55 protein-coding genes and 2 tRNA genes (2 of these 57 only partly in view) are annotated in these 56,182 nt (G+C 67.3%); 29 read left to right on the top strand and 28 right to left on the bottom strand.

The annotated features are described in order from the left end of the window. Positions 1-100, bottom strand: partial view of a MarR family winged helix-turn-helix transcriptional regulator gene (locus AB9O74_RS06455; protein ID WP_369348794.1) — the 5' portion only. 392 nt of this gene lie to the left of the window's left edge; only the first 100 of its 492 coding nucleotides appear in the window; it begins with the start codon at positions 98-100; its stop codon lies beyond the left edge, outside the window. Positions 101-227: 127 nt separating this feature from the next. On the opposite strand from AB9O74_RS06455, the gene hppD reads away from it, so the two are divergent. Both hppD and hmgA read left to right on the top strand, forming a co-directional pair. Continuing rightward, positions 228-1,343, top strand: a complete 1,116-nt coding sequence (gene hppD / locus AB9O74_RS06450) for a 4-hydroxyphenylpyruvate dioxygenase (RefSeq protein WP_176987948.1) — start codon at positions 228-230, stop codon at positions 1,341-1,343. A 106-nt stretch (positions 1,344-1,449) separates the two neighbouring features. After that, the gene (gene hmgA / locus AB9O74_RS06445; protein ID WP_369348793.1) at positions 1,450-2,751 is read left to right on the top strand and encodes a homogentisate 1,2-dioxygenase; all 1,302 of its coding nucleotides are present in this window, start codon (positions 1,450-1,452) and stop codon (positions 2,749-2,751) included. Positions 2,752-2,760: 9 nt separating this feature from the next. On the opposite strand, the gene AB9O74_RS06440 is transcribed toward hmgA, so the two are convergent. The 3 genes from AB9O74_RS06440 to AB9O74_RS06430 form a co-directional block, all read right to left on the bottom strand. Continuing rightward, on the bottom strand, positions 2,761-2,991 hold the full coding sequence (locus AB9O74_RS06440) for a hypothetical protein (protein WP_346488665.1): 231 nt from the start codon (positions 2,989-2,991) through the stop codon (positions 2,761-2,763). Between the two features lie 68 nt (positions 2,992-3,059). Next, positions 3,060-3,527 carry a hypothetical protein gene (locus tag AB9O74_RS06435; protein WP_369348792.1) on the bottom strand — a complete coding sequence of 156 codons (468 nt, stop codon included), beginning with the start codon at positions 3,525-3,527 and terminating at the stop codon, positions 3,060-3,062. Between the two features lie 140 nt (positions 3,528-3,667). Then, complete coding sequence (locus AB9O74_RS06430) at positions 3,668-4,198, bottom strand: hypothetical protein (RefSeq protein WP_369348791.1); 531 nt, start codon at positions 4,196-4,198, stop codon at positions 3,668-3,670. Positions 4,199-4,328: 130 nt separating this feature from the next. On the opposite strand from AB9O74_RS06430, the gene AB9O74_RS06425 reads away from it, so the two are divergent. Together AB9O74_RS06425 and AB9O74_RS06420 are read left to right on the top strand one after the other, a co-directional pair. Next, complete coding sequence (locus AB9O74_RS06425) at positions 4,329-4,937, top strand: hypothetical protein (protein WP_369348790.1); 609 nt, start codon at positions 4,329-4,331, stop codon at positions 4,935-4,937. Between the two features lie 100 nt (positions 4,938-5,037). Next, on the top strand, positions 5,038-6,000 hold the full coding sequence (locus AB9O74_RS06420; RefSeq protein WP_369348789.1) for a calcium/sodium antiporter: 963 nt from the start codon (positions 5,038-5,040) through the stop codon (positions 5,998-6,000). Positions 6,001-6,036: 36 nt separating this feature from the next. Here AB9O74_RS06420 and AB9O74_RS06415 read toward each other — a convergent pair whose 3' ends face one another. From AB9O74_RS06415 to AB9O74_RS06380, 8 genes are all read right to left on the bottom strand, one after another. Continuing rightward, the gene (locus tag AB9O74_RS06415) at positions 6,037-6,450 is read right to left on the bottom strand and encodes a Na+/H+ antiporter subunit G (RefSeq protein WP_369348788.1); all 414 of its coding nucleotides are present in this window, start codon (positions 6,448-6,450) and stop codon (positions 6,037-6,039) included. Further along, complete coding sequence (locus AB9O74_RS06410; RefSeq protein WP_019185292.1) at positions 6,447-6,731, bottom strand: K+/H+ antiporter subunit F; 285 nt, start codon at positions 6,729-6,731, stop codon at positions 6,447-6,449. Before AB9O74_RS06410 ends, AB9O74_RS06415 begins: the two co-directional genes overlap by 4 nt. Then, on the bottom strand, positions 6,728-7,234 hold the full coding sequence (locus AB9O74_RS06405; protein WP_176987955.1) for a Na+/H+ antiporter subunit E: 507 nt from the start codon (positions 7,232-7,234) through the stop codon (positions 6,728-6,730). The genes AB9O74_RS06410 and AB9O74_RS06405 overlap by 4 nt, the downstream gene beginning before the upstream one ends. Continuing rightward, positions 7,231-8,766: a monovalent cation/H+ antiporter subunit D gene (locus AB9O74_RS06400; protein ID WP_123729955.1), complete on the bottom strand. Its 1,536-nt coding sequence runs from the start codon at positions 8,764-8,766 to the stop codon at positions 7,231-7,233. The genes AB9O74_RS06405 and AB9O74_RS06400 overlap by 4 nt, the downstream gene beginning before the upstream one ends. Continuing rightward, positions 8,763-9,146: a Na+/H+ antiporter subunit C gene (locus AB9O74_RS06395; RefSeq protein ID WP_019185295.1), complete on the bottom strand. Its 384-nt coding sequence runs from the start codon at positions 9,144-9,146 to the stop codon at positions 8,763-8,765. The genes AB9O74_RS06400 and AB9O74_RS06395 overlap by 4 nt, the downstream gene beginning before the upstream one ends. After that, positions 9,146-11,974, bottom strand: coding sequence for a monovalent cation/H+ antiporter subunit A (locus AB9O74_RS06390; protein ID WP_176987956.1), 2,829 nt, complete (start codon positions 11,972-11,974; stop codon positions 9,146-9,148). The genes AB9O74_RS06395 and AB9O74_RS06390 overlap by 1 nt, the downstream gene beginning before the upstream one ends. A 359-nt stretch (positions 11,975-12,333) precedes the next feature. Further along, positions 12,334-12,819 (bottom strand): DUF962 domain-containing protein, encoded by a 486-nt coding sequence (locus tag AB9O74_RS06385; RefSeq protein WP_176987957.1) that lies wholly within the window; start codon positions 12,817-12,819, stop codon positions 12,334-12,336. A 139-nt stretch (positions 12,820-12,958) separates the two neighbouring features. Beyond that, a complete protein-coding gene (locus AB9O74_RS06380) occupies positions 12,959-13,885 on the bottom strand; it encodes a phosphoribosylaminoimidazolesuccinocarboxamide synthase (protein WP_176987958.1) in 927 nt (308 codons plus the stop codon). Between the two features lie 143 nt (positions 13,886-14,028). On the opposite strand from AB9O74_RS06380, the gene AB9O74_RS06375 reads away from it, so the two are divergent. From AB9O74_RS06375 to AB9O74_RS06335, 9 genes are all read left to right on the top strand, one after another. Continuing rightward, positions 14,029-14,358, top strand: a complete 330-nt coding sequence (locus AB9O74_RS06375; protein ID WP_123730837.1) for a DnaJ family molecular chaperone — start codon at positions 14,029-14,031, stop codon at positions 14,356-14,358. A 42-nt stretch (positions 14,359-14,400) separates the two neighbouring features. Further along, positions 14,401-15,078, top strand: coding sequence for a ribulose-phosphate 3-epimerase (gene rpe / locus AB9O74_RS06370; protein WP_070426117.1), 678 nt, complete (start codon positions 14,401-14,403; stop codon positions 15,076-15,078). Between the two features lie 12 nt (positions 15,079-15,090). Further along, the gene (locus AB9O74_RS06365) at positions 15,091-15,573 is read left to right on the top strand and encodes an N-acetyltransferase family protein (protein ID WP_369348920.1); all 483 of its coding nucleotides are present in this window, start codon (positions 15,091-15,093) and stop codon (positions 15,571-15,573) included. 193 nt (positions 15,574-15,766) lie between these two features. Then, positions 15,767-16,699: a lipid kinase YegS gene (gene yegS, locus AB9O74_RS06360; protein WP_369348787.1), complete on the top strand. Its 933-nt coding sequence runs from the start codon at positions 15,767-15,769 to the stop codon at positions 16,697-16,699. A gap of 167 nt (positions 16,700-16,866) precedes the next feature. Next, positions 16,867-18,342, top strand: a complete 1,476-nt coding sequence (trpE, locus tag AB9O74_RS06355) for an anthranilate synthase component I (RefSeq protein WP_176987961.1) — start codon at positions 16,867-16,869, stop codon at positions 18,340-18,342. A gap of 75 nt (positions 18,343-18,417) precedes the next feature. Then, complete coding sequence (locus AB9O74_RS06350; protein ID WP_070472319.1) at positions 18,418-18,996, top strand: aminodeoxychorismate/anthranilate synthase component II; 579 nt, start codon at positions 18,418-18,420, stop codon at positions 18,994-18,996. 32 nt (positions 18,997-19,028) lie between these two features. Further along, positions 19,029-20,066 carry an anthranilate phosphoribosyltransferase gene (gene trpD / locus AB9O74_RS06345; RefSeq protein ID WP_179459847.1) on the top strand — a complete coding sequence of 346 codons (1,038 nt, stop codon included), beginning with the start codon at positions 19,029-19,031 and terminating at the stop codon, positions 20,064-20,066. A gap of 63 nt (positions 20,067-20,129) precedes the next feature. Beyond that, positions 20,130-20,924 carry an indole-3-glycerol phosphate synthase TrpC gene (gene trpC / locus AB9O74_RS06340; RefSeq protein WP_176987963.1) on the top strand — a complete coding sequence of 265 codons (795 nt, stop codon included), beginning with the start codon at positions 20,130-20,132 and terminating at the stop codon, positions 20,922-20,924. Next, positions 20,921-21,637 carry a haloacid dehalogenase-like hydrolase gene (locus AB9O74_RS06335; RefSeq protein ID WP_346477871.1) on the top strand — a complete coding sequence of 239 codons (717 nt, stop codon included), beginning with the start codon at positions 20,921-20,923 and terminating at the stop codon, positions 21,635-21,637. Before trpC ends, AB9O74_RS06335 begins: the two co-directional genes overlap by 4 nt. A 49-nt stretch (positions 21,638-21,686) precedes the next feature. Here the strand turns inward: AB9O74_RS06335 and AB9O74_RS06330 are convergent, their stop codons facing one another. Together AB9O74_RS06330 and crp are read right to left on the bottom strand one after the other, a co-directional pair. Then, on the bottom strand, positions 21,687-22,448 hold the full coding sequence (locus AB9O74_RS06330; RefSeq protein ID WP_176987965.1) for a sulfite exporter TauE/SafE family protein: 762 nt from the start codon (positions 22,446-22,448) through the stop codon (positions 21,687-21,689). A gap of 130 nt (positions 22,449-22,578) precedes the next feature. Beyond that, on the bottom strand, positions 22,579-23,244 hold the full coding sequence (gene crp, locus AB9O74_RS06325; protein WP_088433580.1) for a cAMP-activated global transcriptional regulator CRP: 666 nt from the start codon (positions 23,242-23,244) through the stop codon (positions 22,579-22,581). A gap of 170 nt (positions 23,245-23,414) precedes the next feature. Between crp and speD the strand changes: the two genes are divergently transcribed. Next, the gene (gene speD, locus AB9O74_RS06320; protein WP_019185315.1) at positions 23,415-24,209 is read left to right on the top strand and encodes an adenosylmethionine decarboxylase; all 795 of its coding nucleotides are present in this window, start codon (positions 23,415-23,417) and stop codon (positions 24,207-24,209) included. 170 nt (positions 24,210-24,379) lie between these two features. Then, the gene (gene sugE, locus AB9O74_RS06315) at positions 24,380-24,697 is read left to right on the top strand and encodes a quaternary ammonium compound efflux SMR transporter SugE (protein ID WP_176987966.1); all 318 of its coding nucleotides are present in this window, start codon (positions 24,380-24,382) and stop codon (positions 24,695-24,697) included. 124 nt (positions 24,698-24,821) lie between these two features. Here sugE and coq7 read toward each other — a convergent pair whose 3' ends face one another. Next, positions 24,822-25,466, bottom strand: coding sequence for a 2-polyprenyl-3-methyl-6-methoxy-1,4-benzoquinone monooxygenase (gene coq7 / locus AB9O74_RS06310; RefSeq protein WP_121040609.1), 645 nt, complete (start codon positions 25,464-25,466; stop codon positions 24,822-24,824). 180 nt (positions 25,467-25,646) lie between these two features. Between coq7 and rplM the strand changes: the two genes are divergently transcribed. Both rplM and rpsI read left to right on the top strand, forming a co-directional pair. Beyond that, positions 25,647-26,075, top strand: a complete 429-nt coding sequence (gene rplM, locus AB9O74_RS06305) for a 50S ribosomal protein L13 (protein WP_038685795.1) — start codon at positions 25,647-25,649, stop codon at positions 26,073-26,075. A 2-nt stretch (positions 26,076-26,077) separates the two neighbouring features. After that, positions 26,078-26,470, top strand: coding sequence for a 30S ribosomal protein S9 (rpsI, locus tag AB9O74_RS06300; RefSeq protein ID WP_019185318.1), 393 nt, complete (start codon positions 26,078-26,080; stop codon positions 26,468-26,470). A gap of 441 nt (positions 26,471-26,911) precedes the next feature. On the opposite strand, the gene AB9O74_RS06295 is transcribed toward rpsI, so the two are convergent. After that, positions 26,912-26,986 (bottom strand) — tRNA-Gln (locus AB9O74_RS06295). 49 nt (positions 26,987-27,035) lie between these two features. Beyond that, positions 27,036-27,112, bottom strand: a tRNA-Met gene (locus AB9O74_RS06290). Positions 27,113-27,233: 121 nt separating this feature from the next. On the opposite strand from AB9O74_RS06290, the gene AB9O74_RS06285 reads away from it, so the two are divergent. The 3 genes from AB9O74_RS06285 (at position 27,234) to bfr (ending at position 28,777) form a co-directional block, all read left to right on the top strand. Then, the gene (locus AB9O74_RS06285; RefSeq protein WP_176987967.1) at positions 27,234-27,866 is read left to right on the top strand and encodes an RNA pyrophosphohydrolase; all 633 of its coding nucleotides are present in this window, start codon (positions 27,234-27,236) and stop codon (positions 27,864-27,866) included. Between the two features lie 117 nt (positions 27,867-27,983). Then, entirely contained in the window at positions 27,984-28,190 is a 207-nt protein-coding gene (locus tag AB9O74_RS06280) for a bacterioferritin-associated ferredoxin (RefSeq protein WP_088433582.1), read from the top strand. A 116-nt stretch (positions 28,191-28,306) separates the two neighbouring features. After that, positions 28,307-28,777 (top strand): bacterioferritin, encoded by a 471-nt coding sequence (gene bfr / locus AB9O74_RS06275; protein WP_176987968.1) that lies wholly within the window; start codon positions 28,307-28,309, stop codon positions 28,775-28,777. Between the two features lies 1 nt (position 28,778). Here bfr and AB9O74_RS06270 read toward each other — a convergent pair whose 3' ends face one another. The 3 genes from AB9O74_RS06270 to AB9O74_RS06260 are packed head-to-tail and all read right to left on the bottom strand — an operon-like array spanning position 28,779 to position 33,655. Beyond that, a complete protein-coding gene (locus AB9O74_RS06270; RefSeq protein WP_369348786.1) occupies positions 28,779-31,109 on the bottom strand; it encodes an ATP-binding protein in 2,331 nt (776 codons plus the stop codon). A 2-nt stretch (positions 31,110-31,111) separates the two neighbouring features. Then, positions 31,112-32,971 (bottom strand): EAL domain-containing protein, encoded by a 1,860-nt coding sequence (locus AB9O74_RS06265; RefSeq protein WP_369348785.1) that lies wholly within the window; start codon positions 32,969-32,971, stop codon positions 31,112-31,114. 57 nt (positions 32,972-33,028) lie between these two features. Then, a complete protein-coding gene (locus tag AB9O74_RS06260; protein WP_346477867.1) occupies positions 33,029-33,655 on the bottom strand; it encodes a DUF4126 domain-containing protein in 627 nt (208 codons plus the stop codon). Positions 33,656-33,836: 181 nt separating this feature from the next. On the opposite strand from AB9O74_RS06260, the gene AB9O74_RS06255 reads away from it, so the two are divergent. The 5 genes from AB9O74_RS06255 to ampE all read left to right on the top strand — a co-directional run bounded on the left by AB9O74_RS06255 (position 33,837) and on the right by ampE (position 37,473). Then, a complete protein-coding gene (locus tag AB9O74_RS06255; protein ID WP_346477866.1) occupies positions 33,837-34,586 on the top strand; it encodes a DUF6776 family protein in 750 nt (249 codons plus the stop codon). A gap of 4 nt (positions 34,587-34,590) precedes the next feature. Beyond that, positions 34,591-35,058 (top strand): polymer-forming cytoskeletal protein, encoded by a 468-nt coding sequence (locus AB9O74_RS06250; protein WP_369348784.1) that lies wholly within the window; start codon positions 34,591-34,593, stop codon positions 35,056-35,058. Positions 35,059-35,095: 37 nt separating this feature from the next. Continuing rightward, positions 35,096-35,485, top strand: coding sequence for an iron-sulfur cluster insertion protein ErpA (gene erpA / locus AB9O74_RS06245; protein ID WP_019185327.1), 390 nt, complete (start codon positions 35,096-35,098; stop codon positions 35,483-35,485). Between the two features lie 68 nt (positions 35,486-35,553). Next, positions 35,554-36,459, top strand: coding sequence for an NAD(+) diphosphatase (gene nudC, locus AB9O74_RS06240; RefSeq protein ID WP_369348783.1), 906 nt, complete (start codon positions 35,554-35,556; stop codon positions 36,457-36,459). 120 nt (positions 36,460-36,579) lie between these two features. Continuing rightward, on the top strand, positions 36,580-37,473 hold the full coding sequence (ampE, locus tag AB9O74_RS06235; protein WP_369348782.1) for a regulatory signaling modulator protein AmpE: 894 nt from the start codon (positions 36,580-36,582) through the stop codon (positions 37,471-37,473). A gap of 9 nt (positions 37,474-37,482) precedes the next feature. Here ampE and AB9O74_RS06230 read toward each other — a convergent pair whose 3' ends face one another. The 8 genes from AB9O74_RS06230 to AB9O74_RS06195 form a co-directional block, all read right to left on the bottom strand. Continuing rightward, positions 37,483-37,902: a DUF2752 domain-containing protein gene (locus AB9O74_RS06230; RefSeq protein WP_176987976.1), complete on the bottom strand. Its 420-nt coding sequence runs from the start codon at positions 37,900-37,902 to the stop codon at positions 37,483-37,485. Continuing rightward, positions 37,902-38,261, bottom strand: coding sequence for a CD225/dispanin family protein (locus AB9O74_RS06225; protein ID WP_176987977.1), 360 nt, complete (start codon positions 38,259-38,261; stop codon positions 37,902-37,904). Before AB9O74_RS06225 ends, AB9O74_RS06230 begins: the two co-directional genes overlap by 1 nt. 115 nt (positions 38,262-38,376) lie before the next feature. After that, positions 38,377-40,266, bottom strand: a complete 1,890-nt coding sequence (locus AB9O74_RS06220; protein WP_369348781.1) for an MFS transporter — start codon at positions 40,264-40,266, stop codon at positions 38,377-38,379. Between the two features lie 171 nt (positions 40,267-40,437). After that, positions 40,438-42,615 (bottom strand): YccS family putative transporter, encoded by a 2,178-nt coding sequence (gene yccS / locus AB9O74_RS06215; RefSeq protein WP_369348780.1) that lies wholly within the window; start codon positions 42,613-42,615, stop codon positions 40,438-40,440. An 89-nt stretch (positions 42,616-42,704) separates the two neighbouring features. Further along, the gene (locus tag AB9O74_RS06210) at positions 42,705-44,774 is read right to left on the bottom strand and encodes a TonB-dependent siderophore receptor (RefSeq protein ID WP_369348779.1); all 2,070 of its coding nucleotides are present in this window, start codon (positions 44,772-44,774) and stop codon (positions 42,705-42,707) included. A gap of 325 nt (positions 44,775-45,099) precedes the next feature. Then, positions 45,100-48,225, bottom strand: a complete 3,126-nt coding sequence (locus AB9O74_RS06205) for an efflux RND transporter permease subunit (protein ID WP_369348778.1) — start codon at positions 48,223-48,225, stop codon at positions 45,100-45,102. A gap of 34 nt (positions 48,226-48,259) precedes the next feature. Beyond that, positions 48,260-51,499, bottom strand: a complete 3,240-nt coding sequence (locus AB9O74_RS06200; protein ID WP_369348777.1) for an efflux RND transporter permease subunit — start codon at positions 51,497-51,499, stop codon at positions 48,260-48,262. 88 nt (positions 51,500-51,587) lie between these two features. After that, positions 51,588-52,826, bottom strand: a complete 1,239-nt coding sequence (locus tag AB9O74_RS06195; RefSeq protein ID WP_369348776.1) for an efflux RND transporter periplasmic adaptor subunit — start codon at positions 52,824-52,826, stop codon at positions 51,588-51,590. A 232-nt stretch (positions 52,827-53,058) separates the two neighbouring features. On the opposite strand from AB9O74_RS06195, the gene AB9O74_RS06190 reads away from it, so the two are divergent. From AB9O74_RS06190 to AB9O74_RS06175, 4 genes are all read left to right on the top strand, one after another. Further along, complete coding sequence (locus AB9O74_RS06190) at positions 53,059-54,390, top strand: M20 family metallopeptidase (protein ID WP_369348775.1); 1,332 nt, start codon at positions 53,059-53,061, stop codon at positions 54,388-54,390. 170 nt (positions 54,391-54,560) lie between these two features. Further along, positions 54,561-55,379 (top strand): NADPH-dependent 7-cyano-7-deazaguanine reductase QueF, encoded by an 819-nt coding sequence (gene queF, locus AB9O74_RS06185; RefSeq protein WP_369348774.1) that lies wholly within the window; start codon positions 54,561-54,563, stop codon positions 55,377-55,379. Positions 55,380-55,618: 239 nt separating this feature from the next. After that, a complete protein-coding gene (locus AB9O74_RS06180; RefSeq protein ID WP_346477857.1) occupies positions 55,619-55,912 on the top strand; it encodes a LysM peptidoglycan-binding domain-containing protein in 294 nt (97 codons plus the stop codon). 39 nt (positions 55,913-55,951) lie between these two features. After that, positions 55,952-56,182 carry the 5' portion of a hypothetical protein gene (locus tag AB9O74_RS06175; protein WP_369348773.1) on the top strand. It continues 273 nt past the right edge of the window, so 231 of the gene's 504 nt are visible here — the first part of the coding sequence; its start codon is at positions 55,952-55,954; its stop codon lies beyond the right edge, outside the window.

The following is a 56,182-nucleotide window of genomic DNA, read 5'->3' as shown; positions in this document are numbered from 1 at the left end:
GGTTGGACAGAACGCTCAGCCGGTACGGCAGGAACTGCTCCAGATCGAGCAGGGCGTGCGAGGCGCGGATGCTGTGACTGCTGGGATCGGGCGGGCTCATGCTGCGGTGCACCTTGATGGTGGTTTCATGTGAAACTATAACCTACGTTCCGGACTCCGCATTCTCGCGGGTCTGCCTTCCTACCGCACCTGGTTTTTTCCGATGCGGACTGCTTTGGAGCCACAGCATGACCAGCCAAACGAGCACCGCGTCCTACGCACCCGATCCGGGCATGCAGGTCACCACCTTCGAAAACCCGATGGGCATCGATGGTTTCGAGTTCGTCGAGTTCGCCGCCCCGGCCGGCCGTGGCGCGGAACTGCACGCGTATTTCCGCAAGATGGGCTTCACTGCGGTGCTGCGCCACAAGCAGCGCGCGATCACCGTCTACCGCCAGGGCGACGTGAATTTCCTGGTCAATGAAGAGCCGGATTCGTTCGCCTCGGACTTCGCCGAGAAGCACGGCCCCTGCGCCTGCGGTTTCGCGATCCGCTTCAAGAAGCCGGGCGACGAGGTCTACCAGATGGCGCTGGGCAACGGTGCCGAAGCGATCGACTTCAAGCCGGAGACCCGCGCCGTCGCCGCCCCGATCATCAAGGGCATCGGCGACTGCATGCTGTACCTGGTCGACCGCTACGGCGCCAACGGCAGCATGTTCGATACCGACTACGCGCCGATCGAAGGCGTCGACCCGCGGCCGAAGGGCTTCGGGCTGACCTTCATCGACCACCTGACCCACAACCTGTACTTCGGCAACATGCAGCAGTGGTCGGACTACTACGAGCGCCTGTTCAACTTCCGCGAGATCCGCTACTTCGACATCAAGGGCCTCAAGACCGGCCTGGTGTCCAAGGCGATGACCGCCCCGGACGGCATCGTGCGCATCCCGCTCAACGAATCCTCCGATCCGAAGAGCCAGATCAACGAATACCTCGACGCCTACAAGGGCGAGGGCATCCAGCACATCGCCTGCTTCACCGAGAACATCTACGAGACCGTGGAAGCGATGCGCGCCCAGGGCGTGGAATTCCTCGACACCCCGGACACGTATTTCGATGTGATCGACATGCGCGTGCCCAACCACGGTGAAGACGTGGCCCGACTGGCGAAGAACAAGATCCTGATCGACGCCGACCCGGAGACCCACCAGCGCAAGCTGCTGCAGATCTTCACCACCAACTGCATCGGGCCGATCTTCTTCGAGATCATCCAGCGCAAGGGCAACGAAGGTTTCGGCGAAGGCAACTTCACCGCGCTGTTCGAAAGCATCGAGCGCGACCAGATGAAGCGCGGCGTGCTGTAAGGCACTCGGCCGCCACCCGCGTTACGCTCCAACGGTGGCATCCGCGCCCGCGCGGGTGCCACCGGCTGTATTCCCTTGCCATCCACGCCTCCGGCGGAGCAGGACCATGAACAACCCGATGTCATCGCGCGGTTACCAGACCGGTTTCGGCAACGAGTTCGCCACCGAGGCGGTGCCCGGCGCACTGCCGGTAGGGCGGAACTCCCCGCAGCGTGTCGCCCATGGCCTGTATGCCGAGCAGCTGTCCGGTACGGCGTTCACCGCGCCGCGCGGCAGCAATCGCCGCAGTTGGGTGTACCGCATCCGCCCGGCGGTGACCCACGGTGAATTCACCCCCTTCATCCAGCCGCATCTGCACGGCGACTTCGCGCATGGCGCGGTCTCGCCCAACCAGCTGCGCTGGGATCCGTTGCCGCTGCCCAGCACGCCCACCGATTTCATCGAAGGGCTGTACACCATGGGGGGCAACGGCTCGCCGGACGCCCACGGCGGCGTCGGCATCCACCTGTATGCCGCCAACCGCGACATGCAGGGCCGCTATTTTTACAACGCCGATGGCGAGCTGCTGATCGTGCCGCAGCTCGGCCGCCTGCGCCTGCTCACCGAGCTCGGCGTGATCGAGATCGAGCCGCAGCAGATCGCGGTGATCCCGCGTGGCGTGCGCTTCCGTGTCGAACTGCCCGATGGCGACGCGCGCGGCTATGTCTGCGAGAACTTCGGCGCGCTGCTGAAGCTGCCGGACCTGGGCCCGATCGGCTCCAACGGCCTGGCCAATCCGCGCGATTTCGAGACCCCGCATGCGGCGTTCGAGAACATCGACGGGGCGTTCGAACTGGTCGCCAAGTTCGAGGGCCAGCTGTGGCGCGCGGACATCGATCATTCGCCGCTGGACGTGGTCGCCTGGCACGGCAACTACGCGCCGTACCGCTACGACCTGCGCCGCTTCAACACGATCGGCTCGATCAGCCACGACCATCCCGATCCCTCGATCTTCCTCGTGCTGCATTCGCCCAGCGACACGCCGGGCACCAGCAACATGGACTTCGCGATCTTCCCGCCGCGCTGGCTGGTCGCGCAGGACACGTTCCGCCCGCCGTGGTTCCACCGCAACATCGCCAGCGAGTTCATGGGCCTGATCCATGGTGCCTACGATGCGAAGGCGGAAGGCTTCGTGCCGGGTGGTGCCTCGCTGCACAACTGCATGAGCGGCCACGGCCCGGACGCGGCGACCTTCGAGAAGGCCTCCGCGGCCGACCTGAGCCGGCCGGACGTGATCAAGGACACGATGGCCTTCATGTTCGAAACCCGCGGCGTGATCCGTCCGACCGCCCAGGCGATGGAGGCGGCGCACCGCCAGCGCGGGTATCAGCAGTGCTGGCAGGGGTTGAAGGCGAATTTTGCTGGGTAGAGCGGATGCTCAGATGCCGTCCGAGTGGCGGCGGGTCGGCAACACGCGGTCAATGTGAACGTCGTTGCCCGTGCGTTGGTAGGCGATCAGATAGCGTCCATCGCGCGTTGCATACAGAAACGTGCCTTTGATGGCATCGAGGCGATACAAGGCCGCGCCATCCAAGGCATCACCTTCGCTCTCAATCGCATTGTCGCGCGCGAGGGCTGCGGCAAACAGGTGCGGATCCGGCAGCGTCACGGCGCGCTCGAAAGCCGAAACGAGTTGTCTCGCTCGATCCTCGATGGCCTGCCGGCCCCACGCCACTGTCATTCCTTGGACGAGTGGCGCTTCAATGCCGTTTGCAACTGGTCACCGAGCCGCGTTTTCAGCGCCTCCATGTGCAGGTGTGCCTCTGTGCTGGACAGTGGCGGCCGTGGATCCGCGCGCGCTTCGGCCACCGCTTCACGGATGCGCTCCAGATAGGCCGAGTCTTCATGCAGCTGTTTCAGTGCGCGTGCCCGATCCGGTCGTGAGCGGCGCATGGGCTCGGCCCCCGCCGTCGCCGTGGCGTCCACGCGATAGCGTGTGATTCCCAGCTGGGCCAGCACACGTGCGGCCGCGTGGACGCCGGAGAACATGCGGGGCGTCCCATCTTTGGTGGCCAACGCGCGTTCGCTGTTCTCCAAGGCGAAGGTGACGACATAGCCACCCGGTTCCGCGGTCACCGTCGTTTCGCGCAGACTGCCGGCTTCAGCGAGTTCGCGGGCAGTCGCCAGTCTGATCGTATCGACCACGCTCGACTCCCAATTAACTGTTATTTGGGAATCATACATGGGTTAAACCTCGCCAGCGGATGTACCTTCATCGTTGCGCGGAGCCCTTCGCCACGTCCAATTCAACCTCTTCATCGAAACCGGATTCCCGCAATACCGTCTCAAACCACGGCGATCTGGAACCGGTCGGCGTGCTCCTTCGGCAGCACCTCCAGCAGCCGCTGCCGCACCCGTTCGGCATAGCCGGTGGAGGTCAGCCCGGGCAGCGCCTCGAGGGCGGCGTGCAGCGCGGCCATGACCGCGTCATCGCTGCGCGACTGCTGCAGGGTATGGAACAGCGCTGCCGCCTGCGGATGACGCTGCAGTTCCAGGATGTCCAGCAGGTAGATGCGGGCGGCGACCAGCGAGCGGCGGCGTTCGGTCACCGGCACCGGTGCCGCGGTCGGCATCACGCCAGGCGCGGGCGCGGCGGGCGTGACAACGGCGGCCTCCGCGACCGCACGCGACACCAGGTACCCGCTCTGGATCAGCTGGATCACCATCGCCGGAGTTTCCGGTCCGACCAGCTGGCCGAGCTGGACCAGGTCACGCTGGCCGTCGCACAGGATCAACAGCCGGCGCTGGCGCATGTCCAGGGGAGCACGGTGGGCCTGCAGGGCAATGCGGGCGAGATCGGTCTTCTGCGGTTGCATGGGGGCGGGGTCGATGCGGTGCAGGCCGAGCCTGAACGCGGCAGGTGAAACGCGGATGACAGCGAGCCCGTGCATGTCGCCCACACGGCCCTCGCGCTAGGCTGCGCCCATTCAACGGGAGGATGCAGGCATGAAACAGCTGGGACGCGTGATGGCACTGGGGATGGTGCTGGCCTTGGCGGCGTGCGGGCGCGCGCCGGAAACCCCGTCCAGCGATGCCGAGGCGGCCGTGCCTGCACCGGCGGCGGACACCGCACCCGCAGCGACCACCCCGTCGGCACCGGGCACGGCAACGCAGGGACCGGCGCGCCTGGATGGCTACGGCCCCGTGGCGCTGGGCAGCACGCTGGACGAGGTACGGGCGGCCTGGAAGGAACCGCTGCAGGGCGAGGTCGCCGACGACTACTGCCATGCGCTGCGGCCCGAAGGCGCGCAGGCCGAGGACGTGATCTTCATGATCGAAGGCAGGCGCCTGGTGCGCTATGACGTGCGCAATGATCGCATCGTCGCCCCGGGCGGGGGCAAGGTCGGCATGTCGCTCGGCCAGCTGCAGACGCTGTACCCGGACCGCGGCGACCTGACGCCGCACAAGTACGACGAGAAAGGCCACAACCTGCGCGTGCGCCCGGCGACCGAGGGCGGCGCACTGCTCAACTTCGAGATCAACGGTGATGGCAACGTCACCGCCTGGCGGGTCGGCAAGACCCCGCAGGTGGACTACGTGGAAGGCTGCTCCTGAGCCACCGGCACCGCCCCGGCCAAGGCGCCGGGGCGGGCCTTCACCGTTTGGCGTGGGCTGGCCCTAGAATCGGCTCACATCTGTCACCGGGGAGCACCAGATGATCGCTGCCACTGTTTGGTTCATGCTGGGCCTGGTGCTGTTGGCACTGGGGGGCGATGCCATCGTCAAGGCCGCCTCCGGGCTGGCCCAGCGATTCGGCGCCTCGCCCTTCGTGGCGGGGTTGCTGCTGGTCGCCTTCGGCACCTCGCTGCCCGAGCTGGTGGTCAATGCCCGGGCCTTCGTGGTCGGGGCGGAAGAACTCGCGCTGGGCAACGCGGTGGGCAGCAACATCGTCAATGTCGGGCTGACCCTGGGCCTGGCGGCCCTGGCCGCGCCGCTGCTGGTCCGCGCGCGCCTGCTCTCGCCCCTGCTGGTGTGCCTTGCGGCGGGCAGCCTGCTGCTGATCCTGTTCGGCCTGGATGGCGTGATCGCGCGCTGGGAAGGGGCCGTGCTGCTGCTCGCCTTCGTCGCCCTGCTGGTGTTCCTGCTGCGTCGCGCGCGGGCGGAATCCGAGCCGGTGCGCGAGGCCATCGCCGGCTATGCGATGACCCGCACCGGGCTGTTCCTCAATATCCTGCGGCTGCTGTTCGCGGCGGTGTGCCTGTACCTCGGCGCGCGCTGGATCGTGCAGGCCGCACCGGTGTTCGGCGCCGGGCTGGGCTGGTCGCCGCTGCTGGTCGGCCTGCTGCCGGTGGCGATCGGCACCGCGCTGCCCGAAGTCGCCGCGGCGGTCGCAGCGGCACGCCGTGGCCAGGGCGACATGGTGCTGGGCCACGTGATCGGCTCGAGCCTGTTCAATCTGCTGGTGGTGGTCGGCGGCATGGCCGCGCTGCGCCCGCTGGCGCTGCCCGCGTCGTTCGTGAAGCTGGAGCTGCCGGCGGCGATCGCCTTCGTGCTGGTGCTCTACCCGATGCTGCGCGGTGACCTGACGATCAGCCGGCGCGAAGGCGCGGTGCTGGTGGTGGCGTTCGTGGGGTGGATCGCGCTGGAGCTGGCGTTGATCGGCGGCGTGTGGGGTTGACGGCCAACCGTTGAAGCAGCCGGCCAGCGGCCGGCGCTACTGGCTGTCGCGGGAAATGGGCGCCTTCGCATCATCGGCGTCGTCGTCGCGGCGCGGTTCCGGCGGCGGCAGCTGTTCTTCCTCGGCGGTCTTGTGGCCCGGCAGCTCCGGCCGGGTTTCCATCAGCAGCGACAGCGCGGCCTTGGCCATCATGTGCGCGCTGATCGGCGCGGTGATGAACAGGAACACGGTGATCAGCAGCTCGCGCGGCTGCGGGTCTTCGCCGAGGAAGATGTGATAGCAGACCGAACCCACCAGCACGCAGCCTACGCCCAGCGTGCTGGCCTTGGTCGGTGCATGCAGGCGCTTGAAGAACGTGGACAGCTTCACCAGGCCGAGCGCGCCGACCAGGATGAAGAAGCAGCCGAACAGCAGCAGGATCGACAGCACGATCTGGATGAAGGTGATCATTCGACGATGTCCCGGCGCAGCACGAACTTGCTGAGCACCACCGTACTGCCGAAGCCGAGCATGGCGATGATCAGTGCGGCCTCGAAGTACACCGCCGAGTTGAGGTACATGCCGAACAGCATCAGCTCGGCGATGGCCGTCACCGACAGGGTATCCAGGGCAAGGATGCGGTCGGGCACGGTCGGGCCGCGCAGCAGGCGCCAGGTGGCCAGCAGCATGGCCAGGCCGACCACGTGCATGCACACCACCATCGTGGTCTGGATGAACATATGTCCGGTCATGGGAAGATCTCCATCAGCGGGGCTTCGTAGCGGGATTTGATCTGCCGGATCAGTTCGTCCGGGTCATCCAGGTGCAGCACGTGCACCAGCAGGTACCGGCGGTCATCCGACAGCGCGGCCGAGACGGTGCCCGGGGTCAGCGTGATCATGCTGGTCAGCGCGGCGATGCCGTGGATGTTGGCGATATCCAGCGGCAGCCAGATGAAGCCCGGATGGATGCGGCGCTCCGGGCCCAGCACCTGGATCGCGACCCGGATGTTGGAGACCAGGATGTCCCACAGGGTCACGAACACCAGTTTGGGCAACGGCTTGAGCGAGCCGATCCGCGCGAACTCGCGGTCCAGCCGCGCCGCGAACAACGGCACCACCACGCCCAGGATCATGCCGAGCACGATCTGGCCGACGGTGAAGCTGTCGGACATCAACAGCCAGAACGCCACCACCATCACGCTCAGCGAGGGCGAGGGCAGGATGCGCTTGTACAGGGAAGGCTTGCGCGTCATGGCTGGCGGATCTCCGGCGTGGTGGCGCGCAGTTCACCGACGTAGTCCTGCGGCTGCAGCAGCTGGGTGGCCATCGCATCGGTGTGCTGCATCAGCGGACCGGCGAACACGCTCATCGCGATGCCATAGCTGAGCAGCAGCGCGGCGGCGAACAGTTCCACGGTGCGTGTGGGCGCCTTGCGCGGTTTGGGCGCGCCTTCTTCGACGACCGGTACGCGCCAGAACAGGCGGATGCCGCCCCGGGTCAGGCCGACGATCACCATCAGGCTGCTGCCCAGCACCGCGGCCCACACCGCCCAGGTGTACTGCGCCGGCATGCCGGCCAGCAGCGCGGCCTTGGCCAGGAAGCCGGACAGCGGTGGCAGGCCTGCCACCGAGACGGCGCCGATCAGGAACAGCACGGCAGGCGTTTCCTTGCCCGGCATCGGCGCGATGACTTCCTTGCGGTCGCTGGCGCCGCCACGACGGCGGCGGATCAGGTCGGCGATGAGGAACAGCGCGGCGGCCACGAAGGTGCTGTGCGGCAGGTAATACAGGCCGGCCGAAAGTACTTCCGGCGTGCGCACCGAGAAGGCGATGAACAGCGTCGCCGCCGAGACCACCACCAGGTAGGAGATCAGCACGCGCAGGCGCGCGGCGGCGAGCACGCCCAGGCCGCCCAGCACCAGCGTCGCCACGCCGGCCCAGAGCAGCCACTGGCTGCCGTAGCCGGCCATCGGGCCCGCGCCTTCGCCGAACCACAGCGTGCTGACCCGCAGCACTGCATAAAGGCCGACCTTGGTCATGATCGCGAACAGTGCGGCCACTGCGGCGGGTGCACGTGCATAGGCTTCCGGCAGCCACAGGTAGAGGGGCATCAGCGCGGCCTTGCTGCAGAACACCAGCAGCAGCAGGCCCATGGTCGCCTTGACCAGGGTCAGGTGCGACGCCGGCACTTCGGCGATGCGCTGGGACAGCTCGGCCATGTTGAGCGAGCCCAGCGAGGCGTACAGCAGGCCGAGTGCAATCAGGAAGAGGGTCGAGGCGGTGACGTTGAACACCACGTAGTGCAGGCCGATGCGCATGCGCAGGCCGCGCCCGCCGCTGAGCAGCAGGCCGTAGGAGGCGATCAGCATCACCTCGAAGAACACGAACAGGTTGAAGATGTCGCCGGTCAGGAACGCGCCGTTGAGGCCGACCAGCTGGAACTGGAACAATGCGTGGAAGTGCGGCGCGCGCCGGTCCCAGCCCGAGCAGGCATGCAGCAGGCAGGGGATGGCCAGCAGCAGCGTGGTCACCAGCATCCAGGCCGAGAGGCGGTCGGCCACCAGCGCGATGCCCAGGCGCGAGGGCCAGTCACCCAGCAGGTACACCGCGATGCTGCCGTCGGCGGTCTGCGCGAACAGCAGCGCGACGGCGGCGGCGAGTGCGGTCAGCGTGGTCCACGCCACCGTGCGCTGCACCTTCGGCCCATAGCGGCGATGCTCGACGAACAGCGAGCAGGCCGCGCCGAACAGCGGAATCAGGATGGGCAGGATCACCGCATGGTTCATGCGCCGCCCTCCCGGCCCGGCGCGGTATCGGCGGGGAGTTCTTCTTCTTCGTGCGCGTCGACGTGGTCGCTGTGGTTGTCGCTGCGGCTGCGCATCGCCAGCACGATGCTGACCGCGGTCATCGCGAACGCGATCACGATGGCGGTCAGCACCAGCGCCTGCGGCAGCGGATCGGTGTAGTTGCCCAGGTCGCTGTCGATGCCCTCACGCAGCACCGGCGCCTTGCCCTGGACCAGGCGGCCGCCGGCAAAGATCAGCAGGTTGGTCGCATACGAGAGGAAGGTCATGCCGAGGATCACATCGAAGCTGCGCGCGCGCAGCAGCAGGTAGATGCCGATCGCGCTCAGTACGCCGATGGCGCTTGCCAGGGCCAGTTCCATCAGTGCATCTCCCCGGTTTTTGCCGAACGGCGGGTGGGATCGATCTCGCCTTTGCGGGCGTTGCGGGTGCGCGAGGGCTTGATCGTGCCCATCATCGAGAGCATCAGCATCACGCCGCCGAACACCACCAGGTACACGCCGGTATCGAAGCCGATCGCACTGGCCAGCGGTACCTCGCCGATCAGCGGAAGGTGCAGGTCCAGATGACCGCTGGTCAGGAACGGCACGCCGAACAGCATCGAGGCGCAGCCACTGAGGATGGCGATCAGCAGGCCGGCACCGATGCAGCGGATGTAATCGAAGCCGAAGCGCGATTCCACCGAGGTGGTGCCCTGGATGACGTACTGGATCAGCAGCGGCACCGCCAGCACCAGGCCGGCGATGAAGCCGCCGCCGGGCGCGTTGTGGCCGCGCAGGAACAGGAAGATGGAAACGGTCAGGGTGAGCGGGAACATGACCTGGGCCAGATCGGCCGGCACCGGCAGCTTGATCGGCGGGCCGGGCATGATCTGTTCCGGCGCCATCCGCGAGCGGCGCAGCATGGCGTGCACCACCAGCGCGGCGATGCCGAACACGGTGATCTCACCGAACGTATCGAAGCCACGGAAGTCGACCAGGATCACGTTGACCACGTTCTGCCCATAGGCCTCCGGCAGCGCACGCGCCAGCAGCTCGCCGGCCATGGTGTTCGGCGGCAACGTCATGGCGGTGTAGGCCATCGCGGCCAGCCCGCCACCGGCGACGATCGCGATCACCGCATCGCGCCGCTTGCGCCAGACCGACTTCTCCGGCGGCGACTGGATCGGCAGGTAGTTCATGCCCAGCAGCATCAGCACCAGGGTGACCATCTCCACCAGCAGCTGGGTCAGCGCCAGGTCGGGCGCGGACAGGAACACGAAGGTGAGCGAGACCATCAGGCCGACGCCGCCGACCACCAGCACCGCCAGCAGGCGCTGCCGGTAGACGAACAGCGCGCCCAGCGCGCAGGCCATCATCACCAGCCACAGCGCCCACCCCAGCAGCGGGATCGGCTGCGGCGAGGGCCAGTTGGGTGAGGCCGGGTTGGCCACGAACGGCGCGGCGGCGACGATGATCGCCACCACCACCAGCGCCATCAGCATGCGTTGCAGGCTGCCGTTGGCCAGGCCCTGGGTGAGCCGGTGGGCGAAGCCGAACACCAGGTCCAGCTGCTTGTGGAAAATGTTGCGGCCGATGCTGCGGCTGACCACCGCATGCAGGTTGATCAGGCGGCGCAGGCCGAAGTACAGCGCGATACCGCCGATCACGCCGGCGATGCTCATCATCAACGGGGTATTGAAGCCGTGCCAGACCGAGAGGCTGTAGGCCGGCATCGCCGGGCCCAGGATCGACGACGCGGCGGCATGCAGCACCGGCGCGATGGTGATCGCCGGCGCGACGCCGACGGCCACGCAGACCACCACCAGGATCTCGACGGGCACCTTCATGAAGCGCGGCGGTTCGTGCGGCACCCGGTCCAGATCGTGCGGGCCCTTGCCGAAGAAGGTGTCGTGCACGAAGCGCAGGCTGTAGGCCACGCCGAACACGCCGGCCAGCAGCGCGGCGATCGACATCACCACGCGCATGGTTTCCGGGCCACCCGCGGTCAGCGCCTCGGCAAACAGCATTTCCTTCGACAGGAAGCCGTTGAGCAGCGGAATGCCGGCCATCGCCAGCGAGGCGATGATCGCCAGCGCGCTGGTGATCGGCATCAACCGCCGCAGGCCGCCCAGCTTGCGCATGTCACGGGTGCCGGTCTCGTGGTCGATGATGCCGGCGGCCATGAACAGCGACGCCTTGAAGGTGGCGTGGTTGAGGATGTGGAACACGCCGGCCACCACCGCCATCGGCGTGGACAGGCCGAACAGCATGGTGATCAGGCCGAGATGGGAGATCGTCGAATAGGCCAGCAGGCCTTTGAGGTCATGCTGGAAGATCGCGTTCCAGGCGCCGATCAGCAGGGTGATCGCCCCGATGCCGCTGACCGTATAGAAGAACAGATCGGTGCCGGCCAGCGCCGGATGCAACCGGGCCAGCAGGAACACGCCGGCTTTGACCATCGTCGCCGAGTGCAGGTAAGCCGAGACGGGCGTCGGCGCGGCCATCGCGTGCGGCAGCCAGAAGTGGAACGGGAACTGGGCGCTCTTGGTGAAGATGCCGGCCAGGACCAGGAACAGGGCATACGGGTACAGCGAACTGGCGCGGATCAGATCGCCGGCGGCGAGCACCGCGTCCAGCTCGAAGCTGCCCACGATGCGGCCGATCAGCAGCACGCCGCCGAGCAGGGCCAGGCCGCCGCCGCCGGTGACCACCAGGGCCATCCGGGCGCCCTCGCGGGCGTCCTGGCGGTGCGACCAGAAGCCGATCAGCAGGAACGAGCTGATGCTGGTCATTTCCCAGAACACCATCAGCAGCAGCAGGTTGCCCGAGAGCACCATGCCGAGCATGGCGCCCATGAACAGCAGCAGGTAACAGTAGAAGCGGTGGGCGCTGTCGCGGGCGCTCAGGTAGTAGTGGGCGTACATCACCACCAGCGCGCCGATCGCCAGCACCATCCCGGCGAACATCCAGGCCAGGCCGTCCAGGCGCAGCGAGAAGGCCAGCCCGATCTGCGGAATCCACTCCCCGTAGCTGCGGACGATCCCGCCGTCCATGATCGCCGGGGTCATCGTCGCCAACAGCGCCAGTCCTCCCAGCGGAGCGGCCGCGGCTACCCAGGCGGCCGTGGAGCGGGAGGTGCGGCGGAATGAAGCGACGGCCACTGCCATCAGGAAGGGCAGGGCGAGCAGCAGGAGCAGACTAGGATTCATGCAGGGAATGCGGGATTCACGAGCAGGTCGTTCAGTCTAACAGGCAGGCAATTGCTGCCGATACACCCGAATACGCCCTCAATTGCATCTAACGTGCACTGATTCATTTTTTCGGGGCGGCGCATGGCCCCATTCGGGTCCGTCGAAGGCCGTATGGAGGCCCACCCTCGACTTTGCCGATTGTGGCCGCCCGGAGGCCATCGAAACGGGTCCGGAACCAGTCGTCGCAGGGGCTGCGGGACGGTCGGGGCGTGCACGAAGATGAACGGTGACCGACGCTCGAAAGGCCACTGCGGACGATGCTGGACGGTCCGGCGTGGAGTGCCGGTGAGCGCGCCCGCTCGTTCAGGAAAAACAGGTCAGTAGCGCCAACCCATCCGACGGTAGACCTTGGCCAGGACCCACAGCGGGCCGATCAGCAGATAGACCAGATCGGTCAGGAAACTCGGCTTGCGGCCTTCGTGCTTGTGCCCGATGAACTGCGCGACCCAGGCGACGGCAAAAACCCCCAGGGCCAGCCAGAACAGGTTCACCAGGCCGATCTCGGCTTCCAGCAGGCGGCACACGCAGCCGCTGACGAAGAAGATCGCCAGCATGCCGTAGCCCAGCGTGCGCGAGAGGCGGTTGTAGAAACACCAGGCGGCGAACATCGCCAGGCCGGCCCAGATCCCGTTCTGGAACCAGGTGATCAGCGGCGGGAGGCACCACAGCAGGCCGATCACCGACCACAGGATCGCCGGGACGGCCACGACGTGGATGCGCTGGTTCAGCACATTGCGGTGATCGTCGGAATAGCTGGCGAAGTAGCGGTCGATCGGGCGTGCGAGCTGGGTGGCGGTCTGCATACTGCGTCGCTTCCTCGGACAACGGTAGTGCCGGCCGCTGGCCGGCAACTCAGCATAGCCGAGTTCGTGAGGTTGCCGGCCAGCGGCCGGCACTACCCCCGGCAACGCCCCCGGCCACGTCGGCCGGGGGCGCAGGGAATCAGTCGACCGAGATGCCGGCCAGGCGCTGCAGCGCCTCGGCGTACTTGGCGCGGGTGCGCTCGATGATCTCGGCGGGGATGCTCGGGCCGGGCGCGGTCTTGCCCCAGTCCAGCGTCTCCAGGTAATCGCGGACGAACTGCTTGTCGTAGCTCGGCGGGCTGGTGCCCACCTCGTACTCGTCGGCCGGCCAGTAGCGCGAGGAATCCGGCGTCAGCATCTCGTCCATGATGTACAGACGCCCGTCGGCATCGGTGCCGAACTCGAACTTGGTGTCGGCGAGGAGGATGCCGCGCTCGCGGGCGTACTCGGCCGCGAAGGCGTAGATGCGCAGGGTGGCGTCGCGCACGCGCTCGGCCAGGTCCGCACCGACCGCCTTGACCATCGCATCGAAATCGATGTTCTCGTCATGGTCGCCGACGGCGGCCTTGGTCGAGGGGGTGAAGATCGGTTCGGGCAGCTGTTCGGCCTGGCGCAGGCCATCGGGCAGCTCGATGCCGCTGATCTTGCCGGTGCGCTGGTAGTCCTTCCAGCCGCTGCCGATCAGGTAGCCGCGGGCGATGGCCTCGACCGGGACCGGCTTGAGCTTGCGGGTGACCACGGCGCGCTTGGCGTACAGGGCCGGATCCACGCCCTCGGGCAGCACGCTGGCGACATCGATGCCGGTCAGGTGGTTGGGCATCAGGTGTGCGGTCTTGGCGAACCAGAAGTTCGAGACCTGGCAGAGCATTTCGCCCTTGCCGGGAATCGGATCGGGGAGCACCACGTCGAAGGCTGACAGACGGTCGGTCGCGACCATCAGCAGGTAGTCCCCCGGCGGAGTGCCGGCGGGGAGCCGGTCGCGCGGAATGTCGAAAACATCACGCACCTTGCCGCGATGGCGCAAGGGCAGGCCGGGGAGATCGGATTGCAACAACGTGGTCGGCACGGGCACTCCTGAGGCTTCGTCATGACAGCTGTCCAGGGGACCCGGAGGGCCCGCACAGACAGCGGGCGGCCTAGTGTAAAGCGGGTTGGGCCCGCTGTGACGTAAAATGAGGATCCTTTATCGCCTCGGCTGCCCAGACCACCATGCGCTGGTACGGAAAACTGCTCGGATTCATCGCTGGCGCCCTGTTGTTCAGGCCCAATCCGCTGTTCGGGGCCGTGGTCGGGCTGTTGCTGGGGCATGCCTTCGATGCCGACTGGTTCCGGCTGAACAGGGAAAACCCCTACCGCGAGCTGGGGCTGACCTCCGAGGCGACCGATGCCGAGATCGACCTGGCCTACCGCCGGCTGATGTCCCAGTACCACCCGGACAAGGTGGTCGGCGCGGCGCCGGAGCTGCGCCAGCAGGCCGAGCGCAAGTCGCGCCAGCTCAATGCCGCCTACGACCGCATCAAGACCCTGCGCAAGCGCTGATTCCGCGCGGCGCCCCCTTTCAACATCCTGAAGGCCCCGGCCATGTCCAACTGCATCATTGCTCCCTCCATCCTGTCCGCCGATTTCGCCCGCCTGGGCGAGGAAGTGGACAACGTGCTCGCGGCCGGCGCCGACTGGGTGCATTTCGATGTGATGGACAACCATTACGTGCCGAACCTGACGATCGGCCCGCTGGTCTGCCAGGCGCTGCGCAAGCACGGCGTGACCGCGCCGATCGATGTGCACCTGATGGTGGAGCCGGTGGACCGGATCATCCCGGATTTCGCCGAGGCCGGCGCGACCTACATCAGCTTCCATCCGGAGGCCAGCCGCCACGTGCACCGCACGATTCAGCTGATCCGTTCGCTGGGCTGCAAGCCGGGCGTGGTGCTCAATCCGGCCACGCCGGTGGACATCCTGGACTGGGTGCTCGATGACCTGGACCTGGTGCTGGTGATGTCGGTGAATCCGGGCTTCGGCGGCCAGGCGTTCATTCCGTCGGCGCTGGACAAAGTGCGCGCCATCCGCAAGAAGATCGATGCCAGCGGCAAGGACATCCGCCTGGAGATCGACGGTGGCGTAAAGGCGGACAACATCGGTGCGATCGCGGCGGCCGGTGCGGATGCGTTCGTGGCCGGCTCGGCGATCTTCAATGCGAAGACGAGCTACCAGGACATCATCGCGCAGATGCGCGGCAACGTCGCCGCGGCGCGGGGCTGAGCCATGGGACCGGTGGCTGCCGTGACGATCCGCGTGGCCACCGCTGACGATGCGGCGCTGATCCTGCGTTTCATCCGCGAACTGGCGATCTACGAGAAGGCCGAGGCGTCGGTGCAGACCGATGAAGCGGGCATCCGCGCGAGCCTGTTCGGGCCGGAGGCCAAGGCGCACGCGCTGATCTGCGAGGCCGACGGCGTGGCGATCGGGTATGCGGTGTACTTCTACAACTACTCGACGTGGCTGGGCCGCAACGGGATCTACCTGGAAGATCTGTACGTGAGTCCGGAGCATCGCGGCAGTGGTGCGGGCAAGGCGCTGCTGCAGCACATCGCGCGGATCGCGGTGGCCGGGAACTGCGGCCGTTTCGAGTGGTCGGTGCTGGATTGGAACGAACCGGCGATCCAGTTCTACGAAGCCGCCGGCGCGAAGCCGCAGAGCGAGTGGACGGTGTACCGGATGGAAGGCGAGGCGCTGCGGGTGTTTGCTGCAGGCTGAGCTGTCTTCAAAAAAAAAGACCGCACCATTGCTGGTACGGCCCTGGGAACTGCGGGAGGCTGATCCTGCCTCCATCCATCTTCCCTGCTATGGCCTTCCATTCTCCGGGGGATCGGTGACGCTTTGATGACGTTCACCGGCGGCCACGCCGTCCGCTGCTAGCCTTCGCTTCCCCACTCCCTGGAAGTACCGCATGAGCCGTCCCCATTGGCGTTTGATCCTCAACGGAAAGGCCACCGGCAATGAGGATGTGCGCGAGGCGGTGGCGGCGATGCGCGAGCGTGGGGTGCAGCTGGAGGTGCGGGTGACCTGGGAATCGGGCGATGCCGAGCGCTACGTGGCCGAGGCGATCGCGCACGGGGTCGATACGATCATCGCGGCCGGCGGTGATGGCACGCTCAGCGAGGTGGCCGAGACGCTGGCGCATCGCGAGGAGTCCGCCGACGCGCTGCCGTCGCTGGGGCTGTTGCCGCTGGGCACGGCCAATGATTTCGCCACGGCGGCGGAGATTCCAGATGCACCGCTGGCAGCGCTGGAGCTGATCGCGCACGCGCCGGCACGCCCGGTCGATCTGCTGCGCATCGATGCCGATGGCAAGGTGTGGTGGTGCGCGAACGTGGCCAGCGGCGGCTTCGGCACCGACGTGACGGTGGAGACCGACGAGGGCCTGAAGAAAGTGCTCGGCGGGCTGGCCTATCTGGTCACCGGGGTATCGCGGCTGGGGCGCATCGATCCGATCCAGGCGCAGGTCCGGGCGCCGGGGTTCGCGTGGGCCGGCGGCTTCATCGCACTCGGCGTGGGTAATGGCCGCCAGGCCGGCGGCGGGCAGGTCCTGTGCCCGGAGGCCCTGATCGATGACGGACTGTTGGATGTCACCGTCATTCCTGAGCTGAGCGGGGAGGTGACGTCGACCCTCGCGGCACTGGTCAAGGGCGGCAAGCGCGGCGCGCTGGAGCAGGTGGCCGAGCGCGTCCAGGCGCCGTGGGTGGAGATCGAGGCCGAGCTGCCGCTGACGCTCAACCTGGATGGCGAGCCGGTCCAGGCCCGGCATTTCCGCATCGACTGCGTGCCGGGCCGGGTCAACCTGCACGTGGCGCTGGACAGCCCGCTGCTGTCGCGCGGCTGATGCGCCGGGCGGCGCCGGGTTCCATCCGGTGCCGTCAATGCGGTACAGTCGCCGGGTGTCCATTCTGACGACCCCGCATACCCTTTCTTCCGCTCGCCGTTGGTGGCGATGGTGGCCTGTTGCCGTCGTCCGTCCCGCCACCGCCGTTTCCCGGAAGGAAAGTCGTCTTGATCACGCTCGAGCAGTTCCAGCAGCAGGCCGCTGAAGGCCACACCCGCATCCCCGTCGTCCGTGAAGTGCTGTCCGACCTGGACACGCCGCTTTCGGTCTATCTGAAGCTCGCCGACGGCCCGCATACCTATCTGTTTGAATCGGTCGAGGGCGGCGAACGCTTCGGGCGCTATTCCATCATCGGCCTGCCGGCGCGCCGGGTATATGCCTTCCACGGCCATACCCTGACCATCAGCGAGTCCGGCACCGTGGTGGAAACCCGCGAGGTCGCCGACCCATTCACCGAGGTCGAGGCGCTGCGCAGCGCCCACTCGGTGCCGAAGCTGGCCGGTCTGCCGGGCTTCACCGGTGGCCTGGTCGGCTGGTTCGGCTTCGAGTGCATCGGCTATATCGAACCGCGCCTGGCACCGCCGCGTGGCCGCGATGAGCTGGGCACACCGGACATCCTGCTGCTGCACTCCGAAGAACTGGCGGTGTTCGACAACCTCAAGGGCCGCCTGTACCTGATCGTGCATGCCGACCCGGGCCAGCCCGGTGCATGGGAGGACGCCCAGGCCAAGTTGGATGCGCTGGTCGCCAAGCTGCGCGCCCCCGGCGCCGGCTACCCCGCGCCGATCACCCGCGATGTGCTGGACGAGAACGATTTCGTCTCCGGCTTCACCCGCGAAGGCTTCATCGCCGCGGTCGACAAATCCAAGGAATACATCCGCGCCGGCGACATCTTCCAGGTGGTACTGAGCCAGCGCCTGAGCGTGCCGTTCAAGGCGCGCCCGGTGGACGTGTACCGCGCGCTGCGCGCACTGAACCCCTCGCCGTACATGTATTTCCTCGACACCGGCGACGTGCAGGTGGTCGGCTCCTCGCCGGAGATCCTGGTGCGGCTCCAGGATGGCGAAGTCACCGTACGCCCGATCGCCGGCACCCGCCCGCGTGGCGCCACGGTGGAAGAAGACAACGCACTGGAAGCCGAACTGCTGGCCGATCCCAAGGAACGCGCCGAGCACCTGATGCTGATCGACCTGGGCCGCAACGATGCGGGCCGCGTGTCCAAGGCGGGCACGGTGGAAGTGGGCGAGCAGTTCGTGATCGAACGCTACAGCCACGTCATGCACATCGTCAGCGAAGTGACCGGCAAGCTTCAGCCGGGCCTGAGCTATGCCGATGTGCTGCGCGCGACGTTCCCGGCCGGCACCGTCAGCGGCGCGCCGAAGATCCGCGCGCTGGAAGTGATCCGCGAGCTGGAGCCGATCAAGCGCAACGTCTACGCCGGCAGCATCGGTTACATCGGCTGGCACGGCGATGCCGATACCGCGATCGCGATCCGCACCGCGGTGATCAAGGACGGCCGCCTGCACGTGCAGGCCGGTGCCGGCATCGTCTACGACTCCGATCCCGGCAAGGAATGGGACGAGACGATGAACAAGGGCCGCGCGCTGTTCCGTGCGGTCGCGCAGGCTGCCAAGGGTTTGTAACGGCACGCAGCCGCACTGCCTGACCCGTGCACGGTGCCGTGCACGCCACTTCCCCTTTCAAGACGGATCCTGACCATGTTGTTGATGCTCGACAACTACGACAGCTTCACCTACAACCTCGTGCAGTACCTGCAGACGCTGGGCGCCGAGGTGAAGGTGGTGCGCAATGACGCGTTGAGCGTCGATGAGATCGCCGCGCTCGCACCCGAGCGCATCGTGATCTCGCCCGGCCCGTGCACGCCGAACGAAGCGGGCGTGTCGCTGGAGCTGATCCGTCGGCTCGGCCCGACCACGCCGATCCTGGGCGTGTGCCTGGGCCACCAGAGCATCGGCCAGGTGTACGGCGGCGATGTCATCCGCGCCACCAACATCATGCACGGCAAGACCTCGCCGATCCGCCATGAAGGCAAGGGCGTGTTCGCCGGCCTGCCGGACCGCTACCAGGCCACGCGCTACCACTCGCTGGTGGTCGACAAGACCACGTTGCCCGCGTGCCTGGAGATGACCGCCTGGACCGAGAACGAGGACGGCTCGATCGAAGAGATCATGGGCCTGCGCCATCGCGAGCATCCGGTCGAGGGCGTGCAGTTCCATCCCGAGTCGATCCTCACCGAGCACGGCCACGCCCTGCTGAAGAACTTCCTGCAGCGCTGAGCGCGCCGCACCTGCATCACAAAGGACCCCGCATGACCTTCTCTCCCCAGGAAGCCCTGCAGCGCACCATCGAGCACCGCGAAATCTTCTTCGACGAAATGGTCGACCTGATGCGGCAGATCATGCGCGGTGAAGTGTCGCCGGTGATGACCGCCGCGATCCTGACCGGCCTGCGGGTCAAGAAGGAAACCATCGGCGAAATCGCTGGTGCCGCCACCGTGATGCGCGAGCTCGCCCTCGCGGTACCGGTGGAGGACAAGACGCATCTGGTGGATATCGTCGGCACCGGTGGGGATGGTTCGCACACCTTCAACATCTCCACCTGCGCGATGTTCGTGGTCTCCGCGGCCGGCGCCAAGGTGGCCAAGCATGGCAACCGCAGTGTCTCCTCCAAGTCCGGCAGTGCCGATGCGGTCGAGGCGCTGGGCGCGGTCATCGATCTGCGTCCGGACGAGGTCGCACGCGCGATCACCGAAACCGGCATCGGCTTCATGTTCGCGCCGATGCACCATCCGGCGATGAAGGTCGTCGCGCCGGTGCGCCGCGAGATGGGGGTGCGCACGATCTTCAACATCCTCGGCCCGCTGACCAATCCGGTGGGTGCGACCAACGTGCTGATGGGCGTGTTCCACTCGGATCTGGTCGGCATCCAGGCGCGCGTGCTGCGCGAACTCGGCGCCGAGCGCGCGCTGGTGGTGTGGGGTCGCGACAACATGGACGAGATCTCGCTTGGCGCCGGTACGCTGGTCGGCGAGCTGCGCGACGGCAAGGTGCGCGAGTACGAGATCCATCCGGAAGACTTCGGCATCGCGATGTCGGCCAGCCGCAACCTCAAGGTCGACGGTCCGGAAGAATCCATCGCGATGCTGCGTGGCGTGCTCGACAACCAGCCCGGCCCCGCGCTGGACATCGTGGCGCTCAATGCTGGTGCGGCGCTGTACGTGGCCGGTGTCGCCGACAGCATCGCCGATGGCCTGGCCCGAGCCCGTGCGGTGCTGGCCGATGGCAGCGCGCGCTCGCGGATGGAGCAGTACGTGGCCGCCACCCGCCGTATCCGCGGGGCCGTCTGAGCCCGCGTTTTCAGAATTCAGCGGGGCTGGCCGATAATGGCCGGCCTCCAGGACCCCAATGACATGAGCGACATCCTCGATACCATCCTGGCCCGCAAGGCCGAAGAAGTCGCCGCACGCCGTGCCCAGGTGCCGCTGGAGGCGCTGATCGCGCGCGTGGAGCAGGCTCCGCCGGTGCGTGGCTTCGCCGATGCGCTGCGTGCCTCGATCGCCGCCGGCAACCCGGCCGTGATCGCCGAGATCAAGAAGGCCAGCCCGTCCAAGGGCGTGATCCGTCCGGACTTCCATCCGGCCGACATCGCGGTGAGCTACGAGTTCGGCGGCGCCAGCTGCCTGTCGGTGCTGACCGACGTGGATTTCTTCCAGGGCAGCGACGCCTACCTGCAGCAGGCCCGTGAAGCCTGCACGCTGCCGGTGCTGCGCAAGGACTTCGTGATCGATGCCTACCAGGTGTACGAAGCGCGCGTGCTCGGCGCCGACTGCATCCTGCTGATCGTGGCCGCACTGGACGACCGCCAGCTGGCCGAGCTGTCCGATCTGGCCATGCAGCTGGGCATGGACGTGCTGGTCGAAGTGCACGACATCGACGAGCTCGAGCGCGCCATCCAGGTGCCGGTGCCGCTGATCGGCATCAACAACCGCAACCTGCGCACCTTCGAGGTGTCGCTGCAGACCACGCTGGACATGCGCCAGGCCGTGCCGCGCGACCGCCTGCTGGTCACCGAAAGCGGCATCCTCGGCCCGGCCGATGTCACCGTGATGCGCGAGGCCGGGGTCAACGCCTTCCTGGTCGGCGAGGCCTTCATGCGCGTGGAAGAGCCCGGCGAGGGCCTGCGTCAGCTATTCTTCAGCGCATGACAGCGATCTACCCAACGCCGCGCGACGACGCCCCGCTGGTGGTCTTCGACTTCGATCACACCCTGTATGACGGCGATTCCGGCAGCCATCTGTTCGCCTGGCTGATCAAGCGCAACCCGCTGCGGCTGCTGGCCGCCCTGATCGCCACGCCGCTGCTCGGCCCGCTGGTGGCGTTCCTGCCGACCCGCCGCCGCGGCATCTCCGGCTACGTCTGGATCGCCACGTTCGGCCTGCACCGGGCGCGCGAGTTCAACAAGGTGATCGACCGCTACGTGCTCAAGCACGAGGCCGACATCCGCCGCCGGCTGCTGCCGGTCGCGCTGGAGGTGTTTGCCCGGCATCGTGCCGCCGGCGACCGCGTCGTGGTCGCCACCGGTGCACCGCCGGAGCTGGCCCGCGCGATCCTGGCCTTTGTCGCCCACCAGGGCGTGCCGGTGATCGGCAGCGAGGTCGGCCCGTTGCTGGGCGCGGTCATCGCCACCCGTCACTGCCACAACGAAGAAAAGATGCGGATGCTGCGCGAGCGCGGCTATGGCGAGATCGATGTCGCCTACTCCGACAGCAGCGCCGACCTGCCGTTGCTGCTGGCCGCTGCGGCACCGGTCGTGGTCAATCCGAAGGCCTCGCGCGTGGCGTATTTCCGCCAGGTGCTGCCACCGGGGACCCCGGTGCTCAACTGGGGCTGTGTCGACCGGGCCGGCGATCCGGTCTGATCCGGCGCTGAAAACACCCGGGAAGGGCTGAAAAGGTGTCGCGTCCGGCTCAGCCTGCGCGCCACTGCACGATGGCGTGGCCGATCTGGAACAGGCTGATGCCGAGCACCAGCACGCCGACGGCTACCAGCACCCAGCGTTCCTTGACCTTTTTGACCAGGATCGCGGCCACCGGCGCGGCCATCATGCCGCCGATCAGCAGGCCGGCCACGATGTTCAGGTACTGCACGCCCATGGTCAGCAGGAAGGTGATCGATACCGCGAGCGTCACCACGAACTCGGCCGCATTGACCGTGCCGATGGTGGTGCGCGCCTGGCCGCCGCGGGCGAGCAGGGTGGAGGTCGCCACCGGACCCCAGCCGCCGCCGCCACTGGCATCCAGCAGGCCGGCCACGAATCCCAGCAGCGGGACGCGCTTCACTTCCTGGGCGGGCAGCATCCGTCCGGCCGCGCGCAGCAGGATGAAGATCGCCAGCACCAGCAGATACATATAGATGAAGGGGCGGATCACGTCACCGGGCAGCTGGGTCAGCACGTAGGCACCGACCACGCCGCCGACCGCACCGGGCAGGGCCAGGCGCAGGAACAGCCGGCGGTCCACGTTGCCGGCGACCAGGTGCGAGACCCCGGAGGCCCCGGTGGTGAAGACTTCAGCGGTATGGATGCTGGCGCTGATCGCCGCCGGCGGCAGGCCCATGCTGAGCAGGACCGAGGAGGACACCAGCCCGAAGGCCATGCCCAGCGCGCCGTCGACCAGCTGTGCGCCGAGGCCGATCAGGATGAACCAATAGAATTCGCTGCCCAGTTCCATCGCAACAGCCTAGCGGCAAATGGGCAGGTAGTGCCGGCCGCTGGCCGGCAACTTCGTCCACCCGGTGGGCGTTGGCTTGACGCTGGATCTGCGTGGTTGCCGGCCAGCGGCCGGCACGACCAAGGCCCGATCAGCGGGTGCCGTACAGCACGACGGTCTTGCCGCGGGCATGCAGCTGCCCGTCGGTCTGCAGCTTCTTCAGCACGCGACCGGCCATTTCACGCGAGCAGCCGACCAGCCGGGCCAGTTCCTGGCGCGAGACGCGCAGCTGGGTGCCCTGCGGGTGGCTCATCGCCTCCGGCTCGCGCGACAGGTCATGCAGGGTGCGCACGATGCGGTCGGTGACATCCAGGAAGGCCAGGCGGCTGGCTTTCCTGCTGGTGTCGAGCAGGCGTTTGGAAAGCTGCTGGCCGATGGAATAGAGCAGGCGCGGGGCATCGGCCGAAAGCGGCCCCAGGAACAGCTGGTGCAGGCGCTCGTAGCTGATCTCGGCCAGCTCGCAGGGGGTACGGGTGCGCAGGATCACCTCGCGGCGGTCCGATTCGACGAACAGGCCCATTTCACCGACGAACTCGCCCGATCCGAAGTAGCCCAGCACCAGCTCACGATCGTCATCTTCCTCAGCCATTATTGAGACTGAGCCACTGATCACGTAGTAGAGGGTGCCGGCGGGATCCCCTGGACGGAACACGTCCGTGCGGGCGGGGTAGCGGCGGCGGTGGCTGTGGGCCAGGAAGCGATCGATTGTTGCGATATCCAGGGCCAATGGACTTGTGGCAAGGCGCACAGTTGACACGTTGAGGCGCTCCGATTGCTCATGAAGAATTCACGGCTATGTGCCGGGAGCTTAACGATCCGAATTGTTAAGGGCAAACCGAGCACAGGTATTCGTTTCAATGCAAGTTTCGCCACCGATCACTTTGCCCCATACTTGCTTCTTTCCCACCACACACAGGATCGACCGCCGTGGTCAAGCCGTTGCCTCGCCTGAGGTTGCAAGGTTTCAACAACCTCACCAAGGCGCTGAGCTTCAACATCTATGACGTCTGTTACGCCCGCACCGAAGAGGAGCGCCAGCGTTACATCGAATATATTGATGAAGAGTACAACGCCGATAGGCTGACTCAGATCCTGACCGACGTTGCCGAGATCATCGGCGCGAACATCCTGAACGTGGCCCGCCAGGACTACGACCCCCAGGGTGCCTCGGTGACGATCCTGATCTCGGAAGAGCCGGTGATCGACAAGAAGCAGGCCGGCAAGGAGTTGATCTCCGACGCCGTGGTCGCGCACATGGACAAGAGCCACATCACGGTCCATACGTACCCGGAAACCCATCCGCAGGAGGGCATCGCCACGTTCCGCGCGGACATCGATGTGGCCACCTGTGGCGTGATTTCCCCGCTGAAAGCGCTGAACTACCTGATCGAGAGTCTGGAATCGGACATCGTGATCATGGATTACCGCGTGCGTGGCTTCACCCGTGACGTGAAGGGCAAGAAGCACTACATCGACCACAAGATCAACTCGATCCAGAACTTCCTGGCCAAGAACATCAAGTCGCGTTACGAGATGTTCGACGTCAATGTCTACCAGGAAAACATCTTCCACACGAAGATGCACCTGAAGGACTTCGACCTGGATCAGTACCTGTTCGAAGAGAAGGCCAAGAACCTGTCGTTCAAGGAACGCATGAAGATCGAGGCGCTGCTGCGCCGTGAGATCGAAGAGCTGTTCCATGGGCGCAATCTGGCCGAGTAAGGCACGTTGCGATGTCGTCCCGGGCGCTGCCCGGGCGGCCTCGTCCAGGCGGGACGGCCCGCCCTGTGGAACCGGTGTTTGCGCAAAACCCGGTTTCACGGCTGCTACCGACGACGGTCCGGTGTGAAGACACCGGGCCGTTTTGCTTTTGTTAACCCAAGGAATCCCCCATGCCCTGGATCTATCTTCTGCTCGCCGGCCTGTTCGAGATCGGCTTCGCCATCGGAATGAAGTACTCCGAAGGCTTCAGCAAGCCGCTTCCCACCCTGGCCACCGTCGCCGCCGCCCTGGTCAGCCTGTACCTGATGAGCCAGGCGATGAAATCCATCCCGGTCGGCACCGCCTATGCGATCTGGACCGGCATCGGCGCGCTCGGCGTGGCGATGCTCGGCATCGCCCTGTTCGGCGACAGCGCCTCGCCGTCGCGGCTGGCCTGCATCGGCCTGATCGTGGCCGGCGTGATCGGCCTGAAGCTGGTCTCTGCCTGATCGTCGCCCGACCAACGGTCGGGCGCTACCGGTGGCAAGCCGGCCCGCAACCCATGCCGCGCGCGCCGTTCCGGTAGGTATCGACCGTTGGTCGATACGCCGTTACAAGTTGGTCGATACGCCGTTACAACCGGTACGCGATGGTCTTCATGACCTTGGAGGCCAGCGCCATCACCGACGGGATCGGTGCGGGCAGCTTCCGCGCGCCGGCATGCTCGGCGTGGTCCGCGTGGCGGGCCTCGTCGATCTTCATCACCTTGATCACCTCGCGGCTGCGCAGGTCGGCCGGGGGCAGGGTGTCCAGGTGTTCATCCAGATGCGCTTCGACCTGGCGTTCGGTCTCGACCACGAAGCCCAGGTTCCAGCCGTCGCCACGCAGGCCGGCCAGGGTGCCGATGGTGTAGCTGCCGGCATACCAGATCGGGTTGAACAGGCTGGGGCGGCTGTCCAGTTCGCGCAGGCGCTGGGCGCACCAGGCCAGGTGGTCGGTCTCTTCCTGGGCGGCATCGAGCAGGTGGGCGCGGGTTTCCGGCTCCCTGGCGACCGCAGCCTGGCCGAAGTACAGGCCCTGGGCGCAGACCTCGCCGACATGGTTGATACGCATCAGCCCGGCCGCGTGGCGGCGCTCGGGATCGGCCATCTGCACGTCGGGGGTGGCCTCGGCGGGGTAGGGGCGGCTGGCCGGCGGGTTGCCGAACACGGTATCCAGGGCCCGCTGGGCTTCGGTCAGCAGGTGGTCGAGCGGCGTGATCTGGCGGAGCGCGGTCATGGCAGGCGGTGTCGCGGCGGGGGACTGTTGATTCTCGCCCCCGCGGACCGGTGTGCCAAGCCGGGATCCGGTCAACTTGCATGTGGTGGGCATGGCCAGTACAATCCCGCCTCTTCACAACGCGTGGCAGAGTTCCGGCCGTACTGCGCCGTAATGAGCCCGACCTACTAGAGTTCTTTCATGAGCACTTTCACTGCAAAGTCCGAGACCGTCCAGCGCGACTGGTATCTCGTCGACGCATCCGGCAAGACGCTGGGCCGTCTGTCCACCGAGCTGGCCCGCCGTCTGCGCGGCAAGCACAAGCCGGTTTACACCCCTCACGTTGATACCGGTGATTACCTGGTTGTCATCAATGCAGAAAAGATTGTCGTCACCGGCAACAAGCTGCAGGACAAGCTGTATCACCGTTTCACTGGCTACATCGGCAACCTGAAGACCGAAACTCTGGCCCAGGCGCTTGAGCGCCATCCGGAGCGTGTCATCGAGACCGCCGTCAAGGGCATGCTGCCGAAGGGCCCGCTGGGCCGCGCCATGTACCGCAAGCTCAAGGTGTACTCGGGTTCCGAGCACCCGCACGCCGCTCAGCAGCCTCAGGTTCTGGATATCTAATCATGGCTATCACGCAAAACTACGGCACCGGCCGCCGCAAGTCCTCCACCGCCCGCGTGTTCCTGCGCAAGGGCGCCGGCAACATCACCGTCAATGGCCGTCCGCTGGACGAGTTCTTTGGCCGTGAGACTGCGCGCATGATCGTGCGTCAGCCGCTGGAACTGACCAAGAACACCGAAACCTTCGACATCATGGTCACCGCCGCTGGCGGTGGTACCACGGGTCAGGCCGGTGCGATCCGTCTGGGTATCGCCCGCGCGCTGATCGAATACGACGAAACCCTGAAGTCCGAGCTGCGCAAGGCTGGCTTCATGACCCGTGACGCCCGTGAAGTCGAGCGTAAGAAGGTCGGCCTGCACAAGGCACGTCGCGCCACCCAGTTCTCCAAGCGCTGATCCATCGCGCCTGGCGTGGGATCCTTCGGGATCCCGCTGGGAGGTACGCAAAAGCCCGGCTTCGGCCGGGCTTTTGTCGTTTCCGGGGGGTGGGTTTCGTCCCCGCAGATCGCTTGGTTGTCAGGTGGATGCAGCGAGGGATGGCGATGCTTCCGGCGGCACTGCTGCGTTCGCCGCTGTTTCATAGGGGCGGTAGTGCCGACCGCTGTTCGGCTACTCTCGCGGCCCGGCATGGGCGGGGTGTCGGCTGGCCGTCCTCTCTCTGGTGAAACAGCCCCCTTGGAGTACAAGGGGGCGCGCCGTCAGGCGCGGGGATGTGGCAGGGGAGGGTTGGCGCCCACACCTTGCTGCGCAAGGTGTGGGGTCCGGGCGCGATGCGCCCGGACAAACGCCCAAACAAACAGAAAAGGCCGATCTTTCGATCGGCCTTTTCTGTTTGTTTGGCTGCCCCGGATGGATTCGAACCACCGAATGCCTGAGTCAGAGTCAGGTGCCTTACCGCTTGGCGACGGGGCAAAATGTGCGTGCAATTATTGCACTTTCTCCCTGAAAAACCAAGCGGACTTGGTGGCTATGGGTGGACTCGAACCACCGACCCCAGCATTATGAGTGCTGTGCTCTAACCGGCTGAGCTACATAGCCTCAGGGAGCCGGCAATTCTGGAGATGTATTCGGAATCTGTCAACACTTTTTCACCGCGCTTGTGAGTGGGCAGCGGGCGTGGCACAGTCCCGATCAGTAGATTTTTCTAGGAGTCCGCATCGTGATCGATCCGGACGGCTATCGACCGAACGTCGGTATTGTGCTGATGCGGAAGGATGGGCAGGTTTTCTGGGCACGACGTGTGCGCCGGGATGGCTGGCAGTTCCCGCAGGGCGGCATGAACACCGACGAAACGCCTGTCGAAGCCATGTATCGTGAGTTGCAGGAAGAAACCGGGTTGTTGCCGGAGCACGTTGAAGTGCTCGGGGCGACGCCGGGTTGGCTTCGCTATCGGCTGCCGGCACGGGCCATCCGCCGCAATGAACGGCAGGTCTGTATCGGCCAGAAGCAGGTGTGGTTCCTGCTCCGGCTGGCCGGGGACGAATCCCACGTCACCCTGGACCATACCGACAGCCCCGAGTTCGACCAGTGGCGCTGGGTCGATTTCTGGTACCCGGTGGAACACGTGGTGATGTTCAAGCGGGGCGTCTACGCGCGCGCCCTGCGCCATCTGGCGCCGCTGGCGCGGGGGGTGGCCGGGACCGGGGTGGAATCGATGCCCAAGTCCGCCCAGGAGGCCTGGATGCCGGGCAACGCCGCCGGTCACGACCGGCCCCGCAAGCGCACCACGCCCAAGCGGGGTGGCGGGTACTGGCCGCGCAGCAAGGCCAAGGGCGAGCCGGGCGCGGTCTGAGCGATCTCCGGCGGCTCTGAACCGTATCGAGAATGATTCAGGTTCGAAATTGACAACCATTCGCATTTCCATTGGAATAGCAGCAGGCCAATCCGGGCCTGCCTGCCGAGTCCGCACGTGTACGTCTGCATCTGCAACGGGGTGACCGACCACCAGATCCGCGAAGCCGCGCAGAGCGGTGTCGTGAGCGTGTCCGAGCTGACGATGCGCACCGGCTGCGGCGCCACCTGCGGTTCCTGCCTGGACATGGCGGCGGACCTGCTGGCCAAATTCAGCGCCACCCACGATCTGCCGCTGCCCGTCCTGGGCCTGCAAGCCGCCTGAGATCGCTTCGCGCTCCGTGCTCGGCTGCGGGGCGCAACTGAGCACGATTCGCGTTCCTTCATGCCTGCGCGCGACGCGCTACAGTGCCCGCGATTCCACGCAGCAGGAGCACGCTCATGAAGGGCGACGCCAAAGTCATCGAATTCCTCAACAAGGTCCTCTACAACGAGCTGACCGCGATCAACCAGTACTTCCTGCACGCCAAGATGCTGAAGAACTGGGGCCTGAAGGAACTCGCCGATCACGAGTACAAGGAATCGATCGAAGAGATGAAGCATGCGGACATCCTGTCCGACCGCATCCTCTTCCTCGAAGGCCTGCCGAACTTCCAGGCACTGGGCAAGCTGCGCATCGGCGAGAACCCGGCCGAAATCCTGCAGTGCGACCTCAGCCTGGAACGCGATGGCGTGGTCACGCTGCGCGAGGCCGTGGCGTATGCCGATTCGATCGGTGATTACGTCAGCCGCCAGCTGTTCGTGAAAATCCTCGAGTCCGAGGAAGAGCACATCGACTGGCTGGAAACCCAGCTGGACCTGATCGAGCGCATCGGCGAACCGAACTACCTGCTGACCAAGATCGACGACTGAGTCAGCCCTGCAGCGGCGCGCGCAGGCGGGCGTGATAGCCGGCCAGCGCGATCCGTGCGCGCGCGAACTCGGCGATCAACAGCGCCACCGCCACGGCGGGGCGCTCCAGCGTGCCGGCGCGGGCATCGTGCTCGATCCGCCAGGCCGCGGCCGACAAGGCCATCGCACCCACATTCGCACTGGCCGACTTGAGGCTGTGCGCCAACGCACGCAGCTGGTCGAGGTCCGCCGCGACCGAGGCGTCCTGCAGCTGCCGGATCAAGGGCGGGGTGTCATCGAGGAACACACCGATGATCCGCACGGTATCCGGGCCGATCACCTCCAGCAGTTCATCGAGCACCTCCTGGTCGAGCACCGGGGCGGGTGACGCGTCGCGTGCGGGAGGCGGTGCGGATGCGTCCGCGCCCTGCGGCACCGGAGCTGGGGACACGTGGGCCGTGTCGTCGGCCATCGCGTCGTCGGCCATCGCACGGCCCCAGCGCGCCAGCACGGCCTGCAGCGTTTCGCGGTTGATCGGTTTGGAGAGGTAGTCGTCCATGCCGGCCTGCAGACAGCGCTCGCGGTCGCCGGCCATCGCATTGGCGGTCATCGCGACGATCGGCAGGCGCGCCATGCGCTGTGCGGCCTCATGCGCGCGCCAGCGGCGGGTGGCCGCATAGCCATCCAGCACCGGCATCTGGCAATCCATCAGCACCACATCGAACGGCCGGGCGTGCAGCGCCTCCATCGCCTGCTCGCCCTGCGTGGCGGTCTCCACCTCGCAGCCGAGCACCTGCAGCAGCCGCTGCGCGACCAGCAGGTTGACGCTGTTGTCTTCGACCAGCAGCAACCGCAACGGGAACTGGGGCAGCGCGGTGGGCGAGCCTGTGTACTCCACCTCAGCCAGCAATGCGGCTGGGCGCGCACTGGCCACCACCGGGCGCAGCAGCGCGTGCAGCTCGCTCTCGGCTGCCAACCGCGACAGCGCCGGTCCGGGGCCAAGCGCTTCGGGCGCGGGCGCCTCATCGCCATACAGCCACAGCAGCTTCGCCTCCGGATGCCGGCCAGGCTCCGCCACCGCTTTGTGCAGTGCGCCGGTGCCATGCCGCAGGCCGTCCGTATCCGCGATCACCCAGGCCAGGGCCGGATCGATGCCGGGGCGCTGCGGCGCGCGCAGGGCATCGATCGCCTCGGCACTGGTCTCCACCGTGTGCAGGCGCAGGTCATGATGCTGGGTCACCCGCTCGATGCGCTGGGCCAGCACCGGGTCGTGCGTGATCAGCAGGGCGCGGCGCAGGTTGCCGATCGCCGGCAGGTCGCCGATCACCTTGAGCAGGGGAATCTCGAACCAGAACGTGGCCCCGTGCCCGGGCGTGGAATGCACGCCGATGCGGCCGTGCATCAGGTCGATGATGCGCTTGCAGATCGCCAGCCCCAGCCCGGTGCCGCCATACAGGCGCGTGGTCGAGGCGTCGGCCTGGCTGAAGGACTGGAACAGACGCGCCTGCAGCGCGTCGTCTATGCCGATGCCGCTGTCGGCGATCTCGAACCGCAGCTGGTGCTGCGCGTTGGTCTCGCCCTGGCGCTGCACGCGCAGCCGGACCTGGCCACGCTCGGTGAACTTGATCGCGTTGACCAGCAGGTTGCTCAGCACCTGGCGCAGCCGCACCGGGTCGCCCCGGACCGACAGACGGACGGCCGGATCCAGCTCGAGCGAGAGCTGCAGGCCCTTGGGTTCGGCGGCGCGCTGCATCAACTGCACCAGGCCTTCGAGCAGCTCGCGCAGGTTGAAGGTGGTGATCTCCAGGTTCAGGCCTTTGGCCTCGAGCCGGGAGTAATCGAGGATGTCGTCGACGATGCGCAGCAGCTGCTGCGAGCTGGTCGCGGCGGTCTGCAGCATCTGCCGCTGGTCGCTGCCGAGCTGGCCGCGCGCGATCAGGTCGAGCATCGGCAGGATGCCGTTGAGCGGCGTGCGGATCTCGTGGCTCATCGTCGCCAGGAACTCCCCCTTGGCCAGCGCGGCGGCTTCGGCGGCCTGCTTGGCGGTGAGCAGTTCCTGTTCGAGCTGGTTCTGCTGCTGCCGGCGCTGCTGCAGCTGATCGCGCTCGAGCACGAGAGCTTCATTTCGCCGCTGCAGCAGCTCCAGCTGGTCCTGCGCTTCACGCCAGCGGCGTACCGCCTGGATGCCGGCGATCAGTGCCAGCACGCCGGTGCCGGCGGCAATGTCGATCCACGGCCCATTGGCACCGATGCGCGCCATCACCGCGGCAGTGGCACACAGGGCGGCCGCCGCGGCGCTGATCCAGAGCGAGGCCGGCGTGGGCGAGTGGGTTGGCCGTCCGTGGCGTCCCATGCTCAGAGCACCGAATTCTGGAAGTCGAAGTTCAGTTCGCTGCCGGCGGACTGGACCATGTTGCCCTGGATGAAATCGACCCCGCCGATCCACATCGCCGCCGCAGCCTGCGGATCCTCGATCTGCTGGCCGATGATGCGCAGCCCGGCGCGGTGCGCCCGGTCGATCGCCGCGCGCAGCTCGTCGCGGGTCTGCTGGTTGGTGTGGCTGTTGGAGAAGCGCGCGGCCATGCGGACATACGCCAGCGGCAGTTGCGCCATCAGTGCGTTGGCTTCGTCGCCCGGCTCGAACTGGCTCAGGCAGAAGCGCACGCCGGCCGCATGCATGCGCGTGCAGAACTGCTGCAGGGTGACGGTGTGGATCAGCGCATCGGGCAGGCGCACATCGATGACCAGTGCGCTGCCATCGATCTGCCGGCTGGCCAGCGATTCCAGCAGCCAGTCGCCGAAGGCATCGCGGGCCAGCGTGCGCAGCGACTGCGAGACGAACAGGTGCAGCGGCTGCGCGGCGTGGCGGTAGAGATCGAGCAGGCCCAGCGCGTGGTCGAGCACCTGCTGGTCCAGATCGGCGATGCGCCCGGCCGCTTCGGCCGCGGGGATCACCTGGCCGGCGGCCAGCACGCTGCCATCGGCCTGCCGCAGGCGGAGCAGTACCTGGTACTGCGCGGTATTGCCGCCGGCGACGGCCACGATCGGCTGGTAGGCCAGTTCCAGTTGGCCTTCGAGCAGGGCCAGGTGCTCCTGCGCAGCCACGTCTTCGCGGCGCACATAGGCGGCCACGCCGGCGGTGAGCAGGCGCGCCTGCAGCGTGGTGCGTTCGACCGCTTCCAGTGCGCTGCCCGCATCGGAGAAGCCCGGCGAGAGCTGGGCATGGCCGACCACGCCGCGCAGGTGCACCGATTCGTCATCGCGGATCACGAAGGCGCGCGAGGAGAGCTGTTCGCGCAGCGCATGTGCCATCGCATCCAGCGTGTCCTCGTCGACATCACGGGCCAGGACCAGGAAGCTGTTGTCGTTCAGGCGCGCCAGCAGATGCGGCCGGGCGGCGTCGGCCAGGCGCTGGCCGGCTTGGGCCATCAGCCGTTCGAACGCGGCATAGCCATAGCGTTCGCGCAGACCGAGCGCGCTGGCGATCTCGATGAAGAACAGGCCGCCGCGATCGCGATGGCTGAGCGACGCGCCAAGCTGCTGCATCACGTGGTGGCGGGTCGGGAGCCCCGTTTCCGGGTTGTTGATGGCCGGCGCGCCATCCGTGCCCGCCTGCGAAGCTGCCTGTGCGCGTGCGCGGCGGATCCGGTTGGAGACCGCCGCGATCAGGTGGCGTGGACGGATCGGCTTGCTGAGGAAATCATCGGCGCCGCTGTCGAGCACTTCGAACTGACGCTCCGGATCCGGGTCGCCACTGAGGAACACGATCGGCAGCAGCTGCTGGCCGGGTTGCTGGCGGATCAGCGCGGTCAGGCGCATACCGTCCAGCCCGGGCAGGTGCAGGTCCATGAGGATCAGGTCGGGCCGATGCTCGGCGATCGCCTGCTGCACGCCCTCGGCATCGCTGTGCACCAGTGCCTCCATGCCGGCACCGTGCAGCACGCTCTGCGCGAACAGGGCCTGCGAACGGTCGTCTTCGACGATCAGCACGCGGTACGGAGAGTCGATGCCCGGCGGCGGCAGGGTGCCGGTCTCGGCGTGCATCGGGGGCAGCAGGGGCGGTGGGCTGGCCGGCGCCGGCGTGAGCGCGACGACATTGCTGGGCGCCGCGGGGGCGGGCGTCGGCTCGCTGTGCCAGCGCTGCCAGTGGTCGACCGGCGGCGTTTCAGCGCGCGCGGCGCGGGCGGATGCAACAACGTTGTCGTGAACGGCCATCAGTACTCCCAGTCTGCGCCGCAATTATGCGATGAACGCCCATGGGCAGGGCGCGCATTACCGTGGCAGGGTTCCCGGTTTGACCTGCGTCTGGCCGCTGTCGGCCTGACGCATCAGCCAGCGCATGCCTTTCCACAGCGTCCGCCAGATCATCCACACGATCAACGCACCGATCAGGCTGCATGCGACCACCAGGATCAGCGCCAGCCACGGGTGGGCCAGGGCGAGTGCCAGCCCGCCGACCACCACGGTGTCCTCCGCGGCAGAGGCCATCCAGTTGCTGGCCGGTTCGGGCGAGGTGTTGAGCAGGGCACGGGTGCCGGATTTGAGTCCATGGCTGGCCAGCGCGACGCCGGCCCCGGCGACCAGCGCGGTACCGCTGAGCTCGCCAGTGGGCGAGAGCGTCGCGGCCGCCAGGAAGGCACCGGCCGGTACCCGGGCCAGGGTCTGGACCAGGTCCCAGACCGAATCGACCCCGGGAATCTTGTCGGCGAAGAATTCGGCGATGGCCAGCGCGGCCGAGGTGCCCAGCACCCACCACGATTCCGTGGCCTGCAGCGCAGGGGGCAGGTCGACCCAGCCGAGCAGCCCGGCCAGGCCGACGCCGAAGACGGTGAGGTAGACGCGGATGCCGGCCAGCCAGGCCAGCAGGATGCCGATCACGAACAGGTGGGCTTCGGTCATGGCACGCGCTCCGGCTGCAGAATGTGCACAGGCGCACACTATCGGGGATGACGTCCATGAACGCCACTGCCCCGATCCCGGGCCTGCGCGGACAAGGCCTTTTCCCTGACTTACACTAGCCCGTCGTTCCAGACAGGGGCCGTTGCGACAGCGCCCGCAGGCGCGGTCGCCCAGGACTGCCATGAATAAACCCGCACCTTCCCGCATCCAGATCCGCCGGCCGGGCATGCCGCCCGTGCAGGACCGCAAGCGCCTGCTGGTGCTGGGCGGGGCGTGGCTGCTGTCGCTGATCCTTGCCGTGCTGCTCGGCGCCTGGCTGGGCTCGCCCGGCGGCGACGTCGGCACCCAGCTCAAGGCGGCGGAGACCCGCAACGAGCGCCTCCAGCAGCAGCTCATCGAACTGCAGCAGCGCCAGGCGACCCTGCAGGCCTCCGACCGGATCAGCCGCGCCGCCAACAACGAGGTCCAGACGTCGCTGGGCGAGCGCGACGAAGAGATCGCCGGCCTGCGCGCCGACGTGGCCTTCTACGAGCGGCTGGTCGGTGCGACCAGCCAGCGCAAGGGCCTGAACACCCATTCGGTGGAGTTCTCGCCGGAAACGGGCGGCACCTGGCAGTACGCCGTGGTGCTGACCCAGAACCTGAACCGCGGGGCGATCAGCCAAGGGCAGATGCGCTTCACGGTGGAAGGGGTCAAGGACGGCAAGCTGACTTCGGTCAGCTGGGACGAGCTGCACCAGCGCACCAAGGTGCCGGGCCAGGAGTATTCCTTCCGGTACTTCCAGCAGCTCACCGGCAGTGTGATGCTGCCGCAGGGATTCACCCCGCAACGTGTGCGGGTCACGCTGGGATCGGGCGCGGGGGGCGCCACCCAGGTATTCGATTGGAAGCAGGCCGGAGCACCGGCGGCATCGGCAAAAGAAGGGGAGTAAGCCCATGTTTGGCAGCAACAAGTCCAACCGCGACGGACATCTGGTCGTGGACGCGCTGATCGGCGCGCAGGTGGTGATCCGCGGGGACGTGGAATTCAGCGGTGGCCTGTACGTGGAAGGCACCATCCTGGGCAAGGTGATCGCCCAGGACGGCGCCAGCAACGCCACCCTGACGGTGGCCGAGCACGGCGCCATCGAGGGTGAGATCCGCGCCCAGGTCGTGGTCATCAGCGGCCGCCTGGACGGGGACGTGCATGCCACCGAGCGGGTCGAGCTGACCCCGAGCGCCCGGGTGACGGGCAACATCCATTACCAGATGGTGGAAATGCACGCCGGCGCCCAGCTGACCGGCCGCCTGATCCACAGCTCGGCGCAGATGGCCCTGCCGCCGCCGTCCGGCGAAGCGGACGAGGGCAAGGGCAAGGGCAAGGACACCGCCGCCCGCAAGAAGCTGGCCGAGGCGATGGCCTGAACTTGAAAGCGTGCTCGTGCGCCCCCATGCTGGGGGCATGAGCACGCTTGTTTCCCTGCCCGGCGCACCCGCCGCCGCGCCGAACTACCAGTCCCTGGACCGTCCGCTGAACTTCACCGAGGCCGCCGCGGCCAAGGTCAAGGAGCTGATCCAGGATGAGGGCAACGCTGCCCTCGCCCTGCGCGTTTACATCGAAGGCGGTGGCTGTTCCGGCTTCCAGTACGGCTTCGAGTTCGATGAGAACCGGGCCGAGGACGATCTGGCGGTGGATACCGCCGGCGTCACCCTGCTGGTGGATCCGCTGAGCCTGCAGTACCTGATGGGCGCCGAGGTGGATTACACCGAAAGCCTGACCGGCGCGCAGTTCGTGATCCGCAATCCGAACGCGAAGACCACCTGCGGCTGCGGCAGCAGTTTCAGCATGTGATGCGCGCGCAACCGGCGGAATGCCGGTTGCCGCTTGCCAGTCCCGCCGAATGTGGGCAGGCTCTTGCGATGTCAAATTTCTCTTCGCAGCTTTCCGGTTTCGCCTTCGTCAGCGAGCCGCTGGAGCGCGCCGATACCCTGCGCGATGACGCCGATGCGTTGTCGCGGCTGTGGCCGGACGCGCGCGTACTGATACTCGATCAGGATGGCACGGCCCTGGCCGGCGAGGACGGTCAGCCGCTGCCACTGACCGGCGCCGACCTGGGCGGTGGCCCGGGCACCGCGATCTTCCTCGGCCTGCGCGGCGAGCAGGCATGGTTCTCGATGGAGGCCGCCGGTCTGTCGGTGACGGCGCCGCAGCGGGTCGACCTGCGCCAGTCCGCCGCCACCTGGTCCATCGCCGATTCCACCGCCTTCTGTTACGCCCGCGGCATGTCCTACTGGCAGTCGCGCACGCGCTTCTGCGGGGTATGCGGTGGCGCGGTGACCTTCAGCCGCAGCGGCTTCGTCGGCCGCTGCAGCCAGTGCGCCACCGAGCACTACCCGCGCGTGGATCCGGCGGTGATCGTCGCCGTCGAGAACCAGGGCCGGCTGCTGCTCGGCCGCCAGGCCAACTGGGCCCCGCGCCGCTATTCGGTGCTGGCCGGTTTCGTGGAACCCGGCGAATCGCTGGAGCAGACGGTGGTCCGTGAGGTCTTCGAAGAGAGCCGGGTGCGCGTGCGCGAGTGCCGCTACCTGGGCACCCAGCCGTGGCCGTTCCCCGGCGCACTGATGCTGGGCTTCGCCGCCACGGCCGAAGACGACGTACCGACCGTGAACGGGGAGCTGGAAGATGCGCGCTGGTTCACCGCCGAGGAAGTGGGCGCGGCGCTGGCCCGGGATGTCGAGGACGACGGCGAAGGCATCCGCCTGTCCCCGCCGATCTCGATCTCGCGCAGCCTGATCGAGCACTGGTACCAGCAGCAGGTCGCCTGACCGTCGCGTGCCGTTGCCGCAGGCTGAACACGCGGCACGGTACATTACCAACGGCCCGGGGAATTGCCGGGCCGCAAGGCATAGTAGCGGCGCGTTCCACGTCCCGAGCCGGAGGCTTACATGTTCACCACCCTGGTCGCCGTGCTGGTTGCCTTGGCCCTGGGCCATGTCGCGCCGGGCGCGGCCGTCGCGCTGCGGCGTTTCGGCCTCTATCGGCGCTGGCTGCAGTGGCTGGATCGGCATGCCGCCGAGGACGGGGCCTGGCGCGGCCGAAAGGGCGCCTGGCTGGCGGTGCTGCCGTTCGTGGCCGTGCTGGGCCTGCTGCAATGGCTGTTCGATGACCGCGTCTACGGCCTGCCCTCGCTGCTGCTGGGCGTGCTGGTACTGGTGATGTGCTGGGGCCCGCGCGATCTGGACCGCGATGTCGAGGCAGTGATCGATGCCGATGACGCCCACGCGCGCCACCTCGCGATCACGCAGCTGCAGTCGGCCGGTGGCAGCCTGCACGAAGACGTTCCCTCGCTGGTCGAGGCCACCGTGCTCAACGCGCTGCGGCGCTGGTTCGCGGTGCTGTTCTGGTTCCTGCTGCTGGGCCCGGTCGGCGCGCTGCTGTATCGCCTGCTGGCGCTGCTCGCGGTGGGTCCGATGCGGTCGCTGGCCAGCGTGGAGGCGGTTGCCGGTGCGCGCGTGGTGCTGTCCTGGCTGGAGTGGCCGGTGGCGCAGTTGATGTCGCTGTCGATGGCGCTGGTCGGCAATTTCGATACGGCCTTCAAGGCCTGGCGCGGGGCGCACGGCAATCAGTGGTCGGCCTCGACACACTTCCTCGGTGCGGTCGCGCGGGCAAGCGTGAGTGCCGAACTGCGCGAGGATGCGCACGATTACAGCGATGCGGGCATGGTGCCGGTGTGGCGTCGCCTGCCGGAACTGCGCGATGCGATGAGTCTGGTGTGGCGCATGCTGCTGCTGTGGATGGCGGTGCTGGCGCTGCTGGTGATCGCCGGTTGGGTCACCTAGCCGTACCGGTCAGCCCGGCGCCAACCAGGTAAAGGGAACCCACGGCAGGTTGCGTGCGATCCAGTACGCGGGCAGCAGGATCAGCCAGAAGGCGGGCTTCATCAGCAGCGTGATCAACGGCTGCAGCGCGCGTGGCCGCCAGCCCAGCGCCCAACCGATCACCAGCGGGGCGATGGCCAGCATCAGCATGGCCAGGGGATTCATCGAGAACGCGGTGACCACATCGCCATGGGCCAGCGCGTGCAGGGCACGCGTCAGCCCGCAGCCGATGCAGTAATAGCCGGTGACCGCCAGAAAGCTGCACGGCGGGAACGGGCTGCTGGCGCTGTTGGGGTCGTAGTGCCGCAGCACCCAGAACCCCGCACCGGCCGCCACTGCGGCCGGTGGCAGCAACGCCAGCAACCAGCGCTTGCCGTGCAGCGCAGGCATCAGCTGTTGCTTTCGATCTGCTGCTGGAACTGCTGCATCTGCTCCATGTAACCGTCCACGCCCATGAAGGCGAGCGAGATCACGAACAGCACGACGCCGGCGATCAGGAAGCCGGTGGTGACCCACGCCCAGATCTTGGCGTTCTTGGAGGCACGACGCGCGCCTTCCAGGTCACCCTGGTTGAGCAGGCCGTTGACCTTGCTGGCGAACACGATCGCGACCACGCCGGTGACGATGCCCGGGAAGCTCAGGCACGACAGGCAGCACACGAAGAACGCCAGGATGGTGACGACGATCGACCAGATCAGGTGATTCGGAACGCTGCCCGGGGCGGGCGGCAGGGGGGCGGTGGCATTCATCAGCGAAGCTCCATTTGCTTGGGTGGGTGTATCAGCGCGGGCGAGGTGCCCCGGGCGGTAATCTAACCGATGTACCTGCGTCCATGTATACGGTTACACGCAGGCAGGGCAGGGCTCACGCCTGATCGCCCCGAAGCTGCCTGACCTGCGTTTCCAGCATCGGGGCGGTCGCGGCATCGCCAGGGATCGGCGCGGACGCAACCACCTCGACATGCGCACGGAAGCGGCGGGGCACGCGCATGCGGCCCAACCGCGTGTCGCGCCGGCTCCACATGCTCGACCACATCCCGCGCAGCGCCATCGGCACCACGGGGACCGGGCGGCGCTCCAGGATCTTTTCCACGCCCGACTTGAACGCGCCCATCTGACCATCGCGGGTCAATGCGCCCTCGGGGAAGATGCAGACCAGCTCGCCCTCGGCCAGCGCCTTGTCCACTTCGTCGAACGCGGCCTGCATCAGCGCAGGATCCTCGCGCGCGCCGGCGATCGGGATCGCCTTGGCGGTGCGGAAGATCCAGCGCATCACCGGGATGTTGAAGATCTTGTAGTACATGACGAAGCGCACCGGCCGCGGGATCGTGGCCGACAGGATCAGCGCGTCCATGTAGCTGACGTGGTTGCACACGATCAGCGCCGCGCCCTCGTCCGGCACGTGGGCCTCGATCCCGTGCGGGCGCAGCCGGTACAGCGCACGCACCATCACCCAGCTGAGGAAGCGCATCAGGAATTCGGGCACGATCGTGAAGATGTAGATCGCCACCACCGCGTTGGCGATCGCCAGCGCCAGGAACAATTGGGGAATGGACCAGTCCAGCACGCGCTGGGTCAGCAGGCCAAGACCCGCCGCCAACACGATGAAGCCGGAGTTCTGGATGTTGAGCGCGGCGAACACGCGCGACATCTCCGACTTGGCGGTGCGGCTCTGGATCAGGGCGAACAGCGGCACCACGAAGAAGCCGGTGAACAGGCCGATGCCGATCAGGTCGATGATGATGCGCACGCTGCCCGGCGCCTGCACGAACTGCCAGATCGACAGCCCGGCGGCGGCCGATTCGCCGACGCGCGCGAAGTACAGGTCGAGCATGAAGGCGGTCATGCCGAAGGCGCCCAACGGCACCAGGCCGATCTCCACGGTCCGCCCGGACAGCTTCTCGCACAGCAGCGAGCCGGTGCCGGTGCCCAGCGAGAACAGCGCCAGCGCGAAGATGTACAGCGTGGAGCCGCCGCCCAGGTTCACCTCGGCATAGGTGGGCAGCTGCGAGGTCAGCATGGTGCCGACGAACCAGAACCACGACACGCCCAGGATCGCGTTGCGCACGGCCTTCTGCTTCTTGGCCATGCGCAGCACCGCCAGTGACTCGGGCAGCGGGTTCCAGTTGATCTTCAGGTCCGGCGCGCCGGCATCGACCTTGGGAATCATCCGCGCGGTGAGGTTGCCCGCGATGGCGAGCACGATCACTGCCGTGGCCGCCACGATCGGACCGTGGCTTCCGGCCAGGGTGAAGATCAGGCCGCCGGCGATCATGCCGGTCAGGATCGACAGCGAGGTGCCCATCTCGACCAGGCCGTTGCCGCCGGTCAGTTCCTCGGGCTTGAGGATCGACGGCAGCACCGAGTATTTCACCGGCCCGAACAGGGTGGACTGCATGCCGGTGCAGAACAGCGCGACCAGCAGCACCGGCATGCTCTCGGTCAGGAAGCCGAGCGCGGCCAGCGACATGATCGCGATCTCCATGGTGGTGGTGATCACGATCAGCCGCGATTTCTCCAGCTTCTCCGCGATCTGGCCGGCCAGCGCCGAGAACAGGAAGTACGGCAGGATGAAGATCGCCGGGGCCAGGTTGGTATACAGCGAGCGCTCTTCGATCGGCGTGCCGAGGAAGAACAGCAGCGCGATGATGGCCTGGCGGTAGACGTTGTCGTTGAACGCGCCCAGCGACTGGACGATGAAAAACGGCAGGAAACGGCGTTGCCTGAGCAGAGCGAACTGACTATGGCCGGACATGGAGACTCCTTGCGAACCGGCGCAGCCTAGCATTCTCCCTGTTGGCGCAGCATGGCAGCGCCGCGGAATGGTGCAGGCAGCCCCCGGGCTCGGGTGGCTCACGACCGTTGGTCGTGAGACGTTCCATGGGTCGTGAGACGTTCAACATCCGTATCGACCAACGGTCGATACCTACCGCAGCGTGCGCGCGGCCTCGTTGGCGGCACCGCGCAGCTTGGGCAGCAGGCGCAGCATCAGCCCCATCTGGGTGCGGATCAGCTGCAGCTTGGGCGGCATGTCGTCCGGGATCTGCTCCAGCTGCTCGGCCAGGGCGCGGTCGCCGTCGTTGGCGTCCTCGGCCACCGGCTCGCGCTGCTGCAGCGCGCTGGCGATCTGCTGCATCGCCTGTTCGACGCGTTCCCCACCGGACAGCGCCAGCGGATCCTGGCCGTAGCTGTCCAGCTGGGTGCGGTGGGCGCCCAGCGCGGAGAGATGGCCGAGCAGGGTGTTGGACAGCGCCAGGAAGCGGAACCCGGCATCCAGGTTGCGGCGCACGTGGCCGGGCTCGCGCAGCATGTTCGACAGTGCCGTGGACAGCGCCGCGTCTGCGTTATGCATGTCGCGCCGCGCGATCCGGTAGGCCAGATCGTCCTGCATGCCGCTGCCGTACTGGCCGAGCACCGCGTGCAGGTACTTCGCGCAGTTGTCGAGCACGCGGGCCATCACCAGGTTCAGGCGGCGACCCTGCCAGTCGGGCAGGATCAGGAACGCGGCGGCGGCGGCGATCGCGCAGCCCAGCAGCGTATCCACCAGCCGCGGCCAGATCAGCAGGAAGCCATCGCCGATCAGGTTGAAGCAGGTCAGCGCCATCACCGTGATCGCCGCCGAGGCCACCAGGTAGCGATCGCTGCGGGTGAAGAAGAACAGCAGCGCCGAAAGCAGCGCGATCAGCAGTTCGATGCGCAGGTCCTGGAACAGCTGCATCAGCGCCCAGGTCAGCACCAGGCCGATCAGCGTGCCGGCGATCCGCTGCGCGAGCCGTTGGCGGGTCGCGCCGAAATGCGGACGACACACGAATACGATGGTCAGCAGGACCCACGAGCCGTTCTGGGCATTGAACAGGCGGATTGCGGCGAAACCGACGATCAGCGCCAGCGCCATGCGCAGGCCGTGCCGGAACAGCACGGAGCCGGGGGTGAGCTGCTGGCGGATGCGCACGCCCATTTCGCGCAGCGTGTGCGGGTTGGTATCGCGCAGGCGGGTATCGACGTTGTCCAGGGTGGACTCGGACTTCTCGGCCTCGGACAGGCGGCGTTCGATGCTCTGCAGGTTGTGGCCGAGCAGTTCCAGCGAGGCCAGCAGGCGCTGCCACTGCGGGTTGTGCTGGGCGCGCAGCCAGGTCAGTGAATCGGTGAGATCGGCGGTGGCCTGTTTGGTGCGCTCGCCGTACTGGAACGGCTGGCGCAGGCGGATGGCCTGGCCGAGGTTGGCGCAGGCCTCGCCCTGCAGCGCGAGCAGGCGCTGGCAGCGGTACAGCACGTCGCTGTGGAAGAACGCCTCGGTGAGCGCGCCGTAGGGATAGTGCGAGGAGCTGGCGCGTTCGTGGAAGTCCTGCGCCATGTAGTACAGCCGCAGGTACAGGCCGGACTGCACGCCGGGCCGGCCGGAGCGGCCGAACCGGGCCAGGATTGCGGTCTTGGCGATGTTCAGCGCCTCGACCACGCGCCGGTTCTGTTCGGCCAGCGCCAGCTGGCGCTTCTGCACGTCGGCATCGCGGACCGGTTCGAACAGATCGGCCTTGAGCTGCAGGTAACGGCCCAGTTCCAGGTACAGGCGTGCCACGCGCTCGCGCACCGGCCGATTGGCGAACAGGGCCGTCCACAGGATCGAGAGCAGGGCGTACCAGACCGCACCGGCCAGCAGGTGGCTGACCGCGTTGATCGCCTGGGACAGGTCGGCCGCGCCGTGCTGTTCCAGCCCGATCATGGTGTAGATGGCCAGCGTCACCGTGGCCTGCGCGATGGAGGCATAGCGCTCGCCGAGCGCGCCGAGCAGGGTCAGCCCGAAGGTGGCTGCCGCCAACGCGGTGATGAACCACCACGGATGCGGGAACAGCAACACCACCGCGGCCGCCGCGGCCACGAAGCACAGCAGCGACAGCGCCACCGATTTGATCCGCCCCCACCAGTTGTCGTCGGTCTCGGCGATCGCACTGGCGATGATGCCCAGGAACACGCCGGGCAGGGCGGTCAGCTGGTCCAGGTACCAGCACAGCCCCATCGCCGCGGACAGCGCGATGAACACCCGCAGGCCATAGCTGGCCTTCTCATGCGCCCACAGGCGGCTGACGCGGGTTTCGAACGAAGGCATGGCGACTCGGCGGAAGAGAGGCCGCCATTATTGCCGGTGCGGGGTGAAGGGGACACCTTCACCGCCGGCACTACCTGTGGGTTTTCCGGTTACATGTCGAAGCGCACGCTTACCGCGAAGGTCCGTGGCAGGCCCACGCCTGCATTGGACCAGTACGTCCGGTTGGCGAGGTTTTCCACGCCGGCGCGCCAGGTGACGGGGTGGCCGGCGGCCTGCATGCGGTAGCCCACGCCCGCGTTGACCAGCGTGTAGTCGGGCAGCTTGAGGGTGTTGTCGGCGTCGTAGTAGACGTCGCCGTAGTAGCGGGCCAGTGCATACACGCTCAGCCCCTCGACCTGCGGGACGCTGTAATCGGCATGCAGCACGCCCTGCCAGCGGGCGGCGCCGGCGGTACGGTTGCCTTCCTGGGCGGCGCTGCCCGGGGAGAGCTTGTCGTAGGTCGGGTCCAGCCAGGTGACGCCGCCGCCGAGGGTGAACGCATCGGTCAGGCGCACGTCGCCGCTGGCTTCCACGCCTTCGTACAGGGTGATGCCGTCCTGCACCAGCCGCTTGCCGGCGGAGGTGATCAGATCGATGTTCGCGCCACGCTCCAATCGGAAGGCGGCCGCATTCGCACTCCAGCGCGGATACTCGATCTTGGCGCCGATCTCGTACTGCTTGCTGATGGTCGGGTCGAGCACGTCACCGGCGTTGATGTAATCGCTGCCCACGCGGCTGCCGGCTTCCAGCGATTCGACGTAACTGGCATACAGCGTCACCGCATCGGCCGGCTTGTACATCAGGGCGTAGGTCGGGGTGACCGGATAGGTGTGGTACGCGCCCTTGTTCTCGAAGTCGTTGTAGCGGGCGCCGGCGAGCAGCGACCAGCCATCGGCGAAGCTGACGGTGTCGCTGACGAACACCGCCTGCTGCACGGTCTCGCTGCCGCGCGTCAGCACGCGGGAGCCCACCGCGTCGTGGCGCAGGGTCGGGCGCTGGTAGATGTTGCCGCGGCCGAGGGTGTTCCATTCGTACGGGCGGTCCCAACCCAGCCCGGTCTGGTGGGAGACGCCGGCAACGACCTGGTGCGACAGCGGGCCGGTCTGGAAGCGGCCCTGCACGAGGGCCTGGGCCAGCTTCCACTCGCTCTTGCCGCCGAGCTCGTAAGTGTTGACGTCGTAATCGCCGTTGACGTCATCGATGTAGGCGAAGATCTTGTTGACGTCGTTCCAGGAGGTGGTCACGCCATAGCTCAGGCTGGCCTTCCAGTCGCTGTTGATCTGCCAGTCCAGGGCGGTGGAGAGCAGGCTGGAGCGGGTGTCGTAGTAGCTGCCGTCGATGCTGTTGTCGATGTCGCCCGCAAGCGGGCGCGGCAGCCCGGTCAGGCCGATGAAGTAGTACTGCGGGGATTCGTTGCCCAGATCGCGCGACTGGAACACGCCATCGAAGGTCCACGTGAGGCGGTCGCTCAGGCGCGCATCCAGCGACAGCGCACCGACCTTGCGGTCCACGTCGCCACCGTTGAAGGTCTCGCCCTTCTCCTGGTACGCATTGAAGCGGTAGCCGAACATGTCCTCGTTGCCGAAGCGCCCGCCCACATCGACCTGGCCGCTGACGATGCCGGCCTCGCGCCAGCCCAGCTGCGCCGACAGCGTGGTGACCTCGGTGGGCTTCTTGGTGACGTAGTTGACGATGCCGCCGGGCTGGCCGAAGCCGTACATGAAGCCGCCCGGACCCTTCAGCAGTTCCACCTGCTCCATGACTTCCAGTGGCCACTCGGTGCCCCACGAGGACACCTGCAGGCCGTTGACGCGGTAGCTGTCGTAGCTCAGGTCGATGCCGCGGTTGCGGATCGGCGAGCTCCAGCCGCTGGCATAGGCGCTGACCTGGGTGACCACCGAAGGGTCGGTCAGGAAGGCCTCGCCGAGCGAGACCACCTGGCGCTTCTCGATGTCTTCCCGGCCCACCACCGAGATCGCGAACGGGGTGTCGCGCACGGCGCGGTCACCCAGGGCGCCGGTGTCGGTGTGGGTGCGTTCGGCGATGACCTTGATGGCATCCAGGTCGGTGGCGGAGCGCGCCCGGGCGCCGCCGTCGGGCGCGGACTGGGCATGGGCGGCGCAGGCAAGCGACAGCGCAACGGCCAGCGTGGCCAGGCGGGGCAGGGAGGACGACAGCATCGATGGGTTCCTTGGCGGACAGCACAACGCCGTCCGCGATCTACAGAGGGCGGGGGAGGGTCGATGGCTGGATCGCGCAGGCTGGCCGGGAACCGGCAGCGGGGACATCGCAGAGGGCGATGCAGGACCGTGGCTGGATGAGAATTGTTGTCGTTTTGTTACGTGGCGTCAAACCGGGGCGCACCTACCGGGCGTACCTGCCTGACGTACCGACCAACGGTCGGTACCTACCGGGATGCGACGTGGCATCGGTAGGTGACGACCGTTGGTCGTCACGCCGTAACGCGGCCGGGCCCCAACGCAGGTGCCGACCAACGGTCGGTACCTACCGGGCGATGGCGCTGCGCTTCAGGGCGCGCTTCTCGCGGCGCCGCGCCCGACGGGCCACCCAGCGCTCGCGCAGGCACGAGAAGATCACGTACAGCGCCGGGGTGCTGAGCAGGGTCAGGCTCTGCGAGAACAGCAGGCCACCGATCATCGCGATGCCCAGCGGGCGGCGCAGCTCGGAGCCTTCGCCCAGGCCGATCGCCAGCGGCACCGCCGCCAGGATCGCCACCATGCTGGTCATCATGATCGGGCGGAAGCGCACGATGCTCGCTTCGCGTGCCGCTTCCAGCGGGGTCTTGCCGTGCTCGCGCTGCGCCACCACCGCGAAGTCGATCATCATGATCGCGTTCTTCTTGACGATGCCGATCAGCAGCACCAGCGCGATCATCGAGATCACCGACAGCTCGGTGTTGGTGCCGTACAGCGCCAGCAGCGCGCCCACGCCCGCCGCCGGCAGCGTGGAGAGGATGGTGACCGGATGGATCAGGCTCTCGTAGAGCATGCCCAGCACCAGGTAGACGGTGATGATCGCCGCCATCACCAGGATCAGCATCGCCATCGGGTCCGAATCGAAGCCGAAGCCCGCGTCCTCGGCCAGGCGGATGTCACCGGGCATGCGCATGCCGTTGACCGTGCTGTCGATGATGGCCTTGGCCTCGCCCATGCTGGTGCCGGGGGCGAGGTTGTAGCTCAGCTCCATCGTGGTGTACTGGTTTTCGTGGGTGATCTGCGACGGTGCCAGCCCCGGCACCTGCTCGGCCACGGCCGTGATCGGCACCATCTCGCCATTGCCGGCGCGCACGTAGATCTGGTCCAGCGCCCCCGGTGTCGCGGTCTGTTCGGGCAGGGCGTTGACCACCACGCTGTACTGGTTGATGTCCGAGTAGATCGTGGAGATCTGGCGCTGGCCGAAGGCACCGTACAGCGCACCGTCGATCGCACCGACCGACACACCCAGGCGTGCGGCCTTGGCGCGGTCGATCACGATGTTCTGGCGCAGTCCGGCAGCGTCCACGTCGGTGCCGACGTCGGCCAGCTTCGGGTTCTTCTTCAGCGCGGCCTGCAGCTTGGGCAGCCACTCCTGCAGCTGGGCCAGGTCGTTGCCCTGCAGCGAGACCCGGTACTGCGCGCCCTGGCTGGCGCCACCGCCATCATTGCTGGGCAGGTCCTGGATCGCACGCAGGCGCAGCTGCAGGTCAGGGTAGCGGTCGGCCTTCGCGCTCAGGCGGGCCAAGGCCTCCGCCGTGGTCTCGCGGCGGCCGTCCTTGCGCGACTTCAGTTCGACGTTGAACTGCGCACTGGACCCCTGGCGGCCACTGCCCAGGCGCACGCCCACGGTCTTCACCGCCGGGTCGGCCATCAGCATGTCGGTGATGCGGCGCTGGCGGTTGACCATGTCTTCGAAGGAGACGGTCGCGCTGGAATTCGCGCGGCCCCAGATCAGGCCGGTGTCCTGGGCCGGGAACGCGCCCTTCTTGACCGCACCGAACAGGAACACCGTCGCACCGATCAGCAGCAGCGGGGTCAGCGACAGCAGCAGCGCGTGGCGCAGCGAGAAGTCCAGCAGCTTCACGTAGATGCGCAGCATGCGGTCGTGGCCGGCATCGAGCAGGCGGCCGAAGCGGCTCGGTGCGCCGGCATCGGCATGCGCACTCAGGAAGCGGCTGCACAGTGCGGGCGTCAGGGTCAGCGAGATGATCATCGAGACCACGATGGCCGCGACCAGGGTGACGGTGAACTCCCGGAAGAACGCGCCCATCATGCCCTTGGCGAACAGCAGCGGGATGAACACCGCCACCAGCGAGGCGGTGATCGAGACGATGGTGAAGCCGATCTCGCGCGCGCCGGTGAGGGCGGCCTGCATGCGCGTCATGCCCTCGTCGAGGTGGCGCATGATGTTCTCGATCACCACGATCGCATCATCGACCACGAAGCCGATCGCGATCACCAGCGCCAGCAGGCTCAGGTTGTTCAGGGTGAAGCCCAGCACGTACATCACCAGCGCCGCGCCGGCCAGCGACAGCGGCACGGTCACCGCGGCGATCAGGGTCGGCGCCAACCGGCGCAGGAACAGCGCCATGGTCAGCACCACCATCGCCAGCGCGATCAGCAGGGTGATCTGCACTTCATGCAGCGACGAGCGGATGGTCGGGGTGCGGTCGAAATACGGGGTCAGCGTGGTGCCCGGCTGCAGGTAGTCGCGCAGGGTCGGGATCTGCGCCTTCACCCGGTCCACGGTTTCCACGATGTTGGCGCCGGCGCGGGTGAACACATACATCACCACCGCGGGCTTGTGGTTGAACCATGCGGCCTGGTAGGCGTCCTGCTGTCCGTCGTAGACGTTGGCGATGTCCTGCAGGCGGATCACGCGGCCATCGTCGGCGGTCTTGATCACCAGCTGGGCGAAATCGGCCGCGCGCGCGACGGAGTCGTTGGCGATGATCGCGGTGGTGGTGTTGTCATCGGTGAGGAAGCCGGTCGGCGAGGTCACGTTGGCGGCGCGCACGGCGTTGCGCAGGTCATCGGCGGTCAGGCCGAGCGCGTTCATCAGGCGCAGGTTGACGTCCACGCGCACGGCCGGCGTGGAGGCCCCGGCGATATCCACCGAGGACACACCGGTGATCTGGCGGATGCGCTGGGCCAGCAGCGAATCGGCCACGTTGTAGAGGTCGTCGGCCGACTGCGTTTCCGAGGTCAGGGCGATCGCGATGACGGGGTCGTCGTTCGGGTTCGCCTTCTGGAACATCGGCGTGCCCAGCCCGGCGGGCAGGTCGGACTGCGCGGAGTTGATCGCGGTCTGCACGTCCAGCGCGGCCGAATCGATGTCGCGGTCGCTCTGGAAGATCATGAAGACCAGCGAGCTGCCTTCCGAGCTGGACGAGCGCATGCGGTCGATGCCCGGCAGCTGGCCGAGGTGGCGCTCCAGCGGCGCGGTCACCGTGGAGGCCATCGTCGTGGCATCCGCGCCGGCCTGGTTGGCATGCACGAAGATCACCGGGATCTGGATGTTCGGCAGCGCCGACACGCCCAGCTGCAGATAGCAGATCACACCCACCACGAACAGGCCGATGGCCAGCAGTGCGGTGCCGATCGGGCGGCGGATGAACGGACCGGAGATGTTCATCGAACGCCTCCGCAGCGGTCTGCGGTGCTCATCATCACGCCTGCGGCTCCCGCACCGGTGCATGGCCGTGGCGCAGCGCGCGCTGTTCGCGACGCTGGCGCAGGCGCTCTGAGAAGCGTTCCATGTACAGGTAGATCACTGGCGTGGTGTACAGCGTGACCAGCTGCGACAGCAGCAGGCCGCCGACGATGGCGATGCCCAGCGGACGACGCAGTTCCGAGCCGATGCCGGTGCCCAGCGCAAGCGGCAATGCACCGAGCATCGCGGCAGCGGTGGTCATCATGATCGGGCGGAAACGCAGCAGGCAGGCACGACGGATCGCTTCATGCGCGTTGGCCCCGGTGCGGCGGGCCTCGATCGCGAAGTCGACCATCATGATGCCGTTCTTCTTGACGATGCCGATCAGCAGCACGATGCCGACGATGCCGTCCACCGACAGCGGCAGCCCGCACACCATCAGCGCCAGCAGCGCGCCGACGCCGGCCGGGGGCAGGGTGGAGATGATGGTGAAGGGGTGGATGTAGCTCTCATACAGCACGCCCAGCACGATGTAGATCAGCACCAGCGAGGCGAGCAGCAGCCACACCACGTCGGTCTGGCTGCCGGTGAACTCGGCGGCCTTGCCGATGAACTGCGCGTGCACCTGCGAGGGCATGTCCAGGCTGGCCTTGGTCTCTTCGATCGCCTTCACCGCATCGGACAGCGAGTAGCCGGGCGCGATGTTGAACGACACCGTGACCGCCGGCAGCTGCTGCTGGTGGCTGACCACCAGGGGGGTGCTGGTGACCCGGCCTTCGGCCAGCGCGGCCAGCGGGATGATGTTGCCGGCGCCGACCGGGATGCCGGTGTTCTGCGCGCCGATACCGGTGGCGGTGGACGAGTTGGACGAGGTCACCTGGCCGAAGTTGGTCGCATTGCTGCCGGTCAGTGCGCCGGCGCCGTTGGAGGCGACCGCCAGCTGGTTCATCAGCGCGGTGCTGGTGCGGAACTCCGGCGCCACTTCCAGCACCACGCGGTACTGGTTGAGCTCGGTGAAGATGGTCGAGATCTGGCGCTGGCCGAAGGCGTCGTACAGCGTGTCGTCGATGGTCTGCATCGGCACGCCGAGCACGCTGGCCTTGTCGCGGTCGATGGTCAGCTCGAGCGCGCGCCCCTGGTTGGACAGGTTGTTGTCCACGTCGGCCAGCTCCGGACGCTGGCGCAGCGCCTCGGTCATCCGCGTGGCCTGCAGCGCGACCTGGGCGCTGTCCACGTCCGACAGCGAATACTGGTACTCGGTGGCGGCCACGCGGGTATCCAGGGTGACGTCCTGCACCGGCTTGAGGTACAGCGCCACGCCGGGGATGCCGGCCACGGCCTTCTGCAGGCGCGGCAGGATTTCATCAAGCCCGTCGCGGTCGCCGCGCTCCTTCAGCACGATCGACAGCTGGCCCTGGTTGAGCGTGGGGTTCATGGTGCCGGCGCCGATGAAGGCCGACACGCCGGTCACCGCCGGGTCGCCGCGCAGCGCTTCGGCCACGGCCTTGGTGCGCTGCTCCATCTGCGGGAAGGCGATGTTCTGGTCGGCCTGGACCACGCCGGTGATCAGGCCGGTGTCCTGCTCGGGCAGCAGGCCCTTGGGGATCACGATGTAGAGCACCACGGTCAGCACCAGTGCGCCGGCGGCGACGGCCAGGGTCAGCGGCTGATGCTCGAGCACCCAGTCCAGGCTGCGTTCGTACAGGCCGACGGTGCGCGACCACACGGTGGTCTTGCCGGACGCGGCCGCCCGCTCGTGCGCGTCTTCGCCTTCGGGCAGCGCATCGGGCTTGAGCAGGTAGGCGCACATCATCGGGGTGAGCGTCAGCGAGATCAGCATCGACAGCGTCACCGCGATGCTCAGCACCCAGGCGAATTCGTGGAACAACCGGCCGGTGACACCGGGCATCAGCAGCAGCGGCAGGAACACCGCCACCAGCGAGATGGTCAGCGAGAGCACGGTAAAGCCGATCTGCTGCGCACCGATCTCGGCCGCTTCGGGTCCGCTCTTGCCCTGTTCGATGTAACGCACGATGTTCTCGATCATCACGATCGCATCGTCGACCACGAAGCCGGTGGCCACCACCAGCGCCATCAGCGAGAGGTTGTCCAGCGACATGCCGGCGAATGCCATCACGCCGAAGGTGCCGGCCAGCGACAGCGGCACCGCCACCGAGGGAATGATGGTCGCCCACAGGCGGCGCAGGAACACGAAGATCACCGCGACCACCAGGCCGATGGTGAGGATCAGGGTGAACTGCACCTCATGCACCGAGGCGCGGATGGTCTCGGTACGGTCGTTGAAGATTTCCAGGTGCACGTCGGCCGGCAGCACGTTCTGCAGCTGCGGCAGCAGCGCACGGATGCGCTCGACGGTCTGCACGATGTTGGCGCCGGGCTGGCGGCGCACTTCCAGCAGCACCGCCGGCTTGCCATCGGCCCATGCGGCCAGCTGGTCGTTCTCCACGCCGTCGACCACGTTGGCCACGTCGGACAGGCGTACCGGGCGGCTGTTCTTGTAGCTGATGATGGTGTCGCGGTACTCGGCGGCGCTGGTCAGCTGGTCGTTGGTGCCGATCGAGTAGGACTGGGTCTTGCCGTTGAGCGAGCCCTTGGGCGCGTTGACGTTGGCCTGGGTCAGCGCGCTGCGCAGGTCTTCCAGGGTCAGGCCCATGTTGGACAGCTGCGCCGGATTGACCTGGATGCGCACGGCCGGGCGCACGTTGCCGGCGATGGAGACCAGGCCCACGCCCTGCACCTGCGACAGGCGCTGGGCGAGGATGGAGTCGGCGTAGTTGTTGACGTCGCGCAGCGGGCGCGTGTCGGAGGTGAGCTTGAGGGTGACGATCGCCGCGTCGGCCGGGTTCACCCGGTTGTAGACCGGCTGGTAGGGCAGCGAGGAGGGCAGGGTGGCCTGGCGGATCGCGGCCTGCACGTCCTGCGCGGCGATGTCGATGTCGCGGTCCATCGAGAACTGCAGGATGATCGTGGACAGCCCCGCCGACGAATCGGAGGTCATGATCTCCAGCCCGGAGATCTGCCCGAACTGGCGCTCCAGCGGCGTGGTCACCAGCGAGGCCATGGTGACCGCGTTGGCGCCGGGGTACTGGGTGGTCACCACCAGGCTCGGCGCATCGATCTCGGGCAGCGCCGACACCGGCAGCTGGCGGTAGCCGAGGATGCCGAGCAGCAGCAGGCCCGCCATCAGCAGCGAAGTGGCGATCGGGCGGCGGATGAAAATCGTCGAAAAGCCCACGGGCGGGTCCTTGCTGGTGCGTCGTGCTGCGGTGGATCAGGCGAACGCCGGCAGGTGCGCCGGCGTCAGGAACGTGGGGCGGGCGCGATCAGCGCGGACCGCCGCCGCGGCGTCCACCGCCACCCTGCTGCTGGGCGGCCTTGAGCTCGGCTTCGGTCGGCGCGGCCGGGGTTTCGCCCGGCTTGAGCGCGGTGACCTTGGCGCCCGGCTTGAGCCGGAACTGGCCTTCGCTCACGACCCGCTCGCCGCCCTTCAGGCCTTCGGTGATCTGCACCTGGCTGTCGCCGACTTCCACGCCGCTCTTGACCGTCTGCATGGCCACGGTGCTGTCCGGCTTGACGATATAGACGTACTCGCCATCCGGGCCGCGCATCACGGCCTGGGTCGGGATCACCACGCCGCCGGCGATGGTGCGCAGCTGCATGCGGACGTTGACGAACTGGCCCGGCCACAGCGAATTGTCTTCGTTGTCGAACAGGGCGCGCGCGCGGAAGGTGCCGCTGTCGCTGCTGATCTGGTTGTCGACCACGTCCAGCTTGCCGCCATCGGTGAGCACGTGCGCATCGTTGCGGTCCAGCGCGGCGATATCCACCGCGCCGGCGGCCTGGGCCTGGCGCACGGCCGGCAGCTGGCGCTCGGGCAGGTTGAACACCACGTGGATCGGATGGATCTGGGTCAGCGTCACCAGCGCGGTGCCGGCGCTGACGATGTTGCCGGCATCGACCGCGCGGATACCGGCGATGCCGGAGATCGGCGCGGTGACGCGGGTGTACTGCAGCTGCACCTGGGCGGCGCGCATGCTGGCCTCGTTGGCGGCCACGGCACTCTCGAACTGGGCGACCTGGTTGCGCTGGGTGTCCAGGTCGGTCTTGGCCACGTACTGGCGGTACTCGGGCGAATTGGAGCGCTGGTAGTTGGAGCGCGCGGTGGCGAGCTGGGCCTGGTTCTGCCGCTTGGCCGCCGCGGCTTCGTCGTAGCTGGCCTGCAGGGTGCGCGGATCGATCTGCGCGAGCAGGTCGCCCTTCTTCACTTCCTGGCCTTCCTTGAAGTTCAGGCTGATCAGCTGGCCGCCCACCTGCGGGCTCACCGTGACGGTGTTCATCGCCGCGACCGTGCCCAGCGCGCTGGCATAGACCGGTACGTCCTGGCGGACCGCATCGATCACCGTGACCGGCACCGGGCCTGCATTGGCCGGGTCACCGCCCTGGCGCCCTTCGGCTGCCGGACCCGCCGCGTCCCCCTTCTTGCCACCCATCAGGCGCACGCCGACAACGGCAACCACCAGCACTGCGACCACCAGCAGCACGATCTTCCAGAAACGCGACATTCAATAACTCCTGAGGGGGCTGGCGGAGGGCGGGGGGCCCCGGTTGGCTAGGCGCAAAGCATACCCGTCGCCCGTGGGCTTTCATGCATGACGGATGGGACGGGCGATCAGACCGGATGTGACGGGTGAGGTTCCATGCATGAACGTCTGCCGGGGCAGAAAGTTACAGCGTGATCGGCGCCGATGCCCTACATTCAGGTTCGACCGCCGTCCTGACCCGTGGAGACCCTCAATGCCCCGTCTGTCGCTGTTGATGTCCGCCCTGCTGCTGGCCGCCCCCGGCCTGGCCGCCGCCGCCCCTGCCGAACGCCCGGAAGTGGCCGCCGCCGCGACCCGCCTGAAGGCCCAAGTGATCGACTGGCGCCGCGACTTCCACGAGCACCCGGAGCTGTCCAACCGCGAAGAACGCACCTCGGCCAAGGTCGCCGAGCGCCTGCGCGCGATGGGCCTGAAGCCGCAGACCGGCATCGCCCACCACGGCGTGGTGGCGATCATCAAAGGCGGCAAGCCCGGCCCGCGGATCGCCCTGCGCGCGGACATGGACGCGCTGCCGGTGACCGAGCAGACCGGCCTGCCGTTCGCCTCCAAGGCCACCAGCACCTATCGCGGCGAGACCGTCGGGGTGATGCATGCCTGCGGCCACGACGCCCACACCGCCACCCTGCTGGGCGTGGCCGATGCGCTGGTGAAGATGCGCGCGAACCTGCCCGGCGAAGTGATGCTGATCTTCCAGCCCGCCGAGGAAGGCGCGCCGCCGCCGGAAGAGGGCGGTGCGGCGTTGATGCTCAAGGAAGGCCTGTTCAAGGACTTCAAGCCGGAGGCGGTATTCGGCCTGCATGTGTTCTCCAGCGTGCCGGCCGGCCAGATCGCGGTGCGCGGCGGCCCGCTGATGGCCGCGTCGGATCGGTTCGGCATCAAGGTGATCGGTCGCCAGACCCATGGCTCGGCGCCGTGGAACGGGGTAGACCCGATCGTGGCAACGGCCGACCTGGTCGGCACCGCGCAGACCATCGTCAGCCGCCGCGCCAACCTGTCCAAGCAGCCGGCCGTGGTGACCTTCGGCGCGATCAAGGGCGGCATCCGCTACAACATCATCCCCGATGAGGTCGAGATGGTCGGCACCATCCGGACCTTCGACGAGGGCATGCGCCAGCAGATTTTCGCCGACCTGCGCAACGTGGCCGAACACACCGCCGCCGCCCATGGCGCCAAGGCGGAAACGGAGATCTACGAGTCCGAGGGCAACCCGGCCACGGTCAACGATCCGGCGCTGACCGCGCGGATGCTGCCGAGCCTGCAGGCCGTGGTGGGCGAGGGCAATGTCTACGAGCCGCCGCTGCAGATGGGCGCGGAGGACTTCTCGCTGTACGCCCAGCAGGTGCCCGGCATGTTCTTCTTCGTGGGCTCGACCAGCGAAGGGATCGATCCCGCCACCGCGCCGGCCAATCATTCGCCGAAGTTCCTGCTCGATGAGAAGGCGCTGGACGTGGGCCTGCGCGCGCTGCTGCAGGTGAGTCTGGATTATCTCAATGGGACGCCGGCTGCGGCGCCTGGCGCAGGCTGAAGTCAGCGGACGGCTGGCAGACGGTAGGTCCCGGCCGTTGGCCGGGGCGAAACCCGGCACGGGCGGGAGGGTTCCGGTCCTCCCGCCGACTGGGGATGCCATCACCTGGTCGCCGTGGCCTGTCGTTTTCGCCGCCGGACGCCGCGCGCCTACCGGCGTAAAATGGCGGCATGAATACCCCCCAGGACTCCAGCCTCGGTCGCGAGGTGGCTTACCCATCGCAGTACGATCCCGGCCTGCTCTTTCCCATCCCGCGCCGTGGCGCCCGCGAGGAGATCGGTCTGGACGACGCGGCGCTGCCGTTCGTCGGCCATGACCGCTGGCAGGCCTATGAGCTGAGCTGGCTGGACGGTCGCGGCAAGCCGCGCGTGGCGGTCGCCACGGTCAGCGTGCCGTGCACCTCGCCGAACCTGATCGAATCCAAGTCGTTCAAGCTCTACCTCAACTCCCTCAACAGCACGCGTTTCAACGATGACGCAGCCGCACGGCTGTGCATCACCCGCGATCTGTCAGCCTGTGCCGGCGCGGTGGTGACGGTGGTGTTCGGCGTGCCGCCGCTGGTGGAAGACGCCGAGGGCGAATCGCTGGACGAACGCGATGTCGCCATCGAGCGCTACGGCCCGCCCGCACCGGAGTTTCTGTTCGCCGATGCCGATGAGGTGGTGACCGAGACGTTGAGCTCGGCCCTGCTGAAGTCCAACTGCCCGGTCACCGGCCAGCCGGACTGGGCCAGTGTCAGCGTGCGCTACCGCGGCCCGAAGATCGACCGCGACGGCCTGCTCAAGTACCTGATCAGCTATCGCGAACACGCCGAGTTCCACGAGCAGTGCGTGGAGCGGATCTTCAGCGAGATCACCCAGCGCTGCCAGCCGCAGTGGCTGGAAGTGGAAGCGCGCTACACCCGCCGCGGCGGCCTGGACATCAACCCGTGGCGGGCCAGCCCGGGCATCGTCGCCCCGGCGCGCACCGTCCGCGACCTGCGCCAGTAGGCATCGACCGTTGGTCGATGCGATCAAGCAGGCATCAAGTCCACGGTAGAGCCACGCCATGCGTGGCTGCCCGTGGCAGCGAGGTCGATCGGCCCCGCCAGCCACGCATGGCGTGGCTCTACCTGACGGCGGTGCCCCGTCTGTCAGGTTCCGCACGTCTTCACATCCACGCCATGCCCCATTAACAAGGCCTGTGACACCGTGCCTCCCATGTCGTCAATCAAGACGGGAGTGTATGGATGAGTACCGATAAGAAAGTCGACTTTTCCGGTGTCAGCGCCAGCGTCGATACCACCGCGCAGAAAGTCGATCAGGTTGATTTCTCGGGCGTGACCGCATCGGTGGATACCACCGCGGAGAAGGTCGGAGGCACCTACACGGTGCAGAAGGGCGATTCGCTCTCGAAGATCGCCAAGCAGGAACTGGGCGATGGGAATGCGTGGAAGCGCATTTTCGAGGCCAACCGCGACGTGCTGGACGACCCGGACAAAATCCAGCCGGGCCAGACCCTGAAACTGCCGCCCAAAGCCTGATTTGCCGCACTGCCCACCATTCCACAGGGAGCAACCTCCATGAAGAAGTCGTCCATCAGTACTGCCGTTCTCGCCGCGCTTCTGGCCACCGTGGCCCTGGCCGGCTGCAAGAAGAAAGAAGACACCGCCGACAACAACGCGCAGCCGGCAGCGACCGCGCCTGCCGCCCCGGCCCCGATGACCGAAGCCGCCCCGCAGCCGATGACCGCTGCAACCGGTGTGATGGTCTCCGCGGTCACCGTGGGCAAGACCGCTGCGGCGGACAAGACC

This window comes from Stenotrophomonas sp. JAG2 (genome assembly GCF_041080745.1).
Classification (GTDB): Bacteria; Pseudomonadota; Gammaproteobacteria; order Xanthomonadales; family Xanthomonadaceae; genus Stenotrophomonas; species Stenotrophomonas maltophilia_AA.
This window is presented reverse-complemented; position numbering and strand designations above follow the sequence as displayed.

Coding starts and splice junctions, on each gene's coding strand:
- queF (WP_369348774.1), top strand. CDS start 54,561: ATGAATACCCCCCAGGACTCCAGCCTCGGTCGCGAGGTGGCTTACCCA.
- AB9O74_RS06225 (WP_176987977.1), bottom strand. CDS start 38,261: ATGAATGCCACCGCCCCCCTGCCGCCCGCCCCGGGCAGCGTTCCGAAT.
- rpsI (WP_019185318.1), top strand. CDS start 26,078: ATGGCTATCACGCAAAACTACGGCACCGGCCGCCGCAAGTCCTCCACC.
- AB9O74_RS06260 (WP_346477867.1), bottom strand. CDS start 33,655: ATGACCGAAGCCCACCTGTTCGTGATCGGCATCCTGCTGGCCTGGCTG.
- rplM (WP_038685795.1), top strand. CDS start 25,647: ATGAGCACTTTCACTGCAAAGTCCGAGACCGTCCAGCGCGACTGGTAT.
- AB9O74_RS06410 (WP_019185292.1), bottom strand. CDS start 6,731: ATGACCGGACATATGTTCATCCAGACCACGATGGTGGTGTGCATGCAC.
- yccS (WP_369348780.1), bottom strand. CDS start 42,615: ATGCCTTCGTTCGAAACCCGCGTCAGCCGCCTGTGGGCGCATGAGAAG.
- erpA (WP_019185327.1), top strand. CDS start 35,096: ATGAGCACGCTTGTTTCCCTGCCCGGCGCACCCGCCGCCGCGCCGAAC.
- AB9O74_RS06180 (WP_346477857.1), top strand. CDS start 55,619: ATGAGTACCGATAAGAAAGTCGACTTTTCCGGTGTCAGCGCCAGCGTC.
- AB9O74_RS06350 (WP_070472319.1), top strand. CDS start 18,418: ATGTTGTTGATGCTCGACAACTACGACAGCTTCACCTACAACCTCGTG.
- yegS (WP_369348787.1), top strand. CDS start 15,767: ATGAGCCGTCCCCATTGGCGTTTGATCCTCAACGGAAAGGCCACCGGC.
- AB9O74_RS06195 (WP_369348776.1), bottom strand. CDS start 52,826: ATGTCGCGTTTCTGGAAGATCGTGCTGCTGGTGGTCGCAGTGCTGGTG.
- AB9O74_RS06400 (WP_123729955.1), bottom strand. CDS start 8,766: ATGAACCATGCGGTGATCCTGCCCATCCTGATTCCGCTGTTCGGCGCG.
- trpD (WP_179459847.1), top strand. CDS start 19,029: ATGACCTTCTCTCCCCAGGAAGCCCTGCAGCGCACCATCGAGCACCGC.
- AB9O74_RS06265 (WP_369348785.1), bottom strand. CDS start 32,971: ATGGCCGTTCACGACAACGTTGTTGCATCCGCCCGCGCCGCGCGCGCT.
- AB9O74_RS06405 (WP_176987955.1), bottom strand. CDS start 7,234: ATGACGCGCAAGCCTTCCCTGTACAAGCGCATCCTGCCCTCGCCCTCG.
- bfr (WP_176987968.1), top strand. CDS start 28,307: ATGAAGGGCGACGCCAAAGTCATCGAATTCCTCAACAAGGTCCTCTAC.
- AB9O74_RS06210 (WP_369348779.1), bottom strand. CDS start 44,774: ATGCTGTCGTCCTCCCTGCCCCGCCTGGCCACGCTGGCCGTTGCGCTG.
- sugE (WP_176987966.1), top strand. CDS start 24,380: ATGCCCTGGATCTATCTTCTGCTCGCCGGCCTGTTCGAGATCGGCTTC.
- AB9O74_RS06330 (WP_176987965.1), bottom strand. CDS start 22,448: ATGGAACTGGGCAGCGAATTCTATTGGTTCATCCTGATCGGCCTCGGC.
- AB9O74_RS06335 (WP_346477871.1), top strand. CDS start 20,921: ATGACAGCGATCTACCCAACGCCGCGCGACGACGCCCCGCTGGTGGTC.
- AB9O74_RS06230 (WP_176987976.1), bottom strand. CDS start 37,902: ATGCCTGCGCTGCACGGCAAGCGCTGGTTGCTGGCGTTGCTGCCACCG.
- nudC (WP_369348783.1), top strand. CDS start 35,554: ATGTCAAATTTCTCTTCGCAGCTTTCCGGTTTCGCCTTCGTCAGCGAG.
- AB9O74_RS06425 (WP_369348790.1), top strand. CDS start 4,329: ATGAAACAGCTGGGACGCGTGATGGCACTGGGGATGGTGCTGGCCTTG.
- AB9O74_RS06375 (WP_123730837.1), top strand. CDS start 14,029: ATGCGCTGGTACGGAAAACTGCTCGGATTCATCGCTGGCGCCCTGTTG.
- ampE (WP_369348782.1), top strand. CDS start 36,580: ATGTTCACCACCCTGGTCGCCGTGCTGGTTGCCTTGGCCCTGGGCCAT.
- AB9O74_RS06420 (WP_369348789.1), top strand. CDS start 5,038: ATGATCGCTGCCACTGTTTGGTTCATGCTGGGCCTGGTGCTGTTGGCA.
- AB9O74_RS06220 (WP_369348781.1), bottom strand. CDS start 40,266: ATGTCCGGCCATAGTCAGTTCGCTCTGCTCAGGCAACGCCGTTTCCTG.
- trpC (WP_176987963.1), top strand. CDS start 20,130: ATGAGCGACATCCTCGATACCATCCTGGCCCGCAAGGCCGAAGAAGTC.
- AB9O74_RS06415 (WP_369348788.1), bottom strand. CDS start 6,450: ATGATCACCTTCATCCAGATCGTGCTGTCGATCCTGCTGCTGTTCGGC.
- AB9O74_RS06190 (WP_369348775.1), top strand. CDS start 53,059: ATGCCCCGTCTGTCGCTGTTGATGTCCGCCCTGCTGCTGGCCGCCCCC.
- hppD (WP_176987948.1), top strand. CDS start 228: ATGACCAGCCAAACGAGCACCGCGTCCTACGCACCCGATCCGGGCATG.
- AB9O74_RS06390 (WP_176987956.1), bottom strand. CDS start 11,974: ATGAATCCTAGTCTGCTCCTGCTGCTCGCCCTGCCCTTCCTGATGGCA.
- coq7 (WP_121040609.1), bottom strand. CDS start 25,466: ATGACCGCGCTCCGCCAGATCACGCCGCTCGACCACCTGCTGACCGAA.
- AB9O74_RS06270 (WP_369348786.1), bottom strand. CDS start 31,109: ATGGGACGCCACGGACGGCCAACCCACTCGCCCACGCCGGCCTCGCTC.
- AB9O74_RS06385 (WP_176987957.1), bottom strand. CDS start 12,819: ATGCAGACCGCCACCCAGCTCGCACGCCCGATCGACCGCTACTTCGCC.
- hmgA (WP_369348793.1), top strand. CDS start 1,450: ATGAACAACCCGATGTCATCGCGCGGTTACCAGACCGGTTTCGGCAAC.
- AB9O74_RS06250 (WP_369348784.1), top strand. CDS start 34,591: ATGTTTGGCAGCAACAAGTCCAACCGCGACGGACATCTGGTCGTGGAC.
- AB9O74_RS06430 (WP_369348791.1), bottom strand. CDS start 4,198: ATGCAACCGCAGAAGACCGATCTCGCCCGCATTGCCCTGCAGGCCCAC.
- AB9O74_RS06395 (WP_019185295.1), bottom strand. CDS start 9,146: ATGGAACTGGCCCTGGCAAGCGCCATCGGCGTACTGAGCGCGATCGGC.
- AB9O74_RS06255 (WP_346477866.1), top strand. CDS start 33,837: ATGAATAAACCCGCACCTTCCCGCATCCAGATCCGCCGGCCGGGCATG.
- rpe (WP_070426117.1), top strand. CDS start 14,401: ATGTCCAACTGCATCATTGCTCCCTCCATCCTGTCCGCCGATTTCGCC.
- AB9O74_RS06205 (WP_369348778.1), bottom strand. CDS start 48,225: ATGAACATCTCCGGTCCGTTCATCCGCCGCCCGATCGGCACCGCACTG.